This is a genomic window from Methylobacterium sp. J-048 (assembly GCF_022829515.1).
GTDB lineage: Bacteria > Pseudomonadota > Alphaproteobacteria > Rhizobiales > Beijerinckiaceae > Methylobacterium.
The window spans coordinates 55,663-111,746 of record NZ_JAKSYL010000146.1 but is presented as its reverse complement, the minus strand read 5'-3'; the positions used below and the strand labels follow the sequence as shown (position 1 = coordinate 111,746).

The 56,084-nt window shown below is 68.2% G+C and carries 54 protein-coding genes and 3 tRNA genes (2 of these 57 only partly in view); 35 read left to right on the top strand and 22 right to left on the bottom strand.

The genetic code is table 11. From position 1 onward, the window contains the following. The 7 genes from MKL09_RS14320 to MKL09_RS14290 form a co-directional block, all read left to right on the top strand. Positions 1-485 carry the end of a TIGR02302 family protein gene (locus MKL09_RS14320; RefSeq protein WP_244021032.1) on the top strand. It extends 2,179 nt beyond the left edge of the window, so the window shows 485 of its 2,664 coding nt (coding positions 2,180-2,664); its start codon lies off the left edge, out of view; it ends in the stop codon at positions 483-485. A 140-nt stretch (positions 486-625) separates the two neighbouring features. Beyond that, complete coding sequence (locus MKL09_RS14315) at positions 626-811, top strand: twin transmembrane helix small protein (RefSeq protein WP_244021030.1); 186 nt, start codon at positions 626-628, stop codon at positions 809-811. Positions 812-977: 166 nt separating this feature from the next. Beyond that, positions 978-1,604 carry an acyloxyacyl hydrolase gene (locus tag MKL09_RS14310; RefSeq protein WP_244021029.1) on the top strand — a complete coding sequence of 209 codons (627 nt, stop codon included), beginning with the start codon at positions 978-980 and terminating at the stop codon, positions 1,602-1,604. Positions 1,605-1,696: 92 nt separating this feature from the next. Continuing rightward, positions 1,697-2,269 (top strand): cob(I)yrinic acid a,c-diamide adenosyltransferase, encoded by a 573-nt coding sequence (locus MKL09_RS14305; RefSeq protein WP_244021028.1) that lies wholly within the window; start codon positions 1,697-1,699, stop codon positions 2,267-2,269. A 209-nt stretch (positions 2,270-2,478) separates the two neighbouring features. Then, a complete protein-coding gene (locus MKL09_RS14300; RefSeq protein WP_244021027.1) occupies positions 2,479-3,228 on the top strand; it encodes an electron transfer flavoprotein subunit beta/FixA family protein in 750 nt (249 codons plus the stop codon). Positions 3,229-3,300: 72 nt separating this feature from the next. Next, complete coding sequence (locus MKL09_RS14295; RefSeq protein ID WP_244021026.1) at positions 3,301-4,254, top strand: electron transfer flavoprotein subunit alpha/FixB family protein; 954 nt, start codon at positions 3,301-3,303, stop codon at positions 4,252-4,254. A gap of 190 nt (positions 4,255-4,444) precedes the next feature. After that, on the top strand, positions 4,445-5,326 hold the full coding sequence (locus tag MKL09_RS14290) for a 3-hydroxybutyryl-CoA dehydrogenase (protein ID WP_244021025.1): 882 nt from the start codon (positions 4,445-4,447) through the stop codon (positions 5,324-5,326). Between the two features lie 62 nt (positions 5,327-5,388). Here MKL09_RS14290 and MKL09_RS14285 read toward each other — a convergent pair whose 3' ends face one another. The 4 genes from MKL09_RS14285 to upp all read right to left on the bottom strand — a co-directional run bounded on the left by MKL09_RS14285 (position 5,389) and on the right by upp (position 9,049). Next, positions 5,389-5,694 (bottom strand): hypothetical protein, encoded by a 306-nt coding sequence (locus MKL09_RS14285; RefSeq protein ID WP_244021024.1) that lies wholly within the window; start codon positions 5,692-5,694, stop codon positions 5,389-5,391. A 98-nt stretch (positions 5,695-5,792) separates the two neighbouring features. Continuing rightward, entirely contained in the window at positions 5,793-6,806 is a 1,014-nt protein-coding gene (locus MKL09_RS14280; protein WP_244021023.1) for an NAD(P)H-quinone oxidoreductase, read from the bottom strand. Positions 6,807-7,011: 205 nt separating this feature from the next. Continuing rightward, complete coding sequence (locus MKL09_RS14275) at positions 7,012-8,253, bottom strand: ABC transporter substrate-binding protein (RefSeq protein WP_244021022.1); 1,242 nt, start codon at positions 8,251-8,253, stop codon at positions 7,012-7,014. Between the two features lie 160 nt (positions 8,254-8,413). Beyond that, positions 8,414-9,049, bottom strand: a complete 636-nt coding sequence (gene upp, locus MKL09_RS14270) for a uracil phosphoribosyltransferase (protein WP_244021021.1) — start codon at positions 9,047-9,049, stop codon at positions 8,414-8,416. Positions 9,050-9,648: 599 nt separating this feature from the next. Here upp and MKL09_RS14265 point away from each other — a divergent pair. Then, positions 9,649-11,334, top strand: a complete 1,686-nt coding sequence (locus MKL09_RS14265) for a methyl-accepting chemotaxis protein (protein WP_244021019.1) — start codon at positions 9,649-9,651, stop codon at positions 11,332-11,334. A 55-nt stretch (positions 11,335-11,389) separates the two neighbouring features. Here MKL09_RS14265 and MKL09_RS14260 read toward each other — a convergent pair whose 3' ends face one another. Together MKL09_RS14260 and MKL09_RS14255 are read right to left on the bottom strand one after the other, a co-directional pair. Further along, positions 11,390-11,851 carry a DUF2852 domain-containing protein gene (locus MKL09_RS14260; RefSeq protein WP_244021016.1) on the bottom strand — a complete coding sequence of 154 codons (462 nt, stop codon included), beginning with the start codon at positions 11,849-11,851 and terminating at the stop codon, positions 11,390-11,392. A gap of 57 nt (positions 11,852-11,908) precedes the next feature. Next, positions 11,909-12,556: a TetR/AcrR family transcriptional regulator gene (locus tag MKL09_RS14255; protein ID WP_244021015.1), complete on the bottom strand. Its 648-nt coding sequence runs from the start codon at positions 12,554-12,556 to the stop codon at positions 11,909-11,911. Between the two features lie 272 nt (positions 12,557-12,828). Between MKL09_RS14255 and MKL09_RS14250 the strand changes: the two genes are divergently transcribed. The 3 genes from MKL09_RS14250 (at position 12,829) to MKL09_RS14240 (ending at position 14,943) form a co-directional block, all read left to right on the top strand. Beyond that, complete coding sequence (locus MKL09_RS14250) at positions 12,829-13,125, top strand: hypothetical protein (protein ID WP_244021013.1); 297 nt, start codon at positions 12,829-12,831, stop codon at positions 13,123-13,125. A gap of 129 nt (positions 13,126-13,254) precedes the next feature. Then, complete coding sequence (locus tag MKL09_RS14245) at positions 13,255-13,647, top strand: thioredoxin family protein (RefSeq protein WP_244021011.1); 393 nt, start codon at positions 13,255-13,257, stop codon at positions 13,645-13,647. 120 nt (positions 13,648-13,767) lie between these two features. Continuing rightward, positions 13,768-14,943 carry a glycosyltransferase gene (locus tag MKL09_RS14240; RefSeq protein WP_244021009.1) on the top strand — a complete coding sequence of 392 codons (1,176 nt, stop codon included), beginning with the start codon at positions 13,768-13,770 and terminating at the stop codon, positions 14,941-14,943. Positions 14,944-15,020: 77 nt separating this feature from the next. Here the strand turns inward: MKL09_RS14240 and MKL09_RS14235 are convergent, their stop codons facing one another. The 3 genes from MKL09_RS14235 to MKL09_RS14225 all read right to left on the bottom strand — a co-directional run bounded on the left by MKL09_RS14235 (position 15,021) and on the right by MKL09_RS14225 (position 18,437). Further along, positions 15,021-15,899 carry a helix-turn-helix domain-containing protein gene (locus MKL09_RS14235; RefSeq protein WP_244021007.1) on the bottom strand — a complete coding sequence of 293 codons (879 nt, stop codon included), beginning with the start codon at positions 15,897-15,899 and terminating at the stop codon, positions 15,021-15,023. Between the two features lie 352 nt (positions 15,900-16,251). Further along, positions 16,252-17,205, bottom strand: a complete 954-nt coding sequence (locus tag MKL09_RS32205; RefSeq protein WP_244021005.1) for a helix-turn-helix domain-containing protein — start codon at positions 17,203-17,205, stop codon at positions 16,252-16,254. Between the two features lie 455 nt (positions 17,206-17,660). Next, the gene (locus tag MKL09_RS14225; RefSeq protein WP_244021003.1) at positions 17,661-18,437 is read right to left on the bottom strand and encodes a zinc-ribbon domain-containing protein; all 777 of its coding nucleotides are present in this window, start codon (positions 18,435-18,437) and stop codon (positions 17,661-17,663) included. Between the two features lie 197 nt (positions 18,438-18,634). On the opposite strand from MKL09_RS14225, the gene ftsE reads away from it, so the two are divergent. The 3 genes from ftsE (at position 18,635) to MKL09_RS14210 (ending at position 21,227) form a co-directional block, all read left to right on the top strand. Beyond that, complete coding sequence (gene ftsE, locus MKL09_RS14220; RefSeq protein WP_244021001.1) at positions 18,635-19,327, top strand: cell division ATP-binding protein FtsE; 693 nt, start codon at positions 18,635-18,637, stop codon at positions 19,325-19,327. Then, complete coding sequence (locus MKL09_RS14215; RefSeq protein ID WP_244020995.1) at positions 19,324-20,292, top strand: cell division protein FtsX; 969 nt, start codon at positions 19,324-19,326, stop codon at positions 20,290-20,292. Before ftsE ends, MKL09_RS14215 begins: the two co-directional genes overlap by 4 nt. Positions 20,293-20,444: 152 nt before the next feature. Further along, a complete protein-coding gene (locus MKL09_RS14210) occupies positions 20,445-21,227 on the top strand; it encodes a YdcF family protein (RefSeq protein ID WP_244020993.1) in 783 nt (260 codons plus the stop codon). Between the two features lie 33 nt (positions 21,228-21,260). On the opposite strand, the gene MKL09_RS14205 is transcribed toward MKL09_RS14210, so the two are convergent. The 3 genes from MKL09_RS14205 to MKL09_RS14195 form a co-directional block, all read right to left on the bottom strand. Then, positions 21,261-21,587, bottom strand: coding sequence for a hypothetical protein (locus tag MKL09_RS14205; RefSeq protein WP_244020992.1), 327 nt, complete (start codon positions 21,585-21,587; stop codon positions 21,261-21,263). Continuing rightward, positions 21,587-22,054, bottom strand: coding sequence for a PTS IIA-like nitrogen regulatory protein PtsN (ptsN, locus tag MKL09_RS14200; RefSeq protein ID WP_058193339.1), 468 nt, complete (start codon positions 22,052-22,054; stop codon positions 21,587-21,589). Before ptsN ends, MKL09_RS14205 begins: the two co-directional genes overlap by 1 nt. Before the next feature lie 134 nt (positions 22,055-22,188). After that, complete coding sequence (locus tag MKL09_RS14195) at positions 22,189-22,785, bottom strand: HPF/RaiA family ribosome-associated protein (protein ID WP_244020990.1); 597 nt, start codon at positions 22,783-22,785, stop codon at positions 22,189-22,191. A gap of 158 nt (positions 22,786-22,943) precedes the next feature. Between MKL09_RS14195 and MKL09_RS14190 the strand changes: the two genes are divergently transcribed. From MKL09_RS14190 to MKL09_RS14175, 4 genes are all read left to right on the top strand, one after another. Further along, positions 22,944-24,521, top strand: a complete 1,578-nt coding sequence (locus tag MKL09_RS14190; protein WP_244020988.1) for a glucan biosynthesis protein D — start codon at positions 22,944-22,946, stop codon at positions 24,519-24,521. A 38-nt stretch (positions 24,522-24,559) separates the two neighbouring features. Then, entirely contained in the window at positions 24,560-26,725 is a 2,166-nt protein-coding gene (mdoH, locus tag MKL09_RS14185) for a glucans biosynthesis glucosyltransferase MdoH (protein WP_409566930.1), read from the top strand. 121 nt (positions 26,726-26,846) lie between these two features. Continuing rightward, complete coding sequence (locus tag MKL09_RS14180) at positions 26,847-27,245, top strand: cupin domain-containing protein (RefSeq protein WP_244020984.1); 399 nt, start codon at positions 26,847-26,849, stop codon at positions 27,243-27,245. Between the two features lie 150 nt (positions 27,246-27,395). Beyond that, the gene (locus MKL09_RS14175) at positions 27,396-27,554 is read left to right on the top strand and encodes a hypothetical protein (RefSeq protein ID WP_244020982.1); all 159 of its coding nucleotides are present in this window, start codon (positions 27,396-27,398) and stop codon (positions 27,552-27,554) included. Between the two features lie 10 nt (positions 27,555-27,564). Here MKL09_RS14175 and MKL09_RS14170 read toward each other — a convergent pair whose 3' ends face one another. After that, entirely contained in the window at positions 27,565-27,765 is a 201-nt protein-coding gene (locus MKL09_RS14170) for a hypothetical protein (RefSeq protein ID WP_244020980.1), read from the bottom strand. Positions 27,766-27,994: 229 nt separating this feature from the next. Here MKL09_RS14170 and MKL09_RS14165 point away from each other — a divergent pair, with 229 nt between their 5' ends. After that, on the top strand, positions 27,995-28,414 hold the full coding sequence (locus MKL09_RS14165) for a hypothetical protein (RefSeq protein ID WP_244020979.1): 420 nt from the start codon (positions 27,995-27,997) through the stop codon (positions 28,412-28,414). 78 nt (positions 28,415-28,492) lie between these two features. Further along, complete coding sequence (locus MKL09_RS14160; RefSeq protein WP_244020978.1) at positions 28,493-30,811, top strand: Tex family protein; 2,319 nt, start codon at positions 28,493-28,495, stop codon at positions 30,809-30,811. 67 nt (positions 30,812-30,878) lie between these two features. Here the strand turns inward: MKL09_RS14160 and MKL09_RS14155 are convergent, their stop codons facing one another. The 3 genes from MKL09_RS14155 to MKL09_RS14145 all read right to left on the bottom strand — a co-directional run bounded on the left by MKL09_RS14155 (position 30,879) and on the right by MKL09_RS14145 (position 35,151). Next, positions 30,879-32,075: a flagellin gene (locus MKL09_RS14155; RefSeq protein WP_244020977.1), complete on the bottom strand. Its 1,197-nt coding sequence runs from the start codon at positions 32,073-32,075 to the stop codon at positions 30,879-30,881. A gap of 665 nt (positions 32,076-32,740) precedes the next feature. Then, positions 32,741-34,828: a tetratricopeptide repeat protein gene (locus MKL09_RS14150; protein ID WP_313901184.1), complete on the bottom strand. Its 2,088-nt coding sequence runs from the start codon at positions 34,826-34,828 to the stop codon at positions 32,741-32,743. 233 nt (positions 34,829-35,061) lie between these two features. Beyond that, positions 35,062-35,151: transfer RNA gene (locus tag MKL09_RS14145), tRNA-Ser, on the bottom strand. Positions 35,152-35,319: 168 nt separating this feature from the next. Here MKL09_RS14145 and MKL09_RS14140 point away from each other — a divergent pair. The 13 genes from MKL09_RS14140 (at position 35,320) to MKL09_RS14080 (ending at position 49,018) form a co-directional block, all read left to right on the top strand. Further along, a tRNA-Gln gene (locus MKL09_RS14140) sits at positions 35,320-35,393 on the top strand. A gap of 511 nt (positions 35,394-35,904) precedes the next feature. Next, positions 35,905-36,237, top strand: coding sequence for a hypothetical protein (locus MKL09_RS14135; protein WP_244020975.1), 333 nt, complete (start codon positions 35,905-35,907; stop codon positions 36,235-36,237). A 35-nt stretch (positions 36,238-36,272) separates the two neighbouring features. Next, positions 36,273-37,454 (top strand): S1C family serine protease, encoded by a 1,182-nt coding sequence (locus MKL09_RS14130; protein ID WP_244020974.1) that lies wholly within the window; start codon positions 36,273-36,275, stop codon positions 37,452-37,454. A 208-nt stretch (positions 37,455-37,662) separates the two neighbouring features. Further along, positions 37,663-37,980, top strand: a complete 318-nt coding sequence (locus MKL09_RS14125) for a hypothetical protein (protein WP_244020972.1) — start codon at positions 37,663-37,665, stop codon at positions 37,978-37,980. 38 nt (positions 37,981-38,018) lie between these two features. Then, complete coding sequence (locus MKL09_RS14120; protein ID WP_244020970.1) at positions 38,019-39,401, top strand: PepSY-associated TM helix domain-containing protein; 1,383 nt, start codon at positions 38,019-38,021, stop codon at positions 39,399-39,401. 19 nt (positions 39,402-39,420) lie between these two features. Then, positions 39,421-39,816, top strand: coding sequence for a DUF2946 family protein (locus MKL09_RS14115; protein ID WP_244020969.1), 396 nt, complete (start codon positions 39,421-39,423; stop codon positions 39,814-39,816). 68 nt (positions 39,817-39,884) lie between these two features. Next, complete coding sequence (locus MKL09_RS14110) at positions 39,885-42,197, top strand: TonB-dependent receptor family protein (protein WP_244020967.1); 2,313 nt, start codon at positions 39,885-39,887, stop codon at positions 42,195-42,197. Between the two features lie 222 nt (positions 42,198-42,419). Beyond that, a complete protein-coding gene (locus tag MKL09_RS14105; RefSeq protein WP_244020963.1) occupies positions 42,420-43,313 on the top strand; it encodes an ABC transporter substrate-binding protein in 894 nt (297 codons plus the stop codon). Beyond that, positions 43,310-45,349, top strand: coding sequence for a PAS domain-containing sensor histidine kinase (locus MKL09_RS14100; protein ID WP_244020961.1), 2,040 nt, complete (start codon positions 43,310-43,312; stop codon positions 45,347-45,349). The genes MKL09_RS14105 and MKL09_RS14100 overlap by 4 nt, the downstream gene beginning before the upstream one ends. Continuing rightward, on the top strand, positions 45,346-45,744 hold the full coding sequence (locus tag MKL09_RS14095; protein ID WP_244020959.1) for a response regulator: 399 nt from the start codon (positions 45,346-45,348) through the stop codon (positions 45,742-45,744). The genes MKL09_RS14100 and MKL09_RS14095 overlap by 4 nt, the downstream gene beginning before the upstream one ends. Then, on the top strand, positions 45,741-47,006 hold the full coding sequence (locus MKL09_RS14090; protein WP_244020957.1) for an adenylate/guanylate cyclase domain-containing protein: 1,266 nt from the start codon (positions 45,741-45,743) through the stop codon (positions 47,004-47,006). The genes MKL09_RS14095 and MKL09_RS14090 overlap by 4 nt, the downstream gene beginning before the upstream one ends. A 145-nt stretch (positions 47,007-47,151) precedes the next feature. After that, complete coding sequence (locus MKL09_RS14085; RefSeq protein WP_244020955.1) at positions 47,152-48,138, top strand: ABC transporter substrate-binding protein; 987 nt, start codon at positions 47,152-47,154, stop codon at positions 48,136-48,138. A gap of 610 nt (positions 48,139-48,748) precedes the next feature. Next, the gene (locus MKL09_RS14080; RefSeq protein ID WP_244020953.1) at positions 48,749-49,018 is read left to right on the top strand and encodes a hypothetical protein; all 270 of its coding nucleotides are present in this window, start codon (positions 48,749-48,751) and stop codon (positions 49,016-49,018) included. Positions 49,019-49,181: 163 nt separating this feature from the next. On the opposite strand, the gene MKL09_RS14075 is transcribed toward MKL09_RS14080, so the two are convergent. Beyond that, positions 49,182-49,257 (bottom strand) — tRNA-Glu (locus MKL09_RS14075). 104 nt (positions 49,258-49,361) lie between these two features. Between MKL09_RS14075 and MKL09_RS14070 the strand changes: the two genes are divergently transcribed. Both MKL09_RS14070 and rpoH read left to right on the top strand, forming a co-directional pair. After that, entirely contained in the window at positions 49,362-50,345 is a 984-nt protein-coding gene (locus MKL09_RS14070; protein WP_244020951.1) for an RluA family pseudouridine synthase, read from the top strand. A gap of 259 nt (positions 50,346-50,604) precedes the next feature. Next, a complete protein-coding gene (rpoH, locus tag MKL09_RS14065; protein ID WP_244020949.1) occupies positions 50,605-51,498 on the top strand; it encodes an RNA polymerase sigma factor RpoH in 894 nt (297 codons plus the stop codon). A 41-nt stretch (positions 51,499-51,539) separates the two neighbouring features. Here rpoH and MKL09_RS14060 read toward each other — a convergent pair whose 3' ends face one another. The 5 genes from MKL09_RS14060 to MKL09_RS14040 form a co-directional block, all read right to left on the bottom strand. Continuing rightward, positions 51,540-52,946 carry a histidine kinase gene (locus MKL09_RS14060; protein WP_244020947.1) on the bottom strand — a complete coding sequence of 469 codons (1,407 nt, stop codon included), beginning with the start codon at positions 52,944-52,946 and terminating at the stop codon, positions 51,540-51,542. A 282-nt stretch (positions 52,947-53,228) separates the two neighbouring features. After that, a complete protein-coding gene (locus MKL09_RS14055; protein WP_244020945.1) occupies positions 53,229-54,521 on the bottom strand; it encodes an adenylosuccinate synthase in 1,293 nt (430 codons plus the stop codon). Between the two features lie 143 nt (positions 54,522-54,664). Continuing rightward, positions 54,665-54,997 (bottom strand): hypothetical protein, encoded by a 333-nt coding sequence (locus MKL09_RS14050; protein ID WP_244020943.1) that lies wholly within the window; start codon positions 54,995-54,997, stop codon positions 54,665-54,667. Positions 54,998-55,078: 81 nt separating this feature from the next. Beyond that, positions 55,079-55,930, bottom strand: a complete 852-nt coding sequence (locus tag MKL09_RS14045) for a D-amino-acid transaminase (protein WP_244020941.1) — start codon at positions 55,928-55,930, stop codon at positions 55,079-55,081. Continuing rightward, on the bottom strand, positions 55,927-56,084 hold the 3' end of the coding sequence (locus tag MKL09_RS14040; protein ID WP_244020939.1) for a hypothetical protein. The gene runs 325 nt beyond the window's last position; the window shows 158 of its 483 coding nt (coding positions 326-483); its start codon lies off the right edge, out of view; its stop codon occupies positions 55,927-55,929. The genes MKL09_RS14045 and MKL09_RS14040 overlap by 4 nt, the downstream gene beginning before the upstream one ends.

The following is a 56,084-nucleotide window of genomic DNA, read 5'->3' as shown; positions in this document are numbered from 1 at the left end:
GCCAGCAGGCGCTGCGCCAGCGCCTGGAGGATCTCGAGCGGCGCATGAAGGAGAACGGCATGCGCGGCGAGCAGGGCCTCTCCGACGCGGAGGATGCCATGCGCGAGGCCGAGAACGCCCTCAAGCAAGGCGATGCCGACGAGGCCGTCGACGCCCAGGGTCGCGCGCTCGAAGGGCTGAAGAAGGGCGCCGAGGGCATGGCGCAGCAGATGCAGGAGATGGCCGAGGGCCAGGGCGAAGGCCAGCAGGAAGGCGGCCAGCAGCCGGGTCAGCAGGGCCAGGCCGGCGCCCGCGACGACGACCCGCTCGGGCGCCCGACCAAGGGCCGCGACATGAGCGACGGCCGCGTCCGAGTCCCGACCGCCGACGAATCCGCCGTCCAGCGCGCCCGGCGCATCATGGAGGAGTTGCGGCGCAAGCTCGGCGATCCCACCCGGCCGCGCGAGGAGCTCGATTATTTCGAGCGCCTGCTCCGGCGCAATTGAGGGCGCGCTCTATCTCCTCCTCATGACACGTAGATCGCCGCCGAACCGGTCTTCCCTTGGCGGCGCGTCGAACGCCCATCGTCTCGCCATGCGGCGGCGCTCCGGATCACGGTGCCCGTCGGGTCCGGATTCTCACGCTCATGTCGTCCAATCTGCTCGTTCTCATCGCCTGTGCGGCGGTCGCCGTCGTGCTGGTGTTCGGCCTCGCCAACATGATGCGGGGCGGCAATGCGAACCTCTCCCAGAAGTTGATGCGTCTGCGCGTGCTGCTGCAGTTCGTGGCGATCCTGATCATCATGGGCGTCGTCTGGTGGCGCTCGGCCTGAGCGCGATAGGAATCGGCAACCATGGCGCACGACGAAACAAGGGTGTGACCGCACCGCCGCACCCCGCGCTTTTCACGGAGTGCCGGGATGAATTGGCCGCCGGGTTCCCGAGGCGCCGTGCTACGCTCGGTAGAGCCAGACCGCCTTGCCCAACCGGCCGAGCCCCATGATTGCCGCCCTCCGTACCTGCACCGCCATTCTCCTCATCGGTGCGGCGATTCTGCCGGCCACCGCGGCCGATGCACCCGCCCTGCCGGCGGCCTACGTTGCGCCGGCCCAGCCGCTGAGCATCGTGTCGGAGGTGCGCATCGGCGGTGCCGTGCAGGATCCCGGCAGCGCCGAGGGCAAGCTTCCGGGCTTCAGCAAGGCCAACGTCAACGGCGAGATCCTGTTCGCCAAGCCGCAGATCAGCGCCGACCCGTTCTGGCAGGCCTTCGTCCCGCGTCCGACGGTGGGCGGCAGCTACAACACCGGCGGCCGGACCAGTTACGCCTATCTCGGCGCCACCTGGACCGTGGAGATCTTCCCCGAGACCCTGGGCCGGCGCGTCTTCCTCGACGGCTTCTTCGGTGGCGCCGCCCATAACGGCTATACGGGCCCCAAGGCGGAAACGCCCTACGGCTTCAACACGCTGGGCTGCTCGCCGATGTTCCGCGAGGCGGCGGCGCTCGGCTATCGCCTGACCGAGCATTGGAGCGTCATGGCCACGGTCGAGCACATGTCGAATGCCGGTCTCTGCGCGAACAATCGCGGGCTGACCAATTTCGGCGGCAAGCTCGGCTACACGTTCTGATCTTCAGGCCGATTGCGCCGTCAGCGGAACGGCCTTACGCCCTAGCCTTCACGGGGTTGCCGGCCCGGCGACCATCTTGAGGCGCGGGTTTCTTGGTCAAGCTCAACCGGATCTACACACGCACCGGCGACAAGGGCACCACTGCCCTGGCGGACGGGCAGCGCCGCTCCAAGGCAGACCTGCGGGTCGAGACCTACGGCACCGTCGACGAGACCAATGCCTGCATCGGCCTGGTCAGGCTGCATACGGAGGGCGCCCTCGACGGGATGCTCGGCGCGATCCAGAATGACCTGTTCGATCTCGGCGCCGACCTCGCAACACCGCCGAGCCCGGAGCCCCTGCCCTACGAGCCGCTGCGCATAATCGCCAGCCAGGTCAAGCGGCTGGAGCGCGACATCGACGCCCTGAACGCGACCATCCCGCCGCTGAAATCTTTCGTGCTGCCCGGCGGCTCGCCGGCCTCGGCCGCGCTTCACCTCGCCCGCACCGTCTGCCGGCGTGCTGAGCGGCTGGCCGTGAGCCTCGCCGACCGGGAGGGCGAGGCGGTTTCGCCGGAAGCGATCCAGTACCTGAACCGCCTCTCGGATTTCCTGTTCGTGGCGAGTCGTACCGCGAACGCCAATGGCGCCGACGACGTGTTGTGGGTGCCGGGCGCCAATCGCTGACTCGGATCGCCGCGGGTCGCCCACACGTCGAAACCCGTTCTGCCCCCAGCGGGGCCTTTTCCAGACCCCTCGACGACGCCGCGTTGACAAGGCGGAAATGTGGCCGTTACGGTCCGCGCGCTTTGCGTGCCTGCCCAGCCTGAGCGCCGAACGCGCGAGGGACCGGCGGGTCCGACGACAAGAATCCCCGGGGAAGGATCGAGACCGCCATGAAGGTGCTGGTGCCCGTCAAGAGGGTGGTGGACTACAACGTCAAGATCCGCGTGAAAGCCGACGGCTCCGGGGTCGAACTCGCCAACGTCAAGATGTCGATGAACCCCTTCGACGAGATCGCCGTCGAGGAGGCGATCCGTCTGAAGGAGAAGGGCACCGTCACCGAGATCGTGGCGGTGTCGATCGGCCCGCAGCAGGCGCAGGAGACCCTGCGCACCGCGCTCGCCATGGGTGCCGACCGGGCGATCCTGGTCAAGACCGACGTGACTTGCGAGCCGCTGGCGGTGGCCAAGCTCCTGAAGGCGGTGGTCGAGAAGGAGACGCCGCAGCTCGTGATCCTGGGCAAGCAGGCGATCGACGACGATTCGAACCAGACCGGCCAGATGCTCGGCGCGCTGCTCGGCTGGCCGCAGGGCACCTTCGCGTACAAGATCGAAGCGTCCGAGGGCAGCCTCGACGTGACCCGCGAGGTCGATGGCGGTCTTCAGACCGTGAGCCTCAAGCTCCCGGCGATCGTCACCACCGATCTACGCCTCAACGAGCCGCGCTACGCCTCGTTGCCCAACATCATGAAGGCCAAGAAGAAGCCGCTTGAGGAGCTGAGCCCCGAGGCGCTCGGCGTCGACGTGACGCCGCGACTCAAGGTGCTCAAGACCGCCGAGCCGCCGGGACGCTCCGCCGGTGTCAAGGTCGGGTCGGCCGCGGAGCTCGTCCAGAAGCTCAAGGTCGAAGCCGGCGTCATCTGAATTTTTTGAGCTGGGCTGCGTTCCCGTCGAGACGGTCGAGCGTGGCCAGCCGCAACCGAGGTTCACGCGCACATGACGACTCTCCTCTTCGTCGAGCACGGCAACGGTCAGATCAAGGATGGCACGCTGAAGGCGCTGACCGCCGCCAAGGGTATCGGCGCGCCGGTCCACGCCCTCGTGCTGGGCAGCGGTTCGAAGGCGGTGGCCGAGGCGGCGGGCAAGCTCGACGGCGTCGACAAGGTCCTGAATTCCGAGGATGCGGTCTACGACCACGACCTCGCCGAGCCGGTGGCGGCGCTGATCGCGTCGATCGCCGAGCCCTACGACATCGTCATCGCGTCGGCTTCGACCACGGGCAAGAACGTGCTGCCGCGGGTGGCCGCCCTGCTCGATGTCGCGCAGGTCTCGGACATCATCAAGGTCGTGGCGCCCGACACGTTCGAGCGGCCGATCTACGCCGGCAATGCCATCCAGACCGTGCAGATTCCCGCCGGCAAGACGGTGATCACCGTGCGCACCGCGGCGTTCAAGGCGGCCGAGGACGGCGGTGCCGCGGCCCCCGTGGAGGCCGTCTCGGCCGCCGCCCCCGAGGCCGGCGGGTCGATCTTCAAGGGCGAGGAGATCGCCAAGTCCGATCGGCCGGAACTGGCTTCGGCCCGGATCATCGTGTCCGGTGGCCGTTCGCTCGGCTCCTCGGAGAAGTTCCACGCGCTGATCGAGCCGCTGGCCGATGCCCTGGGTGCTGCGGTCGGCGCCTCGCGCGCCGCGGTCGATGCCGGCTACGCGCCGAACGACTGGCAGGTCGGCCAGACCGGGAAGGTCGTCGCGCCGGACCTCTACGTGGCCGTGGGCATTTCCGGGGCGATCCAGCACCTCGCCGGGATGAAGGATTCGAAGGTCATCGTGGCGATCAACAAGGACGAGGACGCGCCGATCTTCCAGGTCGCAGATTACGGCCTGGTCGGCGATCTATTCCAGGTTGTGCCGGATCTGCAGGCCGAGATCAGCAAGGCGAAGGGGCAGTAGCGCTCGCGCACGCCCGGACGGGTTCACCCGGTGAGCATTGTCGCAACGGGCGTATCCGCGGGTTCCTTCTGCGAACGAGAATGGTCTAGAAGTCTGGGACGGTCCGTCTTCGCGCGGGCCTCGGCGTCGGCATGATCCACCCCGTCGGGTGGTTGCGCATCAACGGCCGTATGGGGGCACAGGTCGACAGATGGACATGGAGATCAAGCGGGTCGGCATCATCGGCGCGGGCCAGATGGGCAGCGGCATCGCGCAGGTCTGCGCGGCATCCGGCCTCGATGTCCTGCTGAACGACCGCGACCCGAACCGTCTGCAGAACGGCTTGACGTCGATCGACGGCGGCCTGGCCCGGCTCGTTTCGAAGGGCACCATCGACGAGGCCGAGAGCCGCGAGACGCGCGCGCGCATCCAACCGGCCCACGGCTTCGCCGATCTCGGGCCCTGCGATCTGGTGATCGAGGCCGCCACCGAGAACGAGGCGACCAAGCGCGAGATTTTTTCCACGCTGTGCGCCTCGCTCCGCCCGGATGCGATCGTGGCGACGAACACGTCGTCGATCTCGATCACCCGGCTCGCCGCGGCGACCGACCGGCCGGAGCGGTTCATCGGCATCCACTTCATGAACCCGGTGCCGGTGATGCAGCTCGTGGAGCTGATCCGCGGCATCGCAACGGAAGATTCCACTTACGAGTCGGCAAAGGCGTTCATCGCCAAGCTCGGCAAGATCTCGACGATGTCGGAGGATTTCCCGGCCTTCATCGTCAACCGCATCCTGCTGCCGATGATCAACGAGGCGATCTACACGCTCTACGAGGGCGTCGGGTCGGTCGAGTCGATCGACACTGCTATGAAACTCGGCGCGAACCACCCGATGGGCCCGCTTCAACTCGCCGACTTCATCGGACTGGATACCTGCCTGTCGGTGATGCAGGTGCTCTACGAGGGGCTGGCGGATTCGAAGTACCGGCCTTGCCCGCTTCTGGTGAAATACGTCGAGGCCGGCTGGCTCGGCCGGAAGGCCAAGCGCGGTTTTTATGATTATCGCGGGCCGACCCCGATCCCGACCCGCTGAGGCGCTGGGACAAAGCGACCGTCACAGGGGACGGCGCCGGGCGCCGCCCCAACTCACAAACCTTACTTCGCGGTGCCGCCGTTCGCGTTCGGCTGGGCCGGCTGCGGGTAGGACGGGTTGCCGCCGGGAACCGCGCTGCTGTTCGACTGCGCAGCGCCACCGGACTGGCCGTTGACCGAGCCGGTCACTTCGCGGCGCGAGGCATCCTGGCTCTGGCTGGCGTAATCCTTGGGTGAATTCGCGCCGTTCCAGGTCAACAGGCCGACCGTGGCGATCGCCAGCAGGACAAGGCTGCCGACCAGGACCCACAGCACGGGCTTGCCGCGCTCACCCTGCCGGCTGTCCTGCGGATTCAGTCTCTCGGCCATGTTTGTTCCCTCCCGCTCGAACGCCACGCACGTGACACGATTTCGTTATCGGCGGCCAACGCGGCGTCGATGAAACCGGTTCCTCGCGGTCGGCGGCATCACCGCCCGGTGGTGAGCAGGATCTTGCCGAGGTGGGCGCTCGATTCCATCAATTCGTGGGCCTTCTGCGCCTGTTCCAACGGGAAAGTGGCGTGGGTCACCGACCGGATCCGGCCAGCCTCGAGCTCCGGCCAGACATCCTTGCGCAGGCCCTCGGCAATCACGGCCTTGTCGGCCTTCGGGCGGGGTCGGAGCGTCGAGCCCGTGAAGGTCAGGCGGTTGCGCATGATCGGGGTGATGTTCAGGCCATCGACCTTGTAGCCGCCCATCAGGGCGATCATGACGAGTCGGCCGTCCGGCGCCAGCGACTTGAGATTGCGGGCGAGGTAGCTCGCGCCGATCATGTCGAGGATCACGTCGACGCCGCGCCCGTCGGTCAGACGCTTGATCTCCTCGGCGAAGTCGGCCTGCTTGTAGTCGATGGCGGCATCGGCCCCGAGCTCTTCGCAGAACCGGCACTTCTCGGCCGAGCCCGCGGTGGCGAAGACCCGGGCGCCGACATGCTTGGCGATCTGGATCGCGGTCGCGCCGATCCCGCTCGACCCGCCATGCACGAGGAAGCTCTCGCCCTCGGCGAGACGGCCGCGCTGCACGACGTTGGAATAGACCGTGAAGAAGGTCTCCGGCAGGCCGGCCGCGTCGACCAGCGACAGCGCCTTCGGGCGCGGCAGGCAATGGGAGGCTTCAGCCACCGCGAACTCGGCATAGCCGCCGCTGATCACCAGGGCACAGACGTCCGCCCCGACCGAGAGACCGGAGACCCCCTCCCCCAGCGCCGCGATACGGCCCGCGACTTCGAGGCCCGGGATCTCGGTGGCACCGGGCGGCGGTGGGTACAGGCCGGCACGCTGCATCACATCCGGGCGGTTCACGCCCGCAGCGACGACCTCGATCAGCACCTGACCCGGCCCGGGACTCGGCACCGGCGCGGTCTCGACGGCGATCACCTCCGGTCCACCGGGACCGGTGAAGTGTATCCGGCGCATGGTCTCGGGCAGGGCTGGGCTGGCCATGGAAGTATCCTCAACGCGTGCGTGGTCCGGGCCGCGCCCGGAGGCGCGGCCCGGCTGTACTTGCGGCAATGGGCGCGCTTGGCAAGCGTGCGACGGGGCTAGAGGGCTTGCCGCCGAAGCGGATACCGGTTCGGCATGAGCGAGCGCGTCACATCAAGAACTTAGAGGCGAGCCCGATTGCAACGCGATCGGGAACGGCTCGCACCTATCGCGCCGCGGCCTTCACGGCGGGGGGCAGTACGATCTGGCCCTGGGCGAGGCCTTTGGGCCAGATCGCCACCTGCTTGCCGTCCTGCCACTGCGCCATCAAGCCGGTGACGAAGCCCGGCCCGTACTTGATCGAGTGGGTGAAGTCGTCGTCCCGGCCGTAGAACTGGGTGCGGCCGACCGTGCCGACCCAGTCGGTCTTCTCCAGGGCGTCGACCAGCTTGTCGGCCTCGGTGGAGCCGGCGCGCTTCACCGCATCGGCGGTGTAGTAGATCTGATCGTAGGCCATATAGCCGGCGTAGGACGGATCGCTGCCGAAGCGCTTCTTGAACGCCTCGCTGAACGCGACCGACTTGTCGGTGATCGCGGCGCCCGGCACGGCGATGCTCTGGAAGATCACGCCCTGCGTGGCGCCGTTGGTGTTGGCCCAGAAGGTCGAGGAGGTCGCCTGCGAGTTCATGCCGGTCATGGCCAGCGGCACCTGCTGATTGCGCCACTGGACGGTCGGCTGGACGCCGACATGGGAAATGCCGGTGACGATCAGATCGGGCTTGGCCGCCTCGATCTTGTTGTAGATCGGGGTGAAGTCCCCCGTATCCGGCGAGAACCGGATGTGGTCGACGACCTTCACGCCGATCTCAGGCAGGCACTTTTCGTAACCGACATCGAGCGGCCGGGTCCAGGCCGCGTCCTCGCTCATGATCGCCGCCGTCTTCACCTTCATCAGGTCGAGCAGCATGTCCTTGGTGGAGTCGCAGATCGACTGCGCCAAAGCCGCGGAGGTGAGGTATCCGTGAAAGGTGTATTTGTTGCGGGCGTAGTCCTTGTGAACGGCGAGGCTGATCTCGTTCGACGCCGCGCCGGGCGTGATCATCGGCGTCTTCAGGCGGGCCGACCACGGCATCAGCGCCAGCACGACCTCCGAGATATAGCTGGCGATCACGAGATGGACTTTGTCCTCGGAGACTGCCCGCTGGAAGGCACGGACCGCGTCGGAGGCCGAACTCTTGTCGTCGTAGGAGACGACTTGGATCTGCCGCCCGTCGATACCGCCCTTGCCGTTGATCTCGTCGGCGGCGAGCTGGACCGCCTGCGGGATCGAGGCGCCGACCACCGACTGCGCTTCGGCGATCACCCCGATCCTGATCGGATCCGCGGCCCGCGCCTCACCTGCGGCCAACAATCCGGCCGCCGCGAGCAGGGCGACGGCCCGGCTCGTCACGCTGCGATCCATCGCCATGCTGCTTCCTCCTCCGGGCCGTGCGGCTTTTGGCGCCGCATCGGGGGTCGGACGATTTTTGTAGCATTCGACGAGGTGAATACAATGTGCATCCGGCTGAAGGAGGATACACCGGCCGGACTTTCGATGGACCTCCGGGTTCGTCCGTGCGGGCTGCAGATTACCGGGTGCCGTACATACGGTCTCCGGCATCGCCGAGCCCCGGCACGATGTAGCCGTGGTCGTTCAGGTGGCTGTCGATGGCCGCCGTCCAGATCGGAACGTCCGGATGCGCGGCCTGGAACTTGGCGAGCCCCTCCGGGGCGGCCAGCAAGCAGACGAAGCGCAGGTCCGACGCGCCCCGGGCCTTCAGCCGGTCCAGGGCCGCGATGGCGGAATTGGCGGTGGCGAGCATCGGGTCGAGCACCAGAACGGTCCGGTCGGCGAGGTCGGATGGAGCCTTGAAGTAATACTCGACCGCCTCCAGCGTCTCGGGATCGCGGTAGAGACCGACATGGGCGACCCGCGCCGAAGGAACCAGCGACAGCATTCCGTCAAGGAAGCCAACGCCCGCCCGCAGGATCGGGGCGAAGACCAGTTTCTTGCCCTGGATCTGCCGCCCCTCCATCGACTGGATCGGCGTCTCGATGGTGACCGGCTCCAGCGGCAGATCCCGCGTCACCTCGTAGGCGAGCAACATGCCGATCTCGTTCAGGATCTGGCGAAACCCCTTGGTCGACCGATTCTTGTCCCGCAGATAGGTGAGCTTGTGCTGCACCAGAGGGTGATCGACCACTGTGACCCGACTCGTCGGCATCGCACATCCCTCCAACCCGGAGGGGTAGGAATGCCGGAGCGGGGGCCGGGGCGCAACGTAACGGGGCGCGAATAGGCCTATTCAAGTCGGTTGATCCCAGGAACAGGCCCGACGCCGTCGGGTGCCCTTGATCGCGCCGGCGCGATCGTGAGAGTTGCATACAGGTGGGCGCATGATCGCGGACCGGTCACTGCCCTGCGACGAATTCAGCTTTGTTGTTTATATTTGATGGCACTCAATTTACGCATTTGCAGAAATACAAATAAATACCCAAACCGCTTGTCACATACCTCTAGCTGTCGTCACTCATGAATTAAGAATGCGAAAGCAATTAAATTGTCGAGATCACACAAAAGTGACTCAAATCAGAAACGGGTTTGAATTTTAAACTGAATCGATAACGACAAATTAACAATATCAAATGCTTTTATTATTGCAGATAAAAGACATTTCCTGGACTGGCTCGCCTCTAAACTTAACACACGCGAGAGTTGCAAATCGAATTGACGCAACTTTGCAATATATCTTGTGGTAGGAAAATTTTTGCCCATCCTTGCAACTGACAACTTGATACTTCCTCGGTGAACTCGAGCAAAGCCATGCGCCTTTCCCTCAGGACTACGCTCGCCGCGATCTTCGGGTTATTCGCCCTGCTTGCCGCAGGACAAGGCATCCTGTCGATCATCGAACTCGCCGACATCCGGAAATCGATGACGGAGATCGCCGGCAATTGGCTGCCTTCGGTGACGCGGATCAACGAGGTCGAGATCGCGGCCTCGGAAGTGCGCATCAAGGAATATCGCCTGATGACGCTCTCCAACGATCCCGCTTCTCTCAAGGGGGGCGAGGCTCAGGTCGCGACGACACTGACTCTTCTGAACGAGCGGCGAAGGGCCTACGAGGCCCTGATCTCGGGCCAAGACGAGCGGCGTCTGTACGACGAGTTCGGCAGCCTGTGGGGCCGATACGAGCGGGTGGACGGTGAGATGCGCCGCCTGATCGCGGCCGGCAAGCAGTCCGACGCGCTCGCGCTGTTGACCGGCGCCGACACGGTCAAGCTCTATGACGATGCGCGCGCGACGCTGGCGCGACTGGTCGCATTGAACGAGCGGAGCGCCACCCGGGAAGTCGAGGTTGCCATGGACAGAGCGAAGACCGCGACCGCGGCCGCCTGGTTCAGCGGCATCTTGTCCCTCATCGCTGCGTTGGCAGCGGCCGCGTTCTGCCAATTCCGCATCTCCCGTCCGATCCAGCGGATGACGCAGGTCATGTCCCGGCTCGCCGGCGGCGACACCGGCGTGACGGTGCCGGCCCGGAACCGGCGCGACGAGATCGGCGCCATGGCGGCGGCCGTCGAAGTGTTCAAGGACAACTTGATCCGTACCCGCGCCCTGGAGGCCGAGACCGCGCAGGCGCGGGCCGCCGCCGAGGAGCAGCGCAAGGCCGGCATGCGCCAGATGGCCGACAGCTTCGAGCAGGCGGTCGGCGGCATCATCGGCATGGTCTCGTCCTCGGCAACGGAGCTGCAGGCCACGGCCGGAGCGATGTCGGCCATGGCCGGAGAGACCTCCGCGCAGTCCGGTGCGGTGGCGGCCGCCGCGGAGGAAGCCGCTAGCAACGTCAACACCGTGGCCGCCGCAGCCGAGGAATTGGGCTCCTCGGTGCAGGAGATCGGCCGGCAGATGGACAGCTCGGCCAAGCTCGCGCAGGGCGCGGTGGACGAGGCCGGGCAGACCAGCACGCTGGTGCATGAGCTGAGCAGCGCCGTCGCCCGGATCGGCGACGTGGTCGGGCTGATCTCTTCGATCGCCGGCCAGACCAACCTCCTGGTGCTGAACGCGACCATCGAAGCCGCGCGGGCCGGCGAAGCCGGGCGGGGCTTCGCGGTGGTCGCTTCCGAGGTGAAGGCATTGGCCGAGCAGACCGCCAAGGCGACGGAAGAGATCGCCGGCCAGATCGCCCGGGTGCAGGCCTCGACCGGCCAGGCGGTGACGGCGATCGGCTCGATCACGGCCCGCATCCAGGAGATCAGCACCGTCGCGACCTCGATCGCGGCTGCCGTCGAGGAGCAGGGCGCGGCGACGCAGGAGATCGTCCGGAACGTCGGTCAGGCGGCGCAGGGCACCGGCGAGGTCACCAGCAACATCTCGGGCGTCGCCGATGCCGCGGAGGAAACCGGAAAGTCGGCATCTCAAGTGCTCGATGCCGCTTCGGAACTGTCGCGCCAGTCCGAGCACCTCACCGCGGAAGTGTCCCGCTTCCTCGACACGGTGCGGGCAGCGTGATGCCTCTCGCAGACGGGGCTCGGCTTGCCGGCCGGGTCCCGTCTGCGGTTCAGGCTCAGGCGGTGTAGGACCCGCCCTCGCCCCGGCGCTTGGCCATGAAAGCGTCGAACTGCTCGCGGTCCTTGGCCCGCCTCAGCTCCTCGACGAAATCGGTGAAGGCACGGCTCTCGTCTTCCAGCGCCTTGCGCTGGGCTTCGAGCCGGTCGAGCTCGGTCCGACGATAGGCATCGAAGGCGGCGTTGCCGGTGCCGCCGTAATTGGCCGCCTCGAAGGCCCGGGCGAAGCGCGAGGCCGAGCGGCCGCCACCTTCGAAGCCGGCCACGCCCCGGCGGGCGGCATCGCGCAATTCCGCGAAGGCCGGGTAGCCGGCGACCTTCCAGGCAACGAGCGCCAGGCCGACAGGCCACCAATAGATGAAGCCGACGACGATCGCGCCGATTTCGAGGGACCGACGGGGGAATGGGCCTGACCGGCAGAGCTTGCCGGTCGCCCAGGGGGAGGAGGATTGCGTGGTCACGGCTTGGCTCCGCTGCTCATGTGAACGGAGTTAACATGCGGGTGCCCGGGCGAGCTTTCAAGACCGGGATCGGTCGCCCGATTGTGCCGCGCCATGGACCAGGGCCAGCACCCCGGCGCGCAGAAGCTCGTACTTGTCCGGAAAGCCCGGTCCCCGCGGCAGGTGCCCGGCGGCCGAGAGGGTCGCAAGGCCGTGGGCGAGCGCCCAGACTTCGAGGGCGATGAACCGGGGTGCGACGCCCCCGAACCCGTCCGCGAAGGTCGCCTGCAGCGCCTCGACCAGCAGGTCGAAGGGGGACGGGCGACCGGGCGACGTCTCGGTCTCAGGGGGGCTGGCGACGGCGCCGCGGGTCTCGAAGATCGCCGCGTAATAGGCTGGCTCCTCTTCGGCGAAAGCCAGATAGGCTTCGCCCATCCGGGTGAAGCGTTCGAGGGGCGTGCCCCGGGAGGTCAGCGCCCGCGCCAGCCGGGCGGCGAGTTCGGCAAAGCCGCGCCCGGCCAGCTCCTCCAGCAGCGCCTCGCGGCCGCGGAAGTGCCGGTACAGAGCCGCCGGCGTCACCCCGACCAGGCGGGCGGCATCGACCAGGGCGAAACCGCCGATGCCGCGCTCGGCAATGAACCGTCGCGCGGCCTCGATCAGGGCCTCCTTGAGGTTCCCGTGGTGATAGCTCCGCCGGTCACCCGGTCCGTCTCGCCAGGGTCGCAAGTTCTCAAGTCCTCTGCGCGCGCGCAGGCATTACGGTCGAGCACGGCGTTTGTTGCGGTCGCGAAGGGGGCCGACCGCTTGACCCGTTTCATAGCCTCTCACAAAACGCCCTCTGCTCCGTGATGTGCAAAGCCAGGCACCCGGTGACCGGGCGATGTGTGAGACGCTTATAAACGGCGCAGCACGATCGGATCGAGATCGGCCGAATCGCATCGCGCCCTTGAGAGACCGGCATATCATCGCGGCCTTCGCCACAGGGAAGACCATTCGGCATGGCGTTCGTTAGTCTGAGAGCGTGGCGCGCCCGCTCGGCGGAGCGTGCCGAGATCGCGGCGCGGCTGAAGCGGGACCTGATCGCCGCCCTCGGCCTGACCGAAGCCGACGCGCTGGCGGTGAACGAGATCGCCTGCGCCGACCCCGGCTGCCCCGACATGGAGACCATCGTGCTGGTGATGCGGGCCGGGACGCCGACGCGGGCGCTGCGGATCCGGCGTCCGATGGATGCGGTCGACGCGCAGGACGTGGCGGACCTGGTCGAGCAGGACCGGTCGGGCGAAACCTCTCGATGATGTGACAGGCCGGATCGGCGTTCCGGCCCGGATTTCCGCAACCGAGGCTCCGTTTCGGGCCGGGTCGTGTAACCACGATGGAAAGGACGCCGAACGACGAGACAGATCGCGGCGCCGGAGGAAACGCTGATGAAGAACCGTCGCGCAACCCTAGCGCTGGCCTGTCTTGCCATGGCCGCCGGCCTGTCGCCGGCCTCGGCCGGCGAGGCGATGCCGTTCTCGGCCGCGGCCTTCGAGGCGGCGCAGAAGAGCGGCAAGCCGATCCTGGTCGAGGTCAGCGCCCCCTGGTGCCCGATCTGCAAGACCCAGAAGCCGATCCTGGCCAAGCTCGCCGCCGAGCCGCGCTTCAAGGAGCTTCAGGTCTTCGACATCGACTTCGACAGCCAGAAGGACCTCCTGCGGCGCCTCAACGTGCGGATGCAAAGCACGCTCATCGCCTACAAGGGCGAGACCGAGACCGGCCGCTCGGTGGGCGAGACCCAGCCGGAATGGATCGAGGGCCTGCTGGAGAAGACGCTGTAGAACCCGGCCGCCGCACCGCCCGGCATCCGCGGGCTCGCGAAACCTTCCGGTTCCGTTCAGGCTGTCTCCGCCATAGCCGGGCCGCCCCGTCCGCGGGGCTCGAGACGGAGATCGTTCCCGGTGACGCGTACCACCCAGCCAGACGCTTCCACACCCCGCGCGATCGTCGCGATCCCGGTGCGCAACGAGATCGAGCGGATCGAGGCCTGCCTCCGGGCCATCGACGCGCAGGTCGGGTTGGCCTCGGGGAGCCTCGGGCTGGTGCTGTTCCTGAACAATTGCACGGACGGGACCGACGCCCTCGTGGCCCGGCTGGTGCCGACCCTGTCGATTCCGGTGCGGGTCGAGAGCGAGGATTTTGCCGGCGCGCATGCCGGCTGGGCGCGGCGCCGAGCCATGGATGCGGCAGCGTCCTGGCTGGGGGATGCAGGGAATGCGGGGATGATCCTGTCCACCGATGCCGACAGCCGCGTGCCGCCGAACTGGGTCGCCCGCAACCGCGCCGCCATCGAGGCCGGCGCCGACGCGGTCGCCGGACGGGTCGAACTCGACGCCGCGGAGGCCGCATTGCTGCCGCCGTCGTTGCCCGCCCGCGGCCGCCTGGAGGATATCTACGACGCCCTGATCACCGAGGCCGAGGCCCGGATCGACCCGGATCCGCACGATCCCTGGCCCTGCCACCGGACCGCGATCGGCGCGACCCTGGCGGTGACCCGCAAGGCCTATCGCGCAGTCGGCGGCATGCCGGAGATCCCGCTCGGCGAGGACGGCGCCTTCATCGCGCGGCTGATCGAGCACGGGTTGCGGGTCCGGCACGCCTCCGATGTCTGCGTGACCATCTCGGCCCGGCTCACCGGCCGCGCCCCCGGCGGCGTCGCCGACACGATCCGGTCCCGCTGCGAGGAGCCGGACGCGCTGTGCGACGCCCGGATGGAAACCTTTCCTCGGGTCGTGCGCCGCTACCTCTGGCGGCGGCGGTTCCGGCGCCTTCACGGCGCGGGCAGCCTGCGTGAGAACCAAGCCTGGGCGCGCGCCATCGGGATCCCGCCCGCGGAGGCCGGCCGGATCGCGGCGCTGCCGCTCGGGCAGGCGATCGCCGAGGCCGAACGGGCCGGCCCGCGCCTCGCCTACCGTCCGATCGGTCCGCGGCAACTGCCTGGCCAGATTCGGATCGCCCGGGTCGGGGTCGCGGCGATCCGGCTCGTCCAGCGCGTCGCCGGCTCGGCGCGGGACGCCGCGGGTGCCGCGACGGAGCCTGGACGGCCGGTCACCGATCCCCGCGGCGGCCGGATCTGATCGGGTCCCCGGGCAAACCCTACGCGCTTGCCGTCGAGAACGAAGACGGCGGTGCGGCTCTCGCGGGTCGCCCGCCGCTACGCGCTCAACGGGAATGACAAGCGCCGGAGATCCTCCGGGCGGTCGGCGCCTGGCGATCCGATGCTCGAGCCCGCCCCCTGGGCGGCGAGGTCGCGCGGGGCGAAGCCGAAGCGTTGGCGGAACGCGCGGCTGAAGGCGGCCGCGTCGGTGAAGCCGCAACTCACCATGATCGACCCGATCCGGGCGCCGGTACTGTGCATCATCACGATCCGGTCGTGGGCGCGGTCGAGGCGAGCGTCGCGGATCGTGGCCGCGATGCCCTGCCCGCCGGCGAAGGCCGCGTAGAGGCGGCTGCGCGAGATCTGCAAGGCGGCGGCCAGGGCATTCGGACCGAATTCGGGATCGTGCAAACGGCGCTGGATATGGGCGCGTGCCAGCGAGCGCAAAGCCTCGGCGGAGAGTTCGCCGTCGTCGGGCCCGGACTGCCCGTGGATGACCCCGTGGAGCAGATGCAGCACGCCCTCGACGGCGATGCCGGTCTCCGCCTCGGACATGTCGGACACCGAGGTCGCCAGCGCGCCGAGATAGGCGTTCAACAGCCCTTTCAGCGGCGTGTCGCCGAGCTTGCGTCCGCTGACGTCCTGCGGGTTGCCGACCTGCTCCAGGAACGCGGCCCGCGGCACCATCAGGCGGATCTCCTCGTAGCCGTCCCGGCTCCCGGCGGCGCCGGGCTGGCCCATCGCGCGGAACGCCAAATCACCGACCTGCAGGAGCGCGCCGTTGTTACCCTGCTCGACATAGCCCCGCCCGGCGCCGATCAGCATGATCGACATCTCGTCGCTACCATCGCGGCGGATGTGGCGTGCGGCGCGCTCGACATCGATCGGGCCGCTGACGGTGCGCATGATCGTGCCGTGGCTCGAGACAGCGATCATGCGGCTGGCCGAAAACGGTACAGCCGATTCATATCGCTTGATATCCCCGGCGGGCATCACCGTATCACACCAGTAATCGAACGCGCTCTTCTGATCGACTACGTCCGTCGATTGAACGAAGACGGGGATGTTATCTTTGACACGCACGGTGCCATGACCTCGAAATGCTCACGCCGCCGGAAATTCGTGTCCGATTACGCTTGAGCAGCGATCGCGTTCCAGATTCGACCGCTTCGCGCAATCGGCCGAACGGCCGACGCACGGGGCATGCCGTCTCTGCACCGGCATGAGCGCCGTTATGGGGCAGCCGTCCGTCCGACGCGGTATCAGGCGCACGCGGATCCGGCTCCGGTCACGCACCCTGGGCGAGGAGGTCGCGGGGCGAGCAGCCGAAGCGCTGGCGGAATGCGCGGCTGAAGGCAGCCGGATCCGTGAAGCCGCAACTCGCCATGATCGACGCGATCCGGGCGCCGGCCTTGCGCATCATCACGATCCGATCATGCGCGCGGTCGAGCCGCGCGTCCCGGATCGTGGCGGCGATCCCCTCCCCGCCGGCAAAGGCGGCGTAGAGTCGGCTACGGGAGATCCGAAGGTCCGCAGCCAGCGCATCTGGACCAAATTCGGGATCGTGCAGACGATGCTCGATCCGCGCCAGCGCCAGGGAGCGGAGTGCGTTGACCGAGAGCTCGCCATCCGCCCGGGCATTCTGGCTGGTCATGACGCCGCGCAGCAGGTGGAGCGCGCCCTCGACGGCGATGCCGGTCTCCGCATCCGACATCTTGGTGACCGAGCCCGCGAAGGCCTTGAGATAGGCGGCGAAGAGTTCGTTCAGCGGTCCGGCGGCAAACTTGCGGGCGGCGAAATCGTCGACGTTGCCGACATGCGCCAGGAAGGTCGCCCGGGGCACGGTGAGCCGGATCTCCTCGAACTCGGTCAGGGCGCCCGCGGAGCCGGGCCGGCCCCAGGTCTGGAAACTGATGTCGCCGGCGCAGAGCAGCGACCCGTTGTTGACCTGCTCGAGATAGCCGTTCCCGCGAACGATCAGCATGATGCCGACCTCGTCGCGCCCATCCTGGCGCATGTGGCTCGGCCTGCGCTCCAGAATGTACGGGCTGCTGTTCGTGTGGAAGATCGCGCCGTGATTGGAGGAGGCGACCAGGCGGGACGCCGCGAACGGCTTGGCCGAATCGGGCTGTACCAGGTCCGTGCCGGTGACGACCGTGCTGCGCCAATAATCGAACGCCTGCTTCGGCTCGACCGATTCTGTCGTTCCGAAAAAGACCGGGACCGTTGTCTTGGCGCTCACGTCAGATTGGCCCTACAACCCTGAATTTGAGCACGCGCCACGGCTGTCTGGAGTGACGACCGACCTAGGGTTTCAGATCCGACATCGAGAAGCAATAGCGATGCACAGCCCCCGCAGAATACCAAGGGCATCATGAACAGCGCTTCCTCAAGCAATCTGCGAGCGCATTAGCTGCCTCTTCAAGGCGAAAGAATGGCAATTTTACTCGAAATTCAGGCTATTAGTGGATAGGTGGTATAGCTCTGAAGCTCTCTTTTATGCCTATAAGCCAATCAGATCGAAAAGTATTATCGAGCGCAACACCGCTGAATATAACTAATAGTCGCCGCGAAAAGACTTATCTTCGTGAGTTTACAAATTACATCCCGCCGCGGGCATAGAATCGGCAGCCTGCAGTGCCGGGTTAACCATGATCCGGCTGGGACCTGGACGGGCGCGGCCAGTCGCGGCTCCGTTCAGTGGCCGCTCGCAACCGGCTGAGGTTCGTCGCGCGACGGCTGGGCGTCGGCGAAGCGCAGCACTACGGCACGGCCGGCGGCCGGCGGGCTCACCAGGCTGCCGCGGAACCGGGCCGTCTCGGCCGTGCCGAGCACCGCCCGCGGCGGGGCGACCGGGAAGGTCCGAAGTGCGCGTCCGGCGGCGTCGCGAATCTCGACGCTCAGCGCCGAGACCGGCACGTCGGTCCGGGCGATCCCGACGAGGTCGCCCTCGATCACCAGTTCCGGCGGGCGGCCGTCCTCCGCAGGGCTGCTGAACGCCACCACGTCGCGAATCTCGATGCCCCGGACATTCACCGGCAGCCCGACCCGGGCGAACAGGGCGGCGGTCTGAGGGACCACCCGGACCACGCTGGTGCGGGCCAGGCAGATGAGCGGCAGTGCCGCCAGCAGCGTCAGCCCGACGGCCAGCGACGGCGAAAGGCCGACGATCCCGCGCCGGCTGTTCCCGCGCGACGGGCGCGCCGGCACCCGACGCCGGGCGGGCGGTGGCTCTGATGTGTCGGTGGCAGCCCGGACGGTCGCGGTCGCCTCCTGCCAGGCTGCATCGGCGACCGGATCGGGCTCCGCTTCGCCCTTCTCCGCCAGTTCGGCCTCATGGCCGGCCAGCACGTCGGCGGGGGTGAGAAACCAGGTCTCGCGGCAGGCCGCACAGCGGACCGAGCGGCCGTCCATGCCGACCTTGCCGGCGTCGATCCGGTACTCGCTGGCGCAGCTCGGGCAGACAATCAGCATACGCGCGCCATTCGTTCCATCAGGGATCGTTCCCGATCGGCCAAGTCGGAGCCGGACGGCAAAATCAGTTGCGAAACCGTGCCCGAACAGGGTTAAGCGTCGGTGAAAGTGTCCTGGCCTTGAAAACGCCCGCCCATCCGGCGATTTCGAACCATGGATCGGCGAAACCCGGCACGGCTTTGAACGTACAGGCGAGCATGAAGAGCCTGCTGCCCGGCGCGGAACGGCCGGTGGTGCAGTTCGAGAATGTCGGCATGCGCTACGGCCTCGGGCCGGAGGTGCTGTCGGACGTGACGTTCCGGATCGCGCCGCGCTCGTTCCAGTTCCTCACGGGCCCGTCCGGCGCCGGAAAGACGACGCTGCTGCGGCTGATCCTGCTGTCGGTGCGGCCGACCCGCGGGCTCGTCTCGATCTTCGGCGAGGAGGTCAGCGGTATCTCGGCCAAAGCGCTCACCGGCCTGCGCCGACGCATGGGCGTGGTGTTCCAGGATTTCCGCCTGCTCGACCATCTCACCACCTACGAGAACGTGGCGCTGCCGCTGCGCGTCCAGGGCCGGTCCGAGGCGAGCTACCGGGCCGAGGTGGTCGAGCTGCTGCGCTGGGTCGGCCTCGGCGAGCGCATGCACGCCCTGCCGCCGCTCCTGTCGGGCGGGGAGAAGCAGCGCGCCGCCATCGCCCGGGCGCTGATCGCCCGGCCGGACCTGCTGCTCGCCGACGAGCCCACCGGCAACGTCGATCCCGGTCTCGGCCGGCGGCTGCTGCGGTTGTTCCTCGAGCTGAACAAGCTCGGGACCTCTGTGATCATCGCGACCCACGATTTCGGCATCATGGACGCTGTCGACGCCCGCCGCATGGTGCTGGGCGACGGCCGGCTGCGGATCGAGGAATGAGCGCGCCGGCAACCACCCGGGCGCAGGCAGACGCCCAGTCCGGCCCCGCGGATCCGAACCTGCCGACGAACCTGCGCCGCAACGCCGCCCTGGTCCCCACCGACACCACGGCCGGGCGGTCGCTCGCTGCCGTCATCGCGATCCTGACCTTCCTGGCGGGCCTGTGCGCGGGCGCGGCCGAGATCGTCGCCACGAATGCCGGGCAATGGCAGGGCGACGTCGCCCAGGAGGTGACGATCCAGGTGCGGCCCGGCCCTGGCCGGGACGTCGATTCCGACGTGGCCCGGGCCGAGGGAATCGCCAAATCCGAGCCCGGAATTTCCGAAGCACGGGTCTTCTCCAAGGCGGAGGCCGAGCGGCTGCTGGAGCCGTGGCTGGGCAGCGGCCTCGATCTCTCGGACCTGCCGGTGCCGCGCCTGATCGCCCTCAAGCTCGCCGACAGCCGAAGCGCGGACCTGAAACGCCTGCGCACGCGCCTGACCGAGGCGCTGCCCGGCGTGGCGAGCCTGGACGACCACGCGCTCTGGCTCCAGCGGCTCTCGACGGCGGCGAACGCCTTCGTGGGCATCGGCATCGGGATGGTGGTTTTGGTGCTGGTGGCCACGGGGCTTGCCGTGACCTTCGCCACGCGGGGCGCCATGGCGGGCAACCGCGAAGTGGTCGATGTGCTCCACTTCGTCGGCGCCGACGACGACTACATCGCCCGGGCGTTCCAGCGCCGGTTCTTCGGGCTCGGCCTGCGCGGCGGCGCGATCGGGGCCGGGCTGGCGATCCTGGCCTTCGCGATTGCCGGGCTGCTCGCCCGGGCGGCCCGCTCCGGACCGGCGGGCCAGGAGGTCGAGGCGCTGTTCGGCGCCGTCCAGGTCGGGCTGCGCGGCTATGCCAGCATCATCCTGATCGGCGTGATCGCATCGCTGGTCACCGGCGTGGTCTCGCGGATCACCGTGCGGCGGTTCCTATCCTGACCCCGTAACGACAGGGGCATTCAGGGGAAACAGGGCGTCCAGGCAAAACGTTAACGATCGGGAAAGGATATCGCGGCGGTGTGGATGGAGCCGATCCGGCCGCCTCTGGGCTGCCGCATTCGGCGCCGATCCTCCGGAGGATGACCACGCGGATGCAACGCGCACCGGCCCCCTACCCGACCGACGCGATCGGCTGGGCCTGGAACGAGCGGGTCCCGCCGCGCCGCCGCGCCGCGCCGGCACATCCGCTTCGCCGGGGCCGGCGCGCTCTGTGGGTCTGCAGCCTCGGCGCCGGCTTCGGCATGCTGGTGCTGTTCGCGGGCTTCCTCGCCTTCGTCAGCGTCCTCGCCCGCCACGAGCGGTATCCGGCCGATCGCGCCGACGGCATCGTGGCGCTCACCGGCGGGGCGCAGCGGATCGGCGACGCGATCGATCTCTTGGCCGGCGGCTACGGACGGCGCCTGCTCATCACGGGGGTCAACGAGCGCACCAGCCGCGACGAGATCGCCCGGCTCAACCCGACCCAGCGCACTCTGATCGCCTGTTGCGTCGATCTCGACTACCGGGCGCGCAACACCATCGGCAACGCGATCGAGACCCGGCGCTGGATGCGGGCGCACCGCTTCAGCACCGTCGCGGTGGTGACCTCGAATTACCACATGCCGCGCACCCTGATCGAGCTGGACCACGCGCTCCAGGACAGCGACCGGGTCCTGCCGCATCCGGTCGTCACCGAGGGATTGGATGCCGACCGCTGGTGGCAGAGCCCGCCCGCGGCCAAGCTCCTGGCCTCGGAATACGTGAAGTTCCTGGTGAGCTGGGTCCGTACCCGCTTCGAGGACGATCCCGAACGCTCCCGGGCGGCGATCCTGATCGGCCGGGGCAAGCCGGTGAAAATGGTCGCCGAGCCGATGATGATGCGCCGGATCGATTGAGGTTTTGACGAGGGGCAGTCCGTCAGCCCGCCTTCAATGCCCGCCGCAGCGCACCTTGATCGTCGCGGAAAACTCCCGGTCGGAGCCCTGCACCTGAGCGAGCCGCTGGGCGCGCTCCGAGCCCGAGAGGCAGCGGCCGTAGACGCTTGCGACCCGGCGCATCGTGTCGACATGGCGGCGCCAGACACGGCAATTCTGGGCGTCGTCGCCGTCCGCCTGTTCCAGCTGTTCCAGGGCTTGGCGCTGCATCGACTGCGCCACCAGGACATCGCGGCCGCAAGTGGCTTCGCCCTGTGCCTCGGCGACGGGGGATAAGCCCGCGAGGATCACCAGGGCCGCAGCGAGACGGGACAGCGGCATCAGGCGGCCTGCGGCGCCGTCGAGCGGGTCAGCAGCGCATAGAGCGCGCTCGAATCCCGGGCGGCCCGGATGTGGTTGAGCATGCCGGGCTCGCGCAGGACCCGGGCGACCTGGGCCAGGGCCTTCAGGTGATCAGCCCCCGCACCCTCAGGGGCGAGCAGCAGGAAGGCGACATCCACCGGCTGCCCATCCAGGGCCTCGAAATCCACCGGCCGGTCGAATCGCGCGAACAAGCCGAACAGCCGGTCGAGACCGGGCAGCTTGCCATGCGGGATCGCGACACCCTCGCCGATCCCGGTCGAGCCGAGGCGCTCGCGCTGGAGCAGGGTGTCGAAGACCGGCCGCTCGTCGAGCGCCGGCAACCGACGCACGGCCTGCGCCGCAAGCTCCTGAAGCACCTGCTTCTTGGCTCGCGCGCGCAGGGACTGCACGACCGATTCGGGGTCGAGGAATTCCAGAATTGGCATCGATCGACCGTTGCCCCGTCACCCGTCCGCGTCGGAGCGGGCCTCGTCGCAGGAGCGTCTCGCACGACACCCCCGACTATCAATGGGCCGGAGAACGAGCCGGTTCCGGCTCCGTTCCTCCCGGTCCACACGCGTCAGTCGACGGCGCCCGGCGGGTCCACCCAGCCGATCGCACCGTCGCTGCGCCGGTATACGACGTTGACGCGCCCGGTGCCAGCGTGGACGAACACAACCACCGGGGATCCTGTCATATCGAGGGCGGTCACCGCCTCGCCGATGGTCCGGCGCTGCAGGGTCTTGGTGCTCTCGGCGACGATCGGCGGGTGGGCGTCGCCGTCCTCCGGCTCGTCCTCGTCCCGCTCCTCCGGTGGGGCGAACACCGCGTAGGCGGCCTCGATCGCCGCGGGATCGCCGGGACCGGTAGCGTGCTGCTTCAACCGATGCTTGTAGCGACGCAGCCGTGTCTCGAGCTTGTCGGCGGTCTGCTCGAAACTCGACCGCGCGTCGTGCGACACGCCGACCGACTCGATGGTCAGCCCGGACACGAGATGCAGGACGCAATCGGTCCGGTACGCGGTCCCGTCACGCCTGAGCGTGACGTGGCCGGTGCAGGAATCGTTCATGTGCGAGTCGAGGTATTTGTCGAGCGTCGCAGACATCCGCTCGTCGATACGGCCGCGCAGACTCTCTCCGAGATCCACGCCGTGGCCCGTGACCCGCAACGATCCCATGCTGCCTCCCCCGTGCGATTCAGTCCCCGGAATTAGAGAGCCGGCTTGCGCTAAGTCAACGGAGGCGTGCCCGTTCCGTCCGAACCGCCGCTTAACCCTGGGTTCAGCCGGCCTCCCGGTATACAGGCACCGTTCCGCCATCTGAGACGCAGGCCCGCATGAAAACCGCCGCCGGATCCGTCGCCGTTCCCAGCCGCCGTGCCGTCCTGGCCGGGGCCGTGGGCAGCGCCGCGGCGTTCCTGCCGGCGATCGCGCGCGCGGCAGAACCGGGGGGCGCCAATCCGGCCACCACCCTGCCGGGTGCCGGCGCGCCGTTCGAGGCCAGCACCCTGCTCGACATCGCCCGCGCCCGGGCCGCCTCCGGCTATGTCGCGCCCAAGACCGACGACGTGCCAGCGGTGTTGAAGGGCCTGTCCCGGGATGCCTACGAGGCGATCCATCCGGTGCCCGGCCGAGCCGTCTGGGCCGGCCGCGATTTCGGCTACGCGATCGAGCCGCTGCTGCGCGGTTCGATCTTCGACACGCCGGTCTCGCTCTTCGTCGTGGAGAACGGGCTGGTCCAGCCGATCGCCTACGACAAGGAAGGCCTGATCGCCGCCAACATCGTCCTGCCGGACCTGACCGCCGACACCGCCTTCTCGGGTTTTCGCCTGCGGGCTCGATTCGGCGACGGGACTGACCTGTCGGACTTCGCGCTGTTCCAGGGGGCCTCGTTCTTCCGGCTGGTGGCGCAGGGCCAGGATTTCGGCATCAACGCCCGGGCGCTGGCCCTGCGGCCGGCCGATTCCCGCGGCGAGGAATTCCCGCTGTTCCGGGCCCTGTTCGTCGAGGCGCCCGCGCCCGGGCAGCCGATCGTCGTCCACGCGCTGGTCGAATCGGAATCGGCGGCCGCCGCGTTCAAGCTCACGTTGACGCCGGGCCGGGAGGCGTCCGTGGCCGGGATCGACGGAACCGTGTTCGCCCGGGCCGAGCTCGACCATATCGGGCTCGGCGGCATGCAGGGCAGCTACCTGTTCGGGCCGCTCGACCGGCAGAAGGTGGACGACCTGCGTGCCGCCGCCTTCTCGGTGGAGGGGCTGGCGATCCGCAACGGCTACGGCGAGCCAATCTGGCGCCCGGTGCACAACCCGGAGGCTTTGCAGGTCTCGGCCTTCCTCGACCGGGGGCCGAAGGGGTTCGGCCTCATGCAGCGCGCCCGCGCCTACGATGATTTCGAGGACGACCGGCGGCACTGGGAGCAGCGCCCGTCCCTGTGGATCGAGCCGCAGGACGATTGGAACGAGGGCGCAGTGACGCTCCTCGAGATCCCGAGCGATTCCGAGCTGAACGAGAACGTGTTCGCCTATTGGCGCCCGAAGGCGACGCTCGCCAAGGGCGGCGAGATGCGCTTCCTCTGCCGCCAGCACTGGTCCAAGGGCTGGCCCGATCCCCTGCCCCCGGACCTCGCCCGGGTGACGGACAGCCGTGCCGGCCGCGGCAGCTCCGGCAATCGCCGCCTGTTCGCGGTCGATTTCGAGGGCGAGGGGCTGACCCGGCGCGACGAGATCGAGATCGCGCTCAGCGCTTCGACCGGGACGATCACCCGGCAGGACCGCTTCTTCTATCCGGAGCGCAAGACCCTGCGCGTGCTGTTCGAGCTCGATCCCGGCAGCGAGCGGGCGAGCGAATTGCGTCTCGGGCTCCGGCGCGGCCAGGACCGCGCCAGCGAGACCTGGCTGTTCCGCTGGACGCCGTAATCTTCTTTCGCCGATCACCCCGAGGATCACACCCCGCCGTGCGCCTGGACGAGACCACTACGTTGCCACCGCCCGCATCCCGCCGGGATGCCGGCCCCGCACGTTCCGAGAACAGTGCCGCGATGCCGCCCGAAGCACCCCTGGCGATGCCGGTGCAGGATCTCTCGACGTGGGATTCCACCGCCGCCCACCGGCCGACGCGCAAGCACGGGTCTCCCTGGATGGCCCGGCTGCTGGTGTTCGGTGGCGCCCTGGCGCTGACCGGCTACGGCGGCTGGCAGATGGTCGAGACCGTGTCGATCTCCGGCAGCCCGACCGCCCTGCAGCTGGTCCTGGTCGTCCTGTTCTGCCTGACCTTCTCGTGGATCGCGCTCGCCTTCACCAGCGGCCTGCTCGGCTTCGCGATGCTGCTGCGCCGGAAGCGGCCGGATCCGGTCCCGACCGCGCTCCACACCCGCACTGCCGTGCTGATGCCGGTCTACAACGAGGCCACCGCCCGGACCTTCGCGGGCGTCGAGGCCATGCGCGAGGCCGTTGAGGCCACCGGTCTCGGCGACCATTTCGACTGGTTCGTGCTCTCGGATTCGACGCAAGCCGATGCGTGGATCGCCGAGGAGCGCGCCTTCCTCGACCTGCGCCGCCGCCTCGGCCCCGGCGCCCGGCTGTATTACCGCCACCGGCCCAAGAACCATCACCGCAAGGCCGGCAATATCGGCGACTTCGTCACCCACTGGGGCGGGCATTACGACCACATGCTGGTGCTCGATGCCGACAGCCTGATGAGCGGCCCGGCGATCGTAGCGCTGGCCGCCGCCATGGAGGCCGACCCGGATTCCGGGATCATCCAGACCCTGCCGCTGATCATCAACCGCAACACCCTGTTCGCCCGGCTCCAGCAATTCGCCGCCCGGATCTACGGGCCGGTGATCGCCGCCGGTCTGTCGGCCTGGTCGGGCCGCGACGGAAATTACTGGGGCCACAACGCCATCATCCGCACCCGCGCCTTCGCACAATCCTGCGGCCTGCCGGACCTGCCCGGAAAGCCGCCGTTCGGCGGCCACATCCTGTCCCACGACTTCGTCGAGGCAGCGCTGATCCGCCGAGCCGGCTGGGCGGTCTACATGCTGCACCGCCTGCCGGGCTCCTACGAGGAGAGCCCACCCTCACTGATCGACGTGGCGGTGCGCGACCGCCGCTGGGCGCAGGGCAACCTCCAGCACGCAAGGGTGATCGGCGCCGCCGGCCTGCACCCGGCGACCCGCCAGCACTTCGCCACCGGCATCGCCGGCTACCTCGCCTCCCCGTTCTGGCTGTGCCAGCTGGTCGTCGGTATCCTGCTGGTCCTCCAGACCGCCACCGAGCGGCCGGACTATTTCGGCGGCGCCGGGTTCTCGCCGGTCTTCCCGCGGTTCGACCCGGTCCGCGCGCTCCAGCTGTTCGGCCTGACCATGGCGGTGCTGCTGGCCCCGAAAATCCTCGGCCTGATCCTGGCCCTCCTCGACGGGCCGGTGCGCCGGGCCTGCGGGGGCGCCGGCCGGCTGATCCTGTCGAGCTTGGTCGAGATCCTGCTCTCGGCCCTGGTCGCCCCGGTGGCGATGGTGATCCAGTCGGGCTCGGTGATGGGCATCCTGCTCGGGCGCGATACAGGCTGGAACCCGCAGCGCCGGGACGACGGCTCGATTCCGATGCGCGACATCGTCGCCCGGCACCGCTGGCACATGGTCCTCGGCCTCGTCGCCGGGATCGCGGCCTTCGCGCTCGCGACCTCGCTGTTCCTGTGGATGAGCCCGACGATCCTGGGTCTCGTGCTGGCGATCCCGATCTCCTGGGCAAGCGGCCAACTCGGGCTGGGCCTAGCCCTCAAGCGGCGCCTTCTGCTGGCCACCCCCGAGGAGGCTTCCCCGCCGGAGATCGCAATCCGGGCCGGCACCCTCGCCTCCCGCAACGCCGCGCAGGCGTTCGACGAGGCCGATGCGCTGACGGCCCTCCACGCCGACCCGGATCTGGCTGAAGCCCATGCCGGCATGCTGCCCACCGGTCGGTCCCGCCCGCGGGGCGCCATCGACCCGGACCAGACGCTGGCCACGGCCAAGATCTGCGAGGCCGAGACCGTGGCCGAAGCTCGGGCCTGGCTGTCGCCCAAGGAGCGTATGGCGCTGCTGCACGACCGGGCTCTACTCGACCGGCTGGTGCGGCTGGATTAAAGCGGCGTGCAGCAGACCCTCCGGTCATCCCGCCGTCGCGGATGGCCAGGAATCGTTGGACGCGCGTTGATCGTGCTGATCCTCTGAGGATCGTCGCAGACGAAACCGACGGAGACGTTCCATGGAGATCAAGCGCAGCGGATCGCAGCCCTCGGGCCCGGGCCCGGCCGACTGGTTCAGCGGCACCGTCCGGATCGACCCGCTCTTCTCCGCGCCGGATCCTGCCCGGGTGGCGGGGGCGCACGTGACCTTCGAGCCGGGCGCGCGCACCAATTGGCACACGCATCCGCTCGGCCAGACGCTGATCGTCACCTTCGGCCGCGGCTCGGTGCAGCGGGAGGGCGGTCCGGTCCAGGAGATCGCGGCCGGCGACGTGGTCTGGTTCGAGCCCGGCGAGAAGCACTGGCACGGCGCCACCGCGACGACGGCGATGAGCCACATCGCGATCCAGGAGCGCCAGGACGGGACGGCGGTGACGTGGCTGGAGGCGGTGAGCGACGACCAGTATCGCGGCGGGTGAGCCGGCGGCTGCCCCTCGTCATCGCGGCGGGACCCGGATGGTGGAGGACGGCGCGGATAAGAGGCCACCGGCCCGCGGCCGACCGGCCGCCGTCGTCAGGAGTGATTAACCAACGGCTCCTAGGGTCGGTCGATCCAAACGGAGCTCTCCATGACCCTGCTGCTCGCGTTCCTGCTGCTGCCCCTCGCCGTCGCCATCGTGCTGGCCCGCGGCGAACCGGTGCGGACCATCAGCTGCCTCGGCGCCATGGGGGTCGGCTGCTTCATCGCCTGCTGGAGCGTGATGGGTTTCCTGCGGCACCGGGCCTGAGCCGGGAGCCTTACAAAAACCCGCCGGCGCGCGGGACGCCCGCGAGATTGCGCCCGGCCCGGGCGACGAGCTGCGCGAAGGCCATCGCGGCCGCCGTCGCCTGCGCCTGGGAGGGGAAGTCCCGCCGGGACTCGACCACCGTCTCCTCGGTCTCGTTCACGAGGACCCAGGACCAGTGCGACCGGTTGCTGGCGCGAATCTCGAAGCGCACGGGCTGCTCGCCGATCCGGAACGTGCCTCGAAAGGCTCAGCACACGCCGGTGACGGGGTGATGACGGCCACCGCTTCCGGCGCGGGATCTGGAGTCCGAGGGGTTCCCGCTACGCGCACGAAAATGTCAGCTGCACGCAGCTGACTGATTGTCTGAATCTGTACGCAGGCATGAATGTCGCGCCGGATCCCTTGACCGGAGTAGCCGGAATGGGTTCGATCCACATGCGATGAACGCGGGCGTCTTGCATCGCTTTGCAGCCTCCGCGCCCCATTATCCGGTCGTCATCCCGATTCCTGCACGCGCAGGTGCTCGATTCGATCGGGTTCCACTCCCGTCACCTGTTGCCCCTGGTCAGCGGATGTCTGTGCGGCATCGCTTGCTGGGGGCGACGAAGCGGATCGAAGCAATGGCGGACGGCAGCGGATCCTCGGTCGACCGGTCGCGCCGAACACTCCAGAACCTCGCCAAAACGCTGGGATGCTCGCCGGAAACATTCTTCGGCGAACCGCCCCCCGACCACCTCGCAGACGCCGAAGAATTGCTTCAGCTCTGGCTGTCGATCACGGATTCTTCGGAGAGACGTCGCGTTCTGGCTTTCGCCCAGACCGTCAAAGCCGCCTCCGATGCGAGGCTTGGCGACGCCTGACCGGCCTCGTTCAGGCGCCTTGCATCCGACGGCGCGGGGGCTATGGCAGGGCCCCGCCCCTCGCCTGCCGGAGCCCGCATGACATCCGTGAACGCGCTGATCGCCGAGGAACTCGGGGTCGGAGAGGCGCAGGTTGCAGCCGCCGTGGCGTTGCTCGACAGCGGCGCCACCGTCCCGTTCGTCGCCCGCTACCGCAAGGAGAATACCGGCGGTCTTGACGATGCGCAGTTGCGCAAGCTCGACGAGCGGCTCGGCTACCTGCGCGACCTCAACGACCGGCGCAACACCATCGTCGCGAGCATCCAGGCGCAGGGGAAGCTGACGCCGGCGCTCGCAACCGCGCTCGCCGCCGCCGACACGAAGGCGCGCCTGGAAGATCTCTATCTACCGTTCCGGCCCAAGCGCCGCTCGAAGGCCCAGACAGCCCGGGAGGCCGGCCTCGAGCCCTTGGCCCAGGCGCTGCTGGCGAAGCCCGAGATCGCGCCCGAGCGCGCCGCGGCGGGGTTCATATCGATAGATAAGGGCGTCGCCGACACCGAGGCCGCCCTGGAGGGCGCCAAGGCGATCCTGATCGAACGCTTCGCCGAGGATGCCGACCTGGTCGGGCGCCTGCGCGCGGATTTCTGGCGGAGCGGCCAGCTCGCGTCGAAAATGCGCAAGGGCAAGGCCACGGAGGGCGCGAAATTCTCGGATTACTCCGCGTGGAGCGAGCGGCTGGAGCGGATGCCGTCGCACCGGATCCTCGCGATTTTTCGCGGCGAACGCGAAGGCGTCCTCGACGTCGATCTCACCGCGGAAGGCGAGGATTCGGAGCCGGGCCGGCCCGGCCCGTTCGAGACCGCGATCTGCCATCGGCACAGCATCGCCGCCCGGGGTCGGCCAGGCGACGCCTGGCTGATGGAGGTCGTGCGCACCGCCTGGCGCACCAAGATCCGGACCGGGATCAAGCAGGATCTGCGCACCCGCCTGTTCGAGCGCGCCGAGGACGAGGCCGTGAAGGTCTTCGCCGGCAACCTGAAGGACCTGCTGCTCGCCGCCCCAGCGGGCGGGCGGGCGACGCTGGGGCTCGATCCCGGCTACCGGAACGGCGTGAAGGTCGCGGTGGCCGACCAGACCGGCCGGATCGTGGCGGTCGAGACAACCTACCCGCACGAGCCGCAGCGGCGCTGGAAGGAGGCGGTGGCGAGCCTCGGGCGCCTCTGCCGCCAGCATCAGGTCGAGCTGATCGCCATCGGCAACGGCACCGCCTCCCGGGAGACCGAGCGGCTGGCCGCCGAGATCGTGGCAGCCAATCCCGACCTGACGCTCGCCAAGGTCACGGTGTCAGAGGCCGGCGCCTCGGTCTACTCGGCCTCGGAGATCGCCTCGCGGGAATTGCCCGATCTCGATGTGTCCCATCGCGGCGCCGCCTCGATCGCCCGCCGGCTTCAGGACCCGCTCGCCGAACTCGTGAAGATCGACCCGAAATCGATCGGCGTCGGGCAGTACCAGCACGATGTCAGCGAGACCAAGCTGTCGCGCCAGCTCTCGGCGGTGGTCGAGGACGCGGTGAACGCGGTGGGCGTCGATGTGAACACCGCCTCCCCGGCCCTGCTGGCCCAGGTCTCGGGTCTCGGTGCGTCGATGGCCGACCGCATCGTCGCGCACCGGGATGCGAACGGTCCGTTCCGCACGCGGACGGCCCTCAAGAAGGTTCAGGGCCTCGGCCCGAAGACCTTCGAGCTGGCCGCCGGCTTCCTGCGCATCCAGGGCGGCGACGATCCGCTCGACGCCTCCGGCGTCCATCCGGAATCCTACCCGGTGGTCCGCCGGATCCTGCAGGCGACCAAGAGCGACATCCGCGTGCTGCTGGGCAATGCCGCGACCCTGAGCCAGCTCGCCCCCGAGTCATTCGCGGATGCGCGCTTCGGCCTGCCAACGGTGCGCGACATCATCGCCGAGCTGGAAAAACCCGGCCGGGATCCGCGCCCGGCCTTCCAGACGGCGAGCTTCCAGGAGGGTGTCGAGACGATCGGCGATCTCCGCCCCGGCATGCAGCTCGAAGGCGTGGTCACCAACGTCGCGGCGTTCGGCGCCTTCGTGGATATCGGCGTCCACCAGGACGGGCTCGTGCACATCTCGGCGATGGCACGCCGGCGCATCGCCTCGCCCGCCGAAGTGGTCCGGACCGGCGAGGTCATCCGGGTCCTGGTGCTGAGCGTCGATGTCCCGCGCAAGCGCATCGCCCTGTCGATGCGGCTCGACGATCCGATCGAGCCGGGAGCCCAGGCGCGGCGCACCAGCGACCAGGCGCCCGACCCGCGCCGGATGCAATCCAGACCGACGCCGGCAACCGGCGGCGGGGCCCTGGCCGACACGCTCCGGCGGGCGGGGGCCTCCCCCTCCAAAAGAAGCTGAACCGGACGCACAAACGAAAACGGCCGGGGCGATGCCCCGGCCGTTCCGACTTTGATGCGGCTGAGGCTTAGCGCAGCAGCTGCAGGATGCCCTGCTGGGCGGTGTTGGCCAGCGACAGGGCCGAGATGCCCAGCGACTGACGGGTCGACAGGGCCTGCGAGTTCGCAGCCTCCTGGTTCAGATCGGCCGCCGTCAGGTTCGACGAGCCGGTATCGAGCACGTTGATCAGGTTCTTGCTGAAGTCCTGACGGTTCTGCACCACCGACAGGTTCGAACCGAAGGTCGAAGCGTCCGTGCGCAGCTGGCTGGAGGCGGTCGTCAACTTGCCCAGGGTCGTGTTGATGTCGCCGTTGAGCAGGAAGTTGCCCTGCCCGACCGTCGACGTCTTCGCCGATGTGCTGGTGATCGAAGTCAGGCCGAGACCGCTCGAAGTCTCGTCAGTCGCCGTGACCGTGAGGTTCGAGTTGCCCTTCGGGTTGAAGTTGATCGTCAGGTTGTTGTTGTCGCCCTTGCCATTGATGAGGTTCGTGCCGTTGTAGCTCGAATCACCCGCCAGCTGGTCGATCTGGGTCAGCAGGCTGTTGTACTGCGAGGACAGCGTCGCCCGGGCCGAGACGCCGGACACGCTCAGGTCCGTACTCTGGCCGACCGCCGTGGTCGTGCCGTAGGTCGGGCCGGACGAGGCCGTGCCGCCGGCGAAGCCGAGCGCGGTCTGATCGGCCGCGGTCTTGAATTCCACGTCCGAGGACGCGTTCATCACGATCTTGGTGCCGTCGGTGCTCTTCGAGAAGCTGCCGGCGCCCACCGCAGTGTTGAGCTTGGTCAGCGCCTGGTCGAGCGTATCGCCCGAAGCCAGCGTCACGGAGGTCGAGGCGCCGTTCACGTACATGTTCACGGTGCTGCCGCCGCTGGTCGGGACGGTGTAGGCGCTGGAGGCGGTGCCAGTGGTGGTGATCTGGGTGGACAGCGCCTGGTTGGCGACCGACTTGGCCTGATCGACCAGCTTCTGGATCGAGGTGATGCCCTGGTTGGCGGCCTGGATCGACTGGATGCCGTTGGAGATCCCGTCGAGCAGGTTGCCGAGGTCGCCCGAACGCTGGCTGAGCGACTGGGAGGTGAAGAAGCTCACCGGGTTGTCGAGGGCCGAGGAGACCTTCAGGCCGGTGGAGAGCCGGTTCTGGGTGGTCGCGGTCAGCGAAGCCGTATCCTGCAGGGAGAGCAGGTTCTGGCGGGTGGCGGCGGTGAGGGTGACGTTGGAAGACATTGGGACGATCCTTTTGATCGAAAAGCCGTCTTATTGGCGGCTCCAGCGGTGTATCGCCTGACGGCTTGCTGAGACCTTAATTCGATAGCCGAAAAAATGTATCCGGCGGATATCGTTAACGAGCGTTTTCGGACATCGAACACCAATCGCAAGATCGAATATCTTTCGCATACATGACGATTTCAGAAGATCTTTCTCACGACTGCCCGAAACAACGAAATCTCGAATAGAATCCGAAACCCCGACAACGATTGCTATTCGTAACTCTGATGTTGTTCAGATCGCTACGATTGATCGATCCGCTGCGCTTTCTGCCTGTCGAAGGATCGGCGGCGCGGTTCGGCTGTGGACCCGTGCACGATCATGCCCGGGCCACGATGATCGTAGGATGCGGAGGCTTCATGATCGGAGGCCGGACGACAACACGGCATCGATCCCCGGTGCCGCCACACGCCGTCCGGATCGGGCGACCAGTCTCCGCCAGGGCGGCACCGACACGAACCCGCGAAGACGTCGCAACCATGCGGCTTCGTCGGATCAGCCCGCAGCGCTCGGCCAATGCTCGGCGAATGCCGCTCCCGATCGCGTTGCAATCGGGCTCGCCTCTATGACTTTAATTTGACGTGCCTGCCACCGCCGATCCGCAAGATGCGCTGGATCGCGCTTCAGCCTTGCCCTTTGGTCAGCCAAGCCCGCCACATCCCCCGGAACGCCGCGTCGACATCGGCCGCCAAGCCGGCATGGTCCATGAGCGGGCAGGCATGCAGACGCTCGCGCAGCCCCTCCCGGACCGTCCGGAGTCGGTTTCGGTCGCAGGCGAGGTCCCGGGCGATCGCCACGTAGGCCTCCTGGCTGTCGGCGATCAGTTCCGGCAGGCCCATCGTGGTCAGGACCGAGACGCCGGTGCGCGCCGCCGCATGGCCGCCGCGCAGGGTCACGAACGGCACGCCCATCGACAGGGTGTCGTAGCTCGTCGTGCCGCCGTTATACGGGTACGGGTCGAGGGCGATATCCACCCGGTGGTAGAGTTCGTGGTAGCCGCTATTGACGCGCGGCTGGAAGATCACCCGGTCGAGGGGCATTCCGGCCGCGGTGAGGCGCGTCTCGACGGCTTTGCGGACCTCCGGGGTCCCGATATCGCCCACCACCATGAACAGCCGCGCATCCGGCACGGCCGTCATGATGTCGGCCCAGGTCCTGAGGGCGTCGTCGCAGACCTTGGTCAGGCGGTTGAAGCAGCCGAAGGTGACGTAGCCTGCATCCTCGAACGGCGCCCGCTCCCGCACCGGCGGCAGATCATCGACGCCGGCATAGGTGGCAGTCACCCGCGGCAGGCGCCAGAGCCGCTCTGCGTGCAGAGGCTCTGCGAGGCCGAGGGAATCGGTGGTCGGGTCGGTGAGGCGATAATCGATCGCTGTCAGCCCCGTAGTGCCGGGATGCCCGATCCAGGTCACCTGAACGGGGGCGGGCTTGCGGGCGAACACCAGCAGGCGATTGCCGGCGCTGTGGCCGGACAGGTCGACGAGGATGTCGATGGCGTCGGCCTCGATCCGGTCCGCCGCCTGGTCATCGTCGAGGCAGGCCAGATTGTGCCAGCCGTCGAACAACGGCTTCAGCCGTTCGGAGGTGGCGTCCTCGCTGGCATGGGTCATGTAGGCCAGCACGGTGAGGCCGTCCCGGTCGATGGCGCGCAGGTACGGTTCGAAGAAGCGGACCAGGGCGTGGTTGCACAGATCGCCCGAGACGAAACCGATGCGCAGCCGGCGATCCGGGTCGCGATCGTTGGTGAACGGGCGGCGGCGCAGGAGCGGGTCGGCGTAGCGGCGGCCATAGGCCAGCGCGTCGGCGGCGTAGTCCGCATGCGGGATGTCGGCGGCATAGAGCTTGGCGAACAGGCGATTCGACGCGACGAACAGCTTGGACGGATCGAGGGTCAAGGCGAGGTCGAACGCCTCGACCGCTTCGCCCAGGCGCCCGAGGGCCAGCAGGGCGCTGCCGCGGTTGCTGTGCGCGCCGGCATTGGCGGGTTCCAGCACGATCGCGCGCTCGGCATGCCGCAGGGCCTCGCCGTACCGGAACCGGCGCTGGTAGACCCCGGCGATGTTGGCATGCGCCATCGCGAGGTCGGGGTCGAGTTCGAGGGCCTTCTCCAGAGCGGAGATCGCCCCGTCATGGTCACCGCGGTTGGTAAGGACCGTGCTGAGGCCGCTGTAGAACAGCGGATTCTTGGGCTCGCGGTAGAGCGCGATGCTGATCAGGTCGTGGGCCAGTTCGGGCCGGTTCGTGCGGGCCGCAATTGCGCCGGCGAGGTAGGTCGCGTGGGCGTGGGTGTCGTCAAGGAGCAGCACGAGGTCGAGCAGCGCCTCCGCCGGAAGGAACTCGCCCCGGTCATAGCGGATCTGCGCGGCCGCGAAGGTGCGCGCCATGAAAGCCGCATCGAGCTGCTTTGCCTCGGGCCCGAAGCTCTGCGCCTTGTAGCGCTCCAGGATCGCGCGCGCGTCCGGCTGCCGCTCGGCGGCGAGCAGGGCGGTGGCCAGCGCCAGCCAATAGCCCGGGCGCTCGGGCGCGCCCCGCAGCGCCGTGACGAAGTGGGGCACGGCCTTTTCCGGCGCATGGCTGGCGGCGAGTTGGCCGAGTTCGTAATGCGCCTCGGGATGGTCGGGTACGGCGCCGAGTACGCGGCGCAAGGTGGACTCGGCTCGATCGAATCGTCCGGAGGCCCGGTGATCCCGAGCCTTCGCCAGACTGCGCATCGCAGCCCCTCCCGACGCGGCGCCGTTTGCCCGCCCGCCATATTGATCGAGCATTCCGCGCCCTCCCGTCGCGCGGAGATTGCGAACGCATCGTTAAAAACACGTGAATCCTAAGCGGGGTCGATTTACCGAGCGTATCGAGCGCTTATCCGGGCTCGGGCCTGAGCATGGGGCACCCGGCGGCCGGGCTTACAGGGACGCGTTGTCGTGCCGGTCCCGCATGCAACGCAGGCTGGCGGAAGGGGTGGGATTCGAACCCACGGTGGAGTTGCCCCCACGGCGGTTTTCAAGACCGCTGCCTTAAACCACTCGGCCACCCTTCCTGGCCGCGCTTGCGGCATCCCGGTTATGGACGCCCCGGGCGCCGCGTCAACCGCAGAACGACCGGTTGACCTGTCACGCCATTCCGCCTATCTCACCGCCCACACCCGAGGCCGCCCAGACGGCGCGGGTGCTGTCCGGTCGTGCGGGCTTTGGGCCGACCGGCGCGGTGGGGGATAGTTTAACGGTAGAACGGTGGACTCTGACTCCTCTAGTCCTGGTTCGAATCCAGGTCCCCCAGCCACCTAAGTTCTTGCGGCTCAGCCGCTTCGATACTCAAACCGGAAATCTATCGCGCTCACGATCTGTGAAGAGTGCGATAAACCTGCTGCGCACAGCAGGTGACGCCTCGGTGCGACGGATCCAGCGTAGATCTTGCTGAACAAGCCGACATGCGCTGGTGCCCATCGCGGAGGGCACGCTTCATCCTGACCATTCGCTGACTGTCATCTGGCTCGGATCCATCGTCCGGCGTGCCTCAAAAACCGGCCGCTGCCATTCGAGCGGCATGGGGCGATAGAAGATTAACGACCCGACCGAACATTCTGAACTATCCACGAGCATCACCTACGTAGCATAAAGTGCGACGGTTAGCTCAACAGCAACCTTAAGGACGCAGGCCGTACTTCGCCCTCTTCACAAGCCCCTGCGTCAAGATAAGCTTTGCTCGGATCCTGATTCGATTCTGGTCTGATGGGGGCGATTTTATGAGTGGGCGTCTTCTGGTTGCCGCCTGCGCGGCTGGCGCGGTTGCTGTGATTAGCCTCGCGCCCAGGCCTGCGCAGGCGCAGAGCGCCGGGGCGATTTTCGGCGGGTTGGCCGGGGGCGTGCTCGGTGGCGTCATCGCGGGCTCGATCGCCGCGCAGGCTGCGCGGGAGCGCCCGGTGGTCGTGTACCGCGTCCCCACCCGCACCGTCCGGGTGATCCACGAGGTGCGCCGCGCCCCGCATCGGAAGGTCGCGCGCGCGCGCCAGCGTCCGATGCAGCCGGCCGCGGGCCCGTCGGGGGCGCAGGTGGTGAATGCCTCGGCCGATCCGTTCGCGCCCTCGCAGGGTAGCGCCACCACCGCCGTGAACCAGACGCGCTGAGCCGTCCCGCTCCCTCCGCACGCCGGATCGACCGCATGTCTCGAGTGAAGGTTGCCTGGTCCGCCCTGTTGGCAGCCAGCCTCGCGGCGGCGCCGGCCGCCGCATCGCCGGCACCGCCCAACCTGACGGTCGACAAGACCTTCGGCAAAGTTGCCGGCTGGTCGATCGGCTACAGCGAGAGCCTCGGCTGTTGCCTGGCGGCGGCGAGCTACGGCGATGGCACGACCCTGTGGTTCGGCTTCGGCGGCGCGCGCGGCTCCTCCTATCTGGCGCTTACGAACCCGAAATGGCGGTCCCTGGAGGTCGGCGGGCAATACGAACTCCAGATGCTCGCCGGCCGCGAGAAATGGCGCGGCACCTTCACGGGCTTCGAGCGCGGTGACGCCCGCGGCCTGTTCCAGTCGGGGTTGAAGGAGCGCTTCGTCGCCGATCTGTCCGCATCCGGCAGCATCAACGTGATCTTCCAAGGGCGGCAGATCGCCGTGTTGTCGCTGGTCGGGTCCACCGAGGCGTTCGACGCCGTCATGGGCTGCCAGAAGGACGTGATTTCGGCGGCCGCCAAGGAAACGCCGGGCGCTCCGAAATCGCGAAAGCTCGAGGCCGGCACGGTCAGCACCGGCACCGGTTTCTACGTCTCGGAGCGCGGGCACCTGCTCACCAACAACCATGTGGTCGAGCTGTGCTCGGATTTTTCCGTGCGGCAGCCGGGCCGCCCGTCGATCCCGGCGCGACTCGTGGCCAGGGACGCGACCAACGACCTCGCGGTGCTGGCCACCGATGCGCCGCAGACGGTCGTGCCGCCCCTGTCGGTCCGGGCGCGGCTCGGGGAGAACGTCTACGTGTACGGCTACCCGCAGAGCGAGGTTCTGGCGTCTACCGGCAACTTCACCATCGGCAACGTCACCGCCACCGCGGGCTCGGGCGACGACACCCGCAAGATCCAGATTTCGGCCCCGGTCCACCAGGGCAACAGCGGCGGCCCGGCGCTTGATCAGTACGGCAACGTGATCGGGGTGGTGCAATCCAAGCAAGTCGCCTTCGCGTCGGGCGATGTTCCACAGAACGTCAACTTCGCCATCAAGTCGACGATCGCCCTGAATTTCCTGGAAGCGAACGGCGCCGAAGCTCCGATCAACGTGCGCGCGACCGACCCGATGGACGGCGCCGGGATCGCCGAGAAGGCCCGGGATTTCACGGTCCAGATCGTCTGCCATTGATCGCAGGTCGAGCCGACGGCAAAGGCCTGCACAGTCTGCACGGACCGTCGCGGCGCCGGGCTTGAAGTCCACAGTTTAGGCCGGGTGCGAGTTCCAAACGGGCGGCCGAGCACCATTGCCCCGTTGACGTTCGGCAACGGCGAAGCCTAACAACACGGCCATGCGCCGGCGCCTGCCCCAGACGGTTCGAGGCCGCGCGATCATCGGGATGGTCGCGCTCTACGCGCTGTTGCTCCAGGCCTTCCTCGGCTTCGCCACGCCGGCCCATGCCTTCGGGTCATCCGGCGCGGTGCTGTGCGCCGAGCATGAGTCCGGCACGCCCGACGATGGCGCGGCTCCGCTCCATGCCCACCCGTGCTGCACGCTGGTGCAGGTCGTCGGCGCGGTGCTGCCTCCGTCCGAACCGGTGGCGGTCGCGTGGTCGTTTGAACCGGCGGTGCGCCTGGCTTGGCGACCGGAAGCCGCGCATCCGAAGACAGGTCCGCCGCTCTCAGCGTCCAGCGCTCGAGGTCCACCGGCCGCCTGACGATTCGCTTTCCGATCGTTCAGGCCCGGACCGTTCCCATGTCGACTCTCCTGCACGGCCACGCCCCCGCGTTCGGGGCCGTGGCCGCCCTGCGTGCCTCCCGCGAGGCCATCTATCGAGCCGTGTGGCGCTGGCACTTCTATGCCGGGCTGCTGTGCCTGCCGTTCCTGATCACCCTGTCGGCGACCGGGGCGCTCTACCTGTTCAAGGATGAGATCAACGGCAGCCTGTTCGCCTACCGGACCCGCGTGGCGGTCCGGGCCACGGCGCCCCTCGGGCCGGACCGACTGATCTTCAACGCCCTGCAGGTCGAACCGGACGGGGTGCCGGTCTCCTACACGGACCCGGCCGCCCCCGACGCGGCCGCTCTGGTCACCCTGTCGACGGGCGGCCGCAAGCGTCTCGTCTATCTGGATCCCTATACCGGCTCCGTCCTCGACCGCCTCGACCGCGACGGCGAATTCATGATGGTCGTGCGCGGGCTGCACAGCCTCAGCTATTTCGGCGTCTTCGCCAACGCGGTGATCGAGGTGGTGGCCGGATTCGCCATCATCCTGGTGGTCACGGGCCTGTACCTGTGGTGGCCGCGGGGGCAGGCCGGCGGGGTCGTGAGCCTGCGCGGCACGCCGCGTCGCCGGGTTTGGTGGCGGGACCTGCATGCCGTGACCGGGGTCGTTGCCGGGGGCGGCCTGCTGTTCCTGGCGATCACCGGGCTGCCCTGGTCGATCTGGTGGGGCCAGCAGTTGCGGACCTGGTCGAACGCCGCAGGCCTCGGCCAACCCGCGATCCTGTGGGCTGGCAAGCCGGTCTCGACGATGCCGCTGCGCGAACAGCTTCCCGATGCAGGCTGGACCCTGCAGGACGCGCCGGTGCCGCGCTCGCAGCCGGCGGGGCGGACGGCGGAATCCATCGGGATCGACCAAGCCGTCGCGATCCTGGCCCGGCTCGGGACACCGCGCGGCTACGACCTCGCGCTGCCGGTCGGGGCCGACGGGGTCTTCTCCGCCGCCGCCTACCCGAAGGACGTCGCCCAGCAACGGGTGATCTCCCTCGATCAGTATTCCGGCGCCCCCCTGGTCGACGTGCATTTCTCCGATCTCGGTCCGGTCGGGCGCGCCGTTCAGTACGGGATCGGCATCCACAAGGGCGAGCATTTTGGTCGGGCCAACCAGTTCGCCATGCTGGCCTTCTGCCTCGCCACGATCCTGCTCGCCGTCACCGCCGCCACGATGTGGTGGAAGCGTCGCCCGGCCCGCGGCCTCGGCGCGCCGCCCTGGCCGCGGGACCGACGCGTGGTCGTGACGGTTGCCCTGGTGATCGCCGGGCTCGGTGCGCTGTTTCCTCTGACCGGGTTGGCGATCCTGGGGATGATCGGCCTCGACCTCGCCGTGCAGGCGGCCCGCCAGTGCAAGGCGGCCTGATCCGAGGGTAGCGGGCTCGATGCCCGTGCCGACCGACCTCACGCTGGTGCGCGGGCGCCCCGGACTTCTCGGGACGGGGCTGATCCTGCTTGCCCTTTGGGTGCAGGTCCTCGCGCCCATGGCGGCCCTGCGGATGGCGCTCTCCGCATCGCAGATGCCCGGCACGATCCTGTGCGGTCATCCGACGGGGAGCGACGCCATCAGCGTCTCGGCGGACCTGCCCGCCACGCCGCCGGCCTGCGACGTCTGCCGATTGTGCCGCGCCGGGATGGTCCCTCCGCCGATTCCGGATGTCCCTGCCCGCGCAGGCCGCTTGCGCTGGACGGCGTCGGCGTGGCCGATCCCCCCACCGGCCCATCCAAAGCCTGCGCCGCGCGTCGTCGGCCAACCGCGAGCGCCCCCCGTCACCGCCTGATCACGGCCTCTTCCCGTACGGCGACCACGCCGCCCGGCCCTTCGACCGATCAGACGAGATTTTTCAAGATGTCGATTCATCAGGCCGCATCGCGGTTCGGCAGTCTCGCCCTGCTGCTCGGCGGCAGCGCGCTGCCGGCATCGGCGCAGCAGGCCGTCACCCTCGATGAGCTCTCCGTGGAGGGCGAGGCCAGTCCGGGCGCCGGCCGAACCGCCATCGCCGTGCCGTTCGGCGTGGCCGCGCCGCAGGGCTCGGCCCCCTCGGTCATCGAGCACTCGGTCGGCCAGGTCGCCACCGCGATCGGGCGGGACAACACCATCGCCGACCGGCCGGCGACCAGCGTCGGCTCGGTGCTGGCCAACAGTCCGGGCGTCACCGTCCGCCAGGGCAATGGCGGCCGCGACGTGATCATCTCGATCCGGGGCAACAACGCCCGCTCCACCGGGGTGATCAAGAACACCGTCGTGCTGGAGGACGGGTTCATCCTCACCCAGCCGGACGGCGCCTCCCGCTTCGACCTGACCGATCCGCGGGCCTACGGCCGCATCGATGTGTTCCGCGGCCCGCAATCGCCCCTGTTCGGCAACTACGCCACGGGCGGCGCCATCGCGTTCCGCACGCGCACCGGCCGCGAGATCGACGGCTACGAGATCGGGAGCGACGCGGGCAGCTTCGGCTACCTCAGCAACACTTTCACCGTCGGCAAGGCCAGCGGGCCGTTCGAGATCAGCCTGTTCGCCAGCGACGTGCGCAGCAACGGCTATCAGGACCACGCGAGCTTCGACACGCAGACCATCAATCTGCTCGCCAGCTACACCCCGACACCGGACAACCGCTTCACCCTGAAGGTGATCAACAACACCCTCGACACCAATCTCGCGGCCCGTTCCTCGCTGGCGCAGTACCGGATCAACCCGTACCAGCGGGGCTGCACCGCAGCCGCGACCGCGGCGCCCGGCTGCACGACCTTCAGCCTGTTCCGCAACGGTGCCTTCGGGGCGACCGTGCCGGTGACCGCGGACGAGGGCGGGTTCGGGCGTAAGGACCGGCGGACCATCGTGGCGGCGCGCTGGGAGCACGACATCGACGCGTTCACCACCTGGCGCACGCAGCTCGGCTTCGACGAGCGCAACTTCAACCAGCCGTTCTACACCAACGCGTTTCTGGGCTCGTTCCCGGCCTGGAATTTCCTGACTGACGTGACGCGGCGCGGCGACCTGTTCGGCCTGCCGGCCGTGGGCTACGTGGCGCTCGCCTACAACACGATCGACATCCATACCCCCACCTACAACCTGACGCCGTTCGGCGCGTCCCGCCTCGGGGCACTGATCGGCGTTCAAGATGCGGGACAGTCCAATCTCGGCGGCAGGGCGCGGCTCGAACTCGCCCTGTCCGACCGCTGGACCGGCGTCCTGGGCATCAGCGCCGAGAGCACCGCCATCAACGGCCGCAACCTCGCCTACAGCTACACCGCGAGCGGCACGACCCGGACGGTGTCGAATGCCGACCGCACCTTCCTCAACGTCGCCCCCGAACTCGCCCTGGTCTACCGGCCGGACGACGCCTGGGCGTTCAGGGGCCGGGTCGCCACCGGCTACACCACGCCGGCAGCGAGCAACCTGTTCGTCACCCCGGCGGGGCTGCCCGGCAACAACACCCAGCTCCAGACCCAAGAGAATCTCGGCTTCGACCTCGGCGCGGATTGGAGCCCGACCGAGACCCTGCGCCTCAGCGTGACCGGCTTCTACGAGTTCTTTCGCAACGAGCTGGTCTCGCAATCCCCTGGGGCCGGCTTGCAGAGCTACACGTTCAACGCACCGGCCTCCGAGCACCGGGGCGTCGAGGTCGGGGCGGACTGGGCCTTCGCGCCGGGCTGGCGCGGGGTCCTGGCCTACACGTTCGATGACCAGATCTACACGCGTTATACGGAGCAGCTGTCCGCCGGCAGCCTGACGCGCCAGTTCGACCGGGCGGGCAACCAGATCCCCGGCGTGCCGGCCCATCAGCTCCTGGCGCGCATCGGCTACGACGTGCCGGCGGGGCCGCTCGCCGGGCTCGGGGCGTTCGTCGAGACCGTGGTGCAGGGCGACTTCTACATCGATAACGCCAACCTGCTGAAGGCGCCGGGCTACGCCATCGTCAACGCCAACGTCCACTACGCCACGGAGCTGACCAGCGGCTACGCGAAGCGGCTGAGCCTCTACCTGGAGGTGCGCAACCTGTTCGACACGACCTATGCGGCCTCGGTGCAGAACCTCGCCAACTCGATCAGCGGCACGACCGGCCTCCAGAACGGCGCCGGAATGCTGGCGACCACCACGGGGTCCGTGTTCGCGGGTGCGCCACGCAACATCGTCGGGGGGATGCGCCTGGCATTCTGATAACCGCGTCCACGGGTCCGCCGTGGTGCCCTGGCCGAGCTTGCACTAAGCTCCGGATCCGAACGCCGGATCGGTGCGGGCGCGCGGCCCGGTCTGCGCGGTGAGGCGCGATGACGAAAAAACCGGCGCGGTGATCGGATGAGGCGGCGGACCATCATTGCCGGGTTGTCGTGCGCCGCGGCGGGTTGGCCGCTGGCCTCGCGAGCACAGGAGCAGGCTCACGTGGCGGCGCTCTGGCCGTTCGTGGACGGGGGCGCCGAGGGCCATACGCTGTCGGCCGTCTTCCGGGCGGCCCTGCGCGACCACGGGCGGACGAACCTGCGCGTCGACGATCGCTGGGGCGGCGCGGATGTGGAGCGCACCCGCGCGCTGTCGGTGGAAATCGTGCAATCGAGCCCGCAGGTGATCTTCGCGTTTCTCAACGCGCAGCTCTCCGCCTTGTCCGCCCTGACGAAGACGATCCCGATCGTCTTCGTCGGCGCCTCCGACCCGGTCGGGACCGGATACGTCGCGAGTTTGCAGAGGCCCGGCGGCAACATCACCGGCTTCACCCTGTACGAGGCGTCGCTGGCGGGGAAATGGCTGGCCGCGCTTAAGGAGGCGGCGCCGACGATCCGGCACGTCACGCTGCTCTCCAACGCGAACACGGAAATCCGGCGCGGTAACTTCTATACGGAGGCGCTCGGGGTTACGGGCACCGCCCTCGGCCTCGAGACCGAGGTGGTCATGGTCAGCTCCGCAGATGCGATCGACCCGGTCATTGCCTCCCTCGGCCGCCGGGGGGATGCGGGGCTGATCGTAGCCCCCGGCACCTTCAGCGAAGCGAATGGCGACCGCATCGTCGCGCTGACGGCCCAGCATCGCGTCCCGACGGTGTTCGCGATCCGCCGCTTCGCGCATCGCGGCGGCCTGATGTCGTACGGCCCCGACCCAGCCGACGCGGTCCGTCGCGCAGCCTCCTACGTGGATCGCATCCTCCATGGCGAGAAACCGGCAGCGCTTCCGGTGCAGGCGCCGACGAAGTTCGACTTCATCGTGAACCTGAAGACGGCGCAGGCCCTGGGACTGACGATCTCGTCGGCGTTGCTCGCCCAAGCGGATGAGATCGTCGAATGACGGCGACCGGTACGGTCCCGGCTTCCGCGGACCGGAACATCCCGGCCGAGCGGTTTCGCCTCCCGCTCGCGGCGAAGTTCGCGGTCGCCTTCGTTGGCCTGGTGAGCTTGGTCCTGCTCATCAACGGCGCCGTCGACCTGTTCCTGAACTACGGCGACGCCAAGCGGACCGCGATCGAGGTCCAGCGGGAGAAGGCGCACGCGGCCGCCGAGCGGGTCGAGGCCTTCATCTCGGAGATCGAGAGCCAGATCGGCTGGACGACCCGGGCCGAGTGGCGCCGCATTTCCATGGAGCAGCAGCGCTACGATTTCATCCGGCTGCTGCGGCAGGCCCCCGCCATCACGGAGGTGGCCTATCTCGATCCGGGCGGTAAGGAACAGCTGCGGGTCTCGCGCCTGGCGCCGGATGCGGTCGGCAGGGGCAAGGATTTCTCCACGACCGAACCCTTCACCCGGGCGCTCGCCGAGAGAATCTGGTTCGGCCCGGTCTATTTCCGGCGGGGTTCCGAACCGTACATGACGGTGTCGGTGGCTCATGCCGGGCGTGACCCGGGCGTGACCGTGGCCGAGGTCAACCTGAAGCTGATCTGGGACTTGGTCAGTGCCATCCACGACGGCGCCGGCGGCTACGCCTTCGTGGTGACGTCCACCGGACACCTGATCGCCCACCCGGATCTGAGCCTCGTCCTGCGGGATACCGACCTGTCGAGTCTGCCGGAGGTGGCGGCCGCCCTGTCCGCCCGCCGCTCCGGGAACACTTCGGATGCGGCGGATTACGAGATTACCACCGCGCTCGACGGCAGCTCGGTGCTGGCGGCTCATGCCACCATCCCGCGGGTCGACTGGATCGTGTTCGTGCAGCGGCCCCTCAGCGAGGCGCTGGCGCCGCTCTACGCCTCGGTGGTCCAGACCCTGTCGCTGATGGGCCTCGGGGTGATGCTCGCCACGGTCGCCGGGACTTTCCTGGCCCACCGCATGGTCGTGCCGATCCGCCAACTCGAGGACGGCGCCGAACGCTTCGGATCCGGGGACCTCTCGGAACGCATCGTGATCCGCACCGGCGACGAGATCGAGACCTTGGCGGATCGGTTCAACCTCATGGCGAGCCGGGTCCAGGAATCCTACGAGACCCTGGAAGCCAAGGTCGAGGAGCGCACCCGCGATCTCAACAAGTCCCTGGACGATCTCCAAAAAGCGCAGAGCCGGCTCGTCCAGTCCGAAAAGCTCGCCTCGCTGGGTCAGCTCACGGCCGGGATCGCGCACGAAATCAAGAACCCCCTGAACTTCGTGAACAACTTCGCCTCCCTGTCGAGCGAGCTGGTCGGCGAGTTGCAGGAGGTGCTTCAGCCCGCCGCCCTCGATCCGAAGACCCGCGAGGAAGTCGACGAACTCGCCGACCTGTTGAAGGGCAACCTCGGAAAGGTGGTGCAGCACGGCAAGCGCGCCGATTCGATCATCAAGAACATGCTGCTGCATTCGCGCTCCGGATCCGGCGAGCACCGCTCCGTCGACATTAACGCCCTGGTCGAGGAAAGCTTGAACCTGGCCTATCACGGCGCCCGGGCGGCGCAGCCGAACTTCAACATCACCCTGGTCCGCGATTTCGACCCGGCGGCTGGAACTGCCGATGTCTACCCGCAGGAATTGACTCGGGTTCTCCTGAACCTGATGTCGAACGGCTTCTATGCCACCGAGAAGCGCAAGGGCGCCGAGACCGAGGCGGGCTATGTGCCGACCCTATCGGTGACCACCCGCGATCTCGGCGACGGGCTCGAGATCCGCGTGCGCGACAACGGCACCGGCATCCCCGAAAGCGTCAAGGCCAAGATGTTCGACCCGTTCTTCACCACCAAGCCGGCCGGAGAGGGGACGGGCCTCGGCCTGTCCCTGAGCCACGATATCCTGGTGAAGCAGCATGGCGGCTCGATCGACGTCGCCACCGAGCCCGGCCGGTTCACCGAATTCACGATCACGCTGCCCCGCGACGGCGCGACGAATGCCCAGCCGATCATCGCCCAATCCAAGAGCGAACCATGAACGTCCTCATCCTTGTCGTGGACGATGAGCCCGACGTCACCGACCTGTTCCGGCAGCAGTTCCGGCGCGAACTCCGCGCCGGCCGCTTCGCGATGGAATTCGCGCACTCGGCCCCGGAGGCCCTGGCCTGCGTGAACGCCTCCGATGGGGCGAGCCTGATCCTGATGTTCTCCGACATCAACATGCCGGGCATGACCGGCCTGGAACTCCTGCCGCTCGTGCGGGCCGCGCGGCCCGATGTCCCGGTGATCATGATCACGGCCTACGGCGATGCCGAGACGCGCGAGAAGGTTCTGGCCAGCGGCGCGGTGGACCTGATCACCAAACCGATCGACTTCGATCTGTTGCGCGCCGAGATCGACAGACGCCTGGATGCCGTCGCGGGGCCCGCATGACCTCCGACTTGCCGCCCGCCAAGATCCTGGTCGTCGACGACGAGCCGGATCTCAAGGCGCTGATTACCCAGAAATTCCGGCGCCAGATCCGGTCCGGCCAAGTCAGTTTTGTGTTCGCCCATGACGGCCACGAGGCTCTGGACCTGCTGGCGCAGAACCGCGACGTCGACATGGTCGTGTCGGACATCAACATGCCCGGCATGGACGGGCTGACGCTGCTCGCCAAGCTCCAGGCATCCGACGACAGGCCCTCGACCATCATCGTCTCGGCCTACGGCGACATGGCCAATATCCGCACCGCCATGAACCGCGGCGCCTTCGACTTCCTCACCAAGCCGATCGACTTCACCGACCTCGAAACCACGATCGCGCGGACGCTCCGCCATGTCGGGATCCTGCGCGAAGGCCGGCAGCGGCAGATGCTGGCCGAGCGCGCCCACGCCTCCCTGGCGCGGTACTTCTCGCCCAATCTCGCCGAGCGTCTGGCCGGCGACGCGTCGGGGCTGGAACTCGGCGGCGTGCGGCGGGACGTGGCCTCCCTGTTCACCGACATCGCCGGCTTCACCGGCTTGGTGGAGAGCCTGGACCCGCTCCAGCTCGCCGAAATCCTGAACGGCTACTTCGCCGAGATGACCGACCTCGTCTTCGCGCACGAGGGCACCGTCGCGAAGATCGTCGGCGATGCGATCCATGTTCTGTTCGGGGCCCCGGGTGATCAGCCGGACCATGCGGCCCGGGCGGTCGCCTGCGCGCTCGCCCTCGACACCGCATCCGAGGCTTTCCGGGCACGCTGGCGAGAGCGGGGGATCGAGATCGGTGTGACCCGCATCGGCATCCATGCCGGTCCCGCCATCGTCGGGAATTTCGGCGGCGGCCGGTATTTCGACTACACGGCCTACGGCGACACCATCAACACGTCCGCACGGCTGGAGAACGCCAACAAAGCCTTCGGCACGCGGATCTGCGTCAGCCAGAGTGTGGTGATCCGGGCGGAGCTTTTCCGCGGGCGGCCGGTCGGCGACCTTGTCCTGCGTGGTAAACAGGGCGCGCTGCGCGCCTTCGAGCCGCTGACCGAGCCGGACTACGACGCTGCGACGCTGGAGCGCTACCTGGACGCCTTCGCCAAGCTCGAGGCCGGCGAGGCGAGTGCCATGCCGGCCTTCGCGGCCCTGGTCGGATTGCGGCCCGACGATGCACTGTCGGCGTTCCATCTCAAGCGCCTGCTCAACGGGGCCACGGGAACGCGCATCGAGGTGCGTTGAGCAGGACGGCGCTCTCGACCGGGCGGCCGGGATGGCCGACAATCGCGGACCTTCGCCACACCCGTCGAGCGCCGACCGGGATGCCTCGTCTTTCGACTCAGCGAGATCGCGCGTGCTGGTGGCGCCAGGCCCGAGGTATGGCCCTATGAGGCGGCGCGATGTCCTGGCAAGCCTCGGCGGCGCGGCCGTTTGGCCGGCAACGGGGTGTGGCCAGACGCAGGCTCGCCGCCGGCTCGGCGTGCTCCTGGTCTACGGCGAGAGCCATCCGGACGTGCCCGTCATCGTCGGCACGCTCAAGGATAGCTTGCAGAAGCTCGGCTGGATCTGGGGGCGGAACCTGACGGTCGACCTGCGGTATGGCGACGGCAACAGTGAGACGATGCGCCGTCAAGCCAGCGAACTGCTGGCCCTGAAGCCCGATCTGGTCTGCGCCCAGGGTGTGGTCGGAACGACCGCCATCCAGCAGGCGACCACGACCACACCCGTGGTGTTCATTCAGGTGCAGGATCCCGTCGGCGGAGGTCTGGTCACCAGCCTGTCGCGGCCGGGCGGCAACCTCACCGGCTTCACCAATTTCGACTACACCTTCGTCGGCAAATGGCTGCAGCTCCTGAAGGAACTCAGCCCCGAGGTCAGGCGGGCCGGCGCGATCATCGATCCGGATTACGGCACACGCTTTGCCGGTTACGCCGCCGAACTGACACGGATCGGTCCGGAACTGGACATCCGCGCCGAAGCCATCGGCGTGCACGACGCCGCCGAAATCGAGCAGGCCATCACGACCCTCGCCGAGGTGCCCAAGAGTGGCCTGATCGTGCTGCCGGATGCGGTGACCGGCGTCTACAGCCGCCAGATCATCGCCCTCGCAGCCCGGCATCGTCTGCCTGCGGTTTACGCCTACGCCGCCCAGGTTCGCCTCGGCGGCCTCGCCGCCTATACGACCGATGTGGCCCGGGACGTCCAACTGGCCGCCGGTTATATCGACCGCATCCTGAGAGGCGCGGCCGTCGGCGATCTGCCCGTGCAGGCGTGCGAACGATTTTTGACGGTGATCAATCTGAAGACGGCCGGATCGCTGGGGCTGACGATCACGCCATCGCTGCTGGCAAAAGCCGATGCGTTGATCGAATAGGGAGAGCCGGTGGCTTCAGTCGGCAGGCCTGACTGTGCAGAGTCCGAAGAAAGCGATGCCTCCGTATGCGGCGAATTCGGCTAAGCTGCCAGATACCAAGGCTCGGTATCCGCTCCCAGGGTGAGCATAAATCATCCCGTTGAAGGCGGCGACGAAGCCGCAGCCAGCCAGAACGGTCCAACGGCGCGCAAGGGCGAGCGAGGGATGTCGATGACGCTCACACGTCCCATCTCCGATCCAGTTGCATACCAGATAGCGAAATGAGCATGTCACAATAGCCAAGCTCGGATCAGCTGGTGGCCGCTCGTACCGGTTGTCGCGCTCTAAAGCCCGAAGATGCCGTGAAGTCTCTCTCAAGCTTGAGCCGAACCCTGGCCGCAGGCATCCAGGCCCTCCGCCGGGACTGGTGCCGCCATGACTGGCAGCGCGACGGCGAACTCATCCGCGGGCCGGGGAAGCGGTGACCGGCCGCGGAGCAACGCTATCGCTGCGCGAGATGTGGGACGCTGAGGCAGGATGGCATTTTCTGATGACTCGACGCCAGACCGCCGACACGGCAGCATCGCCGCGACCACGCGGACGTCAATGCCTTTGTCTCGTCGAGGTGGCGATGCCTGATCTTCGCTGGGTCGCGGGCCCCGTCCACTGCACCGACCTCGTGGACGAGAACGGCAAGGTGTTCGGCTATGTCGGGCCGCTTGCGACGGGCGCCCGGGGCTACATCGCCCAATCCGGATCGGAATGGCCACCGCGTCCCGCAGCTTTCACCGATCACCCAGATACGGAGGCGGCGCGCGTCTGGGTCGTGGCCGAGGTCGCCAGGCGATCGTTCCGACCCATCCAAGTGATCCGGGACACGGACGGGCCGCCGGATGCGTGAATGACACGATAATACCGAGCGGATACGGCCCGACGTCCGGATCGAGGTAGACTCAGCACGCCGACAGCGCGGAGAAGCGCTATGCCAATGGGCAATATAGGCCCACGCGAACGCGGGCTCGCGTCCGCTGGAACTTTAACAGGGTCGATCAAGATTGCGCCGGTGGCGCTCCCAAGGGGAATCGAACCCCTGTTTTCGCCGTGAGAGGGCGACGTCCTAGACCGCTAGACGATGGGAGCTTTCCGGCGGCGCGCAGGTGCTATAGCCACGCCCCGCCGGGTGAGCAAGGGGCTTCTCGCGAGATTCCGAGGGGATCGGTGCGGATGGGGCGCGGATAGGAGTCATGGTGGACGCAAACGACGGGGCGCGGGTCGGGATTGTCGTGGATGGGGGGATCCGGCTCGATCGGGCGCTTGTGGCCCTGTTCCCCGACCTGTCTCGTGCGCGGTTGCAGGATCTCGTGCGTGATGGACGGGTGAGCCGAGACGGCACCCTGGTGCGCGATCCAGCCGTGAAGGTCGCCGCCGGCGCACAGATCGCCCTGGAAGTACCGCCTCCGTTGGCTGCTGAGCCGGTCGGGGAGGCCGCGGACCTGGCGATCACGTACGAGGACGACGACCTCATCGTGATCGACAAGCCGGCGGGCCTGGTGGTCCATCCGGCGCCGGGCCACGAGAGCGGCACCCTGGTCAACGCGCTGATCGCCCATTGCGGCGCCAGCCTGTCGGGGATCGGCGGCGTGCGCCGGCCCGGCATCGTCCACCGGCTCGACAAGGACACGAGCGGGCTGATCGTCGTCGCCAAAAACGACGCGGCCCATCATGGGCTCACGGCGCAATTCGCCGATCACGGCCGGACCGGGCCGCTAGAGCGGGCCTATGCGGCCCTGGTCTGGGGTATCCCGCAGCCGCGCACGGGAACGATCCAGGCGAGCCTGGCCCGCTCGCGGCATAACCGGGAGAAGATCGCCGTCGTCTCGGACGAGTCCGGTCGGCACGCGGTGACCCATTATGCGGTCGCCGCGACCTATCCGGAGGTCTCCTTGGTGCGCTGCCGCCTGGAGACCGGGCGCACGCACCAGATCCGCGTCCACCTCGCCCATCGCGGCCATCCGCTTCTCGGGGACCCGGTCTATGGCGGGGCCTTCCGGACCAAAGCGGCGCGATTGTCACCGGCGGCGCGCGACGCGCTCGCGGCGCTCGGACGCCAAGCCCTGCACGCCGAACTGCTGGGGTTCAGCCACCCGCGCACCGGGGAGACGCTGCGGTTCGAGAGCCGGATTCCACCCGACATCGCCGCGCTGGTGGATGCTCTGGGGAAAGCTTGAACGGCCAAGACGGGGTCGGAAACAGAGCCTGTGGCGCGTGCGAAAGATCACGCCGCCCCGCGTCACATCGTGACATGGTACGACCATTCGGCAGGTCGCGCGTTGATGGCGATAAGGCTGTCCCCAACCGCTACCAGTCCGACCGGTTTGTCCGTATGACATGGGTGGCCGGGAGGGTTGGCTCAAGAGCGGCCCAAGTTGACGGCACTGTTGCCCGTCGCGTCCGCCCAACAGGGGGACAAGAGTCCAGGAGAAAGCCATGGCCGGTGCGCTGCCCGTGCTCGCCAATGAAGGTGGCCTGTCGCGCTACCTCGACGAGATTCGCAAGTTCCCGATGCTGGAGCCGACGGAGGAGTTCACGCTGGCCAAGAGCTGGCGGGATGCCGGCGACCGTGAGGCCGCGCATCGGCTCGTGACCTCGCACCTGCGCCTCGTGGCCAAGATCGCCATGGGCTATCGCGGCTACGGCCTGCCGATCGGCGAGGTCGTGTCGGAGGGCAATGTCGGCCTGATGCAGGCGGTCAAGCGCTTCGATCCCGACAAGGGCTTTCGCCTCGCGACCTACGCGATGTGGTGGATCAAGGCGGCGATCCAGGAATACATCCTGCGCTCCTGGTCGCTCGTGAAGATGGGCACCACGGCGAACCAGAAGAAGCTGTTCTTCAACCTGCGCAAGGCCAAGGGCAAGATCTCGGCGCTCGACGAGGGTGATCTGCGTCCCGATCAGGTCAAACAGATTGCAACCCGCCTGGGCGTGCCCGAGCAGGACGTGATCGACATGAACCGGCGCTTGTCCGGCGATACGTCGCTCAACGCCCCCCTGCGCGAGGAGGGCGAGGGCGAGTGGCAGGATTGGCTGGTCGACAACGCCCCGAGCCAGGAAACCGTGCTGGCTCGCGAACAGGAAGGGCAGAACCGCCTCTCGGCCCTGCGCGATGCCCTCGGTGTGCTGAATCCGCGTGAGCGGAGGATCTTCGAGGCGCGGCGGCTGGCCGAGGATCCGATCACGCTCGAGGATCTGTCCGGCGAATTCGGCGTCTCCCGCGAACGCGTCCGGCAGATCGAAGTCCGCGCCTTCGAGAAAGTGCAGGAAGCGGTGAAGCGCAACATCGCCAACCGCGAACTGCCCCGCACCGGCATCGAGGCTCACTGATCGGCGGAGCCGGCGCACAGGGATGCGCGCCGAATTCAGCGCTACTGCCAAGCGTCGAAGGCGCTCTGCAGCACCTGAGCGCCGGCACTCCCCTTCTCGAAGGTGAGCACCGCCCGCTTGCCCGAGGTGTAGCGCACGGCGAGATCGAACCAGTTGCGGTGCAGCAGCAGATCGGTGTTGCGATCGACGTCGTTCTGAAGCGACGACAGACCGATCAGGAACAGGTTGTCCCGAACCCGGACCGGCAGGCCGGAGAGCGGGGAGCCACGTCCATTCTCGTCGTCCTTGGCCTGGAGCAGGCCGACATCCTGCACCGTCCGCGCCGCGTCACCCGTCTGGCTGAAGACGAGGCTCACCGTGTGCGAGGCCGGCAGCGTCGCGTCGAGGTTGCGCTGGATGGTCATCACCAGCGTCTGCCCGGCATCCGGGATGGTCACGGTCGCGACCACGGCATTCTGGAGCGGCTGGCCCTGCTCGCCGTTCACGGTGTCGAGCCGCCAGGTCACCCGACCGTTGGTCTTCGTCGGCTGCGCGTTGTCGGCGCCCGTGGCTTCCTCGATCAGCTCGGCCCGCTGGGCAACGGAAAGGTTCGGCTGAGCCGGCGACGGCGCGATCCGCGCGGTTGCGCCGGTGTCCTGACGCGCCGCGGCCCGCGGCGCAGGGGTCGCCTCGCCGCCGACCCGGTCGCCGAACTTGGTCTCGGTGTCGGTCTGCTGGGAATCCGCCGTCTCGGTGCCGTTCGACGGCAGGTTCTGGGGCCGGTCGCGGAGCATGAAGGCCGCTACGGCGATCAACCCGATCACCACCGCCAGCACGCCGCCCACGAAGGCATTGCGCAAGATGTGGGAACGCCCGGACCGCGGCGGTACCACTTCGATGCGCGGACGCTGGCGGCCATTGCCGGCATCGCCCGACGAAGCGGCGAGGTCGGGATCCTCGAGCGAGGCCGCCGGCTCGGCAACGGGCTGCGGTTCCTCGGGCACGGCCGACGGGCCCGGCCCGGATCGCGGCGACGAAATCGCGATCTGCGCTTCGCGCGGTTCCGGCTCCGCCGTGGGAATGACCCGCGCGAAGGGCGGTATGGCGGCCGGAAGGATCGGTTCCGGAACCTTCACCGGCTCGGGCTCTGGCTCGGGAACGGCAGGTTCCGGCGGCGATGGCTCCGGGACCTCCGGTGCAACGGCGGGCGGCGGACTTGGATCCGCCGCCACCACGGCGTCGTTGGCCGGAGCCGGCAGGCCGCCGTGATCGATCTCCAGCCGCTCGATCGCCGTGTCGAGCGCCCGGCGCTCGAGATCGATGTCGGCTTCGGAAAGCGGCGGATCCAGCGAGCGCAACTGGCTGAGGAGGGCGTTCCGTGCACGGTCGTACACCGCCTTGCGCAAGGCCGGCGATCGGTCGGGCAGCGCATCGAGCGCGCGTGCCAGAAGCGGGTAATAATCGGCCATGTTGCCCTGGTCCGCCCCTTCGGCCGCTATCCGGCGGGGCCGGTCGAAGGCCGAGGACCGAAGTCCGTGCCCGCCCGTTAGGTCGGTCACGGCCATCGGCCGGTGTGTCGTGTGCCCGTCGCGCGGATCCACACCCGCGAGCCGGTTCCTCCAAAGGTGCGGGGCGGTCGGTCACTGGGACCGCCGCCCCGACATAGGCTGGTTCTAGATCAAGCGGACGCGGGCTGGATACAGGCCGAACAGCAGAAAAGATGCGTCATCAACGGGATAGGGCGCGAGGGGTCAATCCTCGAAGGGATTGTGCATCAGAATGGTGTCGTCGCGCTCCGGGGAGGTCGACAGCAACGCCACCGGCGCCCCGATCAACTCCTCGATCCGGCGGACATACTTGATCGCCTGCGCCGGCAGGTCCGCCCAGGATCTGGCGCCTGCAGTCGTCTCCGACCAGCCCGGGATGGTCTCGTAGACCGGCTCGACCCGAGCTTGCGCCGCTTGGCTCGCCGGCAGGTGATCGATCGTCTGCCCGTCGAGCTTGTAGGCCGTGCAGACCCGGATCTCCTCGAACCCGTCGAGGATGTCGAGCTTGGTCAGCGCGATGCCGTGGATGCCCGAGGTCCGCACCGTCTGGCGCACCAACACCGCGTCGAACCAACCGCAGCGGCGCTTGCGGCCGGTGTTGACGCCGAACTCGCGCCCGCGCGCGCCGATGGTCTCGCCGATCTCGTCGTGCAATTCGGTCGGGAACGGACCCTCGCCGACCCGGGTGGTGTAGGCCTTGGCGATACCCAGCACGTAGCCGATGGCGCCCGGGCCGAGGCCGGAGCCCGTCGCTGCCTGGGCAGCCACGATGTTCGAGGAGGTGACGAACGGATAGGTGCCGTGGTCGACATCGAGCAGCGCACCCTGGGCGCCCTCGAACAGAATGCGCTTACCGGCCCGGCGCTGGTCGTCGAGCAACCGCCAGACCGTGTCGGCGAAGGGCAGGATCTTTGGGGCGATCGCAGTGAGTTCGGCGAGAAGCGCCTCGGCATTCACCTCGTCGATGCCCAGTCCGCGCCGGAGCGCGTTGTGATGGGTCAGCACCCGCTCGATCTTAGCCGGGAGCGCGTCGATATCGGCAAGGTCGACCACGCGGATGGCGCGGCGGCCGACCTTGTCCTCGTAGGCCGGCCCGATCCCGCGCTTGGTCGTGCCGATCTTGAGGCCGGCATTCGCGGTCTCGCGGAAATGGTCGAGCTCACGGTGGAGCGGCAGGATCAGCGTGGCGTTGTCGGCGACCCGCAGGGAGGCGGGCGACACCTCGACGCCCTGGGCCTTGATCCGCTCGATCTCGTCCACGAGATGCCAGGGGTCGACCACGACCCCGTTGCCGATCACCGAGAGCTTGCCGCCGCGCACGACGCCCGAAGGCAGCAGCGCGAGCTTGTAGGTCACCCCGTCGATGACCAGCGTATGGCCGGCGTTATGGCCGCCCTGAAAGCGAACGACGATGTCGGCTTGCTCGGAGAGCCAGTCGACGATCTTGCCCTTGCCCTCGTCGCCCCACTGGGCGCCTACAACGACGACGTTGGCCATGCCTGCCTGCTTACCCGCGACGGAAACCGGGACGTAGCGGCCCGCGGGCGCGGGCTGCGTACGTCGTCTGCCGTTTCCGCGATCCGGGCGGCGAAATCAAGCAAGGCCGCCACATGGCAGCCGGCCTGCTTCGGGAAAGGCGCCTATTTCGCTTCCGTGCCGGGGCTCCGTCCGGGCAGTTCCTGCGGCTTGATCACCGGCATCGAACCGGACTCGTCGGGCTTCACGACGGTGCCCGTGGTCCCGGTATCCGAGGGCTTGATCACGCCGTCATTCTTCTGGAGCTTGTCGCTGAGCGACTGGTCCTTGGGCGGCGCATCGGCGCTCGGACGAACGCGATCCGGCGGCGTCTGAGTTGCCGGCGGCAGGGCCGGATCGGTATCGCGACCCTTTAGGGGCGCGTCCGGATTCTGCGCATAGGCGGGGACCGCAAACAGGGTCGCCGCAAACGCGGCGAGCAGAATTTTCTTCGACAAGACTGGTCTCCCCTCTCGGAAAACGTGTTCCGAGAGCAACAGCCTGATGCCGGATCCGTTCCTATTCGCGGCAAGGCCGGCTCAGCCTTGCCGGGCCGTCTCGATGTAGAGGTCCCGCAGGCGCCGGGTCAGCGGGCCGGGACGGCCCTCGCCAATCGACCGCCCGTCGATCTCGACCACCGGCATCACGAAGGCCGAGGCACTGGTGTAGAACGCTTCCTGCGCTTCGTAGGCCTCGGCCACCGAGAACAGCCGCTCCTCGACGCGCAGATCGGCCTCGGCGGCGAGCTTCAGCACCGAGGCCCGGGTGATGCCGGGAAGCAGGGCGGTCGAGAGCGGTCTCGTAACGAGGACGCGCTCGCGGCTGACGATGAAGGCGGTGGAGGACGAGCCCTCGGTCACGGCCCCGTCCTCGACCATCCAGGCCTCGGCGACCCCGGCCTCGGCGGCCTGCTGCTTGGCGAGAACCTGCGCCAGCAGCGCCACCGACTTGATGTCCCGGCGCTTCCAGCGGAGATCCTCGACGGTGATCACCCGGGCGCCGGATTCGGCGAGCGGGTTGGCCAGCACGGTCTTGGCCTGCGTGAACATCACCACGGTGGGCTCGGTCCCGGCCTTCGGGAAGGCGAAATCGCGCTCGGCCACGCCGCGGGTGACCTGCATGTAGACGAGCCCTTCGCGGACGCCGTTGCGCGCGACGAGCTCGGTCTGCAGCCTCTCCCATCCGGCCGCGTCGTGCGGGTTGCGGATGCCGATCTCGCCCAGCGAGCGATCCAGGCGCGCGAGATGCGCGGCATTGTCGACGAGCTTGCCGTCGATGATCGCCGAGACTTCGTAGATGCCATCCGCGAACAGGAAACCACGGTCCATGATCGGCACGCGTGCTTCCTCGAAGGGGAGGAATGCGCCGTTGAGGTAGACGATGCGGCTCATGGTTTCGGCTCTCTATCCGTCTCTTGCGTCAAACTTCCAGCAGGAGCTTTCGGTCGACCCCCTCGGAGACCAACCGCAAGGTTTTCGGGGTCGCTTACCCGGCTGACGACATTCGGCCGCTGGGCGCCCCAAACGAAGACGCCGGCCAATCCCG

Coding starts and splice junctions, on each gene's coding strand:
- MKL09_RS14060 (WP_244020947.1), bottom strand. CDS start 52,946: ATGGCCGATTATTACCCGCTTCTGGCACGCGCGCTCGATGCGCTGCCC.
- MKL09_RS14310 (WP_244021029.1), top strand. CDS start 978: ATGATTGCCGCCCTCCGTACCTGCACCGCCATTCTCCTCATCGGTGCG.
- ftsE (WP_244021001.1), top strand. CDS start 18,635: ATGAAGAGCCTGCTGCCCGGCGCGGAACGGCCGGTGGTGCAGTTCGAG.
- MKL09_RS14070 (WP_244020951.1), top strand. CDS start 49,362: ATGGTGGACGCAAACGACGGGGCGCGGGTCGGGATTGTCGTGGATGGG.
- MKL09_RS14315 (WP_244021030.1), top strand. CDS start 626: ATGTCGTCCAATCTGCTCGTTCTCATCGCCTGTGCGGCGGTCGCCGTC.
- MKL09_RS14250 (WP_244021013.1), top strand. CDS start 12,829: ATGGCGTTCGTTAGTCTGAGAGCGTGGCGCGCCCGCTCGGCGGAGCGT.
- MKL09_RS14125 (WP_244020972.1), top strand. CDS start 37,663: ATGGTCGCGCTCTACGCGCTGTTGCTCCAGGCCTTCCTCGGCTTCGCC.
- MKL09_RS14175 (WP_244020982.1), top strand. CDS start 27,396: ATGACCCTGCTGCTCGCGTTCCTGCTGCTGCCCCTCGCCGTCGCCATC.
- ptsN (WP_058193339.1), bottom strand. CDS start 22,054: ATGCCAATTCTGGAATTCCTCGACCCCGAATCGGTCGTGCAGTCCCTG.
- MKL09_RS14155 (WP_244020977.1), bottom strand. CDS start 32,075: ATGTCTTCCAACGTCACCCTCACCGCCGCCACCCGCCAGAACCTGCTC.
- MKL09_RS14215 (WP_244020995.1), top strand. CDS start 19,324: ATGAGCGCGCCGGCAACCACCCGGGCGCAGGCAGACGCCCAGTCCGGC.
- MKL09_RS14130 (WP_244020974.1), top strand. CDS start 36,273: ATGTCTCGAGTGAAGGTTGCCTGGTCCGCCCTGTTGGCAGCCAGCCTC.
- MKL09_RS14210 (WP_244020993.1), top strand. CDS start 20,445: ATGCAACGCGCACCGGCCCCCTACCCGACCGACGCGATCGGCTGGGCC.
- MKL09_RS14205 (WP_244020992.1), bottom strand. CDS start 21,587: ATGCCGCTGTCCCGTCTCGCTGCGGCCCTGGTGATCCTCGCGGGCTTA.
- MKL09_RS14245 (WP_244021011.1), top strand. CDS start 13,255: ATGAAGAACCGTCGCGCAACCCTAGCGCTGGCCTGTCTTGCCATGGCC.
- MKL09_RS14165 (WP_244020979.1), top strand. CDS start 27,995: ATGAACGCGGGCGTCTTGCATCGCTTTGCAGCCTCCGCGCCCCATTAT.
- MKL09_RS14055 (WP_244020945.1), bottom strand. CDS start 54,521: ATGGCCAACGTCGTCGTTGTAGGCGCCCAGTGGGGCGACGAGGGCAAG.
- MKL09_RS14225 (WP_244021003.1), bottom strand. CDS start 18,437: ATGCTGATTGTCTGCCCGAGCTGCGCCAGCGAGTACCGGATCGACGCC.
- MKL09_RS14275 (WP_244021022.1), bottom strand. CDS start 8,253: ATGGCGATGGATCGCAGCGTGACGAGCCGGGCCGTCGCCCTGCTCGCG.
- MKL09_RS14150 (WP_313901184.1), bottom strand. CDS start 34,828: ATGCGCAGTCTGGCGAAGGCTCGGGATCACCGGGCCTCCGGACGATTC.
- MKL09_RS14290 (WP_244021025.1), top strand. CDS start 4,445: ATGGACATGGAGATCAAGCGGGTCGGCATCATCGGCGCGGGCCAGATG.
- MKL09_RS14285 (WP_244021024.1), bottom strand. CDS start 5,694: ATGGCCGAGAGACTGAATCCGCAGGACAGCCGGCAGGGTGAGCGCGGC.
- rpoH (WP_244020949.1), top strand. CDS start 50,605: ATGGCCGGTGCGCTGCCCGTGCTCGCCAATGAAGGTGGCCTGTCGCGC.
- MKL09_RS14110 (WP_244020967.1), top strand. CDS start 39,885: ATGTCGATTCATCAGGCCGCATCGCGGTTCGGCAGTCTCGCCCTGCTG.
- MKL09_RS14295 (WP_244021026.1), top strand. CDS start 3,301: ATGACGACTCTCCTCTTCGTCGAGCACGGCAACGGTCAGATCAAGGAT.
- upp (WP_244021021.1), bottom strand. CDS start 9,049: ATGCCGACGAGTCGGGTCACAGTGGTCGATCACCCTCTGGTGCAGCAC.
- MKL09_RS14045 (WP_244020941.1), bottom strand. CDS start 55,930: ATGAGCCGCATCGTCTACCTCAACGGCGCATTCCTCCCCTTCGAGGAA.
- MKL09_RS14115 (WP_244020969.1), top strand. CDS start 39,421: ATGCCCGTGCCGACCGACCTCACGCTGGTGCGCGGGCGCCCCGGACTT.
- MKL09_RS14100 (WP_244020961.1), top strand. CDS start 43,310: ATGACGGCGACCGGTACGGTCCCGGCTTCCGCGGACCGGAACATCCCG.
- MKL09_RS14090 (WP_244020957.1), top strand. CDS start 45,741: ATGACCTCCGACTTGCCGCCCGCCAAGATCCTGGTCGTCGACGACGAG.
- MKL09_RS14265 (WP_244021019.1), top strand. CDS start 9,649: ATGCGCCTTTCCCTCAGGACTACGCTCGCCGCGATCTTCGGGTTATTC.
- MKL09_RS14235 (WP_244021007.1), bottom strand. CDS start 15,899: ATGATCGCTGTCTCGAGCCACGGCACGATCATGCGCACCGTCAGCGGC.
- MKL09_RS14160 (WP_244020978.1), top strand. CDS start 28,493: ATGACATCCGTGAACGCGCTGATCGCCGAGGAACTCGGGGTCGGAGAG.
- MKL09_RS14300 (WP_244021027.1), top strand. CDS start 2,479: ATGAAGGTGCTGGTGCCCGTCAAGAGGGTGGTGGACTACAACGTCAAG.
- MKL09_RS14095 (WP_244020959.1), top strand. CDS start 45,346: ATGAACGTCCTCATCCTTGTCGTGGACGATGAGCCCGACGTCACCGAC.
- MKL09_RS14120 (WP_244020970.1), top strand. CDS start 38,019: ATGTCGACTCTCCTGCACGGCCACGCCCCCGCGTTCGGGGCCGTGGCC.
- MKL09_RS14180 (WP_244020984.1), top strand. CDS start 26,847: ATGGAGATCAAGCGCAGCGGATCGCAGCCCTCGGGCCCGGGCCCGGCC.
- MKL09_RS14080 (WP_244020953.1), top strand. CDS start 48,749: ATGCCTGATCTTCGCTGGGTCGCGGGCCCCGTCCACTGCACCGACCTC.
- MKL09_RS14195 (WP_244020990.1), bottom strand. CDS start 22,785: ATGGGATCGTTGCGGGTCACGGGCCACGGCGTGGATCTCGGAGAGAGT.
- MKL09_RS14190 (WP_244020988.1), top strand. CDS start 22,944: ATGAAAACCGCCGCCGGATCCGTCGCCGTTCCCAGCCGCCGTGCCGTC.
- MKL09_RS14280 (WP_244021023.1), bottom strand. CDS start 6,806: ATGGCCAGCCCAGCCCTGCCCGAGACCATGCGCCGGATACACTTCACC.
- MKL09_RS14085 (WP_244020955.1), top strand. CDS start 47,152: ATGAGGCGGCGCGATGTCCTGGCAAGCCTCGGCGGCGCGGCCGTTTGG.